This is a genomic window from Campylobacter sp. MIT 97-5078 (assembly GCF_006864455.1).
In the GTDB taxonomy this organism is placed as follows: Bacteria; Campylobacterota; Campylobacteria; order Campylobacterales; family Campylobacteraceae; genus Campylobacter_D.
Window position 1 is genome coordinate 1 of the sequence record NZ_QHLK01000007.1, and the last position, 57671, is coordinate 57671.

Consider the following 57671-nt stretch of genomic DNA (forward strand, 5'->3'; position numbering starts at 1 on the left):
AGCAAATAAAATCGTGCCAAAGTCATGATCTTCGTGAAAAATTCCATGCGTAAAACGTAAATTGTAGTGATTTAAAATTTCACTCTTAAAGCTTCCCTGCCAAGCAAAATAAAAATCATAAAATTTATTTTTACTTAAAAGTTCTAAACCGCTATCATACTCATCTTTCTTAAGTTTTTTAAGGGTGGGAAGTTTGGGCTTATTTTTAAATTCTCTTGTATTTTCATCATATTCAGTAAGATTATGAACTAGAATTTCTAAGTTTTTTTCAAGCATATTTTTAACGCAAAGTTCTATACAATCAAGGCTAATATAATCATCACTATCTACAAAATGAATAATCCTTGAAGGCAAGTCTTGCACTAAAAGTTCATGAATATTTTCTAAGTTTGTTTTGATAAAATTTGAAGTAATTTTTGTAAAATGCTTTTGAATTTCACTTAAAGAAAGTTCTTTTGTGTTTTTATCAAAGGTATGAGTTTTTAAAAAGGATTGTATGCTTAATTTTTCATTTGAATTGAAATTATTATTTTTTTGTATAAAACTTTCACTTTCTAAAAGCTCTCTTAAGGCAGAACCTTTGATAAACTCAAGTCCTAGATTCCTGGCTGAAGCTTGCCCTGAATTTGGCTTTGAAAGCACTAAAATTCTTTCATCTTTACTAGCAAATTCTAAAGCAATTTCTAAACTCTCATCATCACTTCCATCATCAACTAAGATAATATCTAAGTTTTGATAGCTTTGATTGATAAGACTTTGAACACATTCTTTAAGATAAGCTTTGACATTGTAAATTGGCACGATGATAGAAACTAAGGCATTTTTCATATCTTGTATTTTTTTGTCCCCAAAATCTTATGCACACTATGTCTTAAATTTCTTTCTAAAGAGCCAAAGATAGCTTTAAAAAACCCTTTTTGCTTAACTTGAGCTTTAAAAAGTATTTTTTTACTTTTTTGATATGAGGACTTATCTCTATCTATAAGAAGCTTAAAACCTAAATTAATCGCTTCTTGCAAGGCCTCGTTCATTCTTTTTTGGTTGTGTTTGTTATTTGAAATCGCAGCCTTATCGTTAATATATTTTAAACCAAGATTTGGATTTGATCCCCACAAATTAGGATTTCTATGAGGATGAGGAGGAACGAAGGTTCTAATATTTTTTCTTTGCAAAACCAAAGAAAAGGCAATATCTTCGCCTACTAATTTATAATCTTGCAAACTCTGCGTATCTTCAAACAAAAGCTTGAGCCATTCTTTTTTAAAAAACCAAGCATGTCCTACAAAATCAACCTCAGCTCGTATTTTGTTTGGCATTACCCAACCAAGCCTAAAAAAGTCATTAACAGGATAATTTTTTGCATTTTTAAGCACTATACCCACAGCTCCATAAAGCCCCCCCCCCTCTTGTTTTTGCATTTGTGAAAAACAATTAGCTAAAAAATCTTTTCCAGGTATAGTATCATCATCAAAAACACAAACTAAATTCGAATTCGCTCTTTTTTGTGCAAATTTAAATCTTTCCCACACACCTTTATTTTCTTTTGAAATTTCAATAAGATCAAATTCTTTTTCTATATCTTTTGGGATTTCAATGCCTTCAAACACTCCATCTTGATAAAGTAAAATTTCTTTTGGTTTTAAGGATTGGTTTTGAATGGCTTTGAGTTGCTCTTTCAGTGCTTGGGGGCGTTTGTAAAGATTAAGCACCACGCTCACATTAAGCTTATCTTCATATATTGGCATTACGCAGTTTCTTTCAGCGTATTCATTGCCCGGTATCATATAAGGGCGAAGTGCTTGAGCTCCTTTATTTCCAGCTTTTCCTGATTTAAAATAAAAATCAATTGATGAGCCAAAATCAATATAACGATTATTTGGGTTATATGAAAAAAGACTATGTATAATAATTTCAGCTAATGGTCCTGCTGATACAACAAAAAGCAAATTCTGTCTATCTGCAAAATCTTTCTTAATTTTATTAATCAAATTCTCTAAATCTTCTTGAAAAAATACATTGCAATCATCACTTATTTCGTAATGCTTGATGATATTAAGATTTCCTATTTGTTTATCTTTTGCACGATAATTAGCAATTAATACCGCATCCTCACTAAGTTTTTCAAAATACTCTTTAAATCGTCTATGATTGATATTAACAAAGATATTTGCAAAGCTCAAATTTTTTGATTTTATATGAGTTTGATACCAGCAAGTTGCTACTTCATCACAACACGGACAAGACACACCATAAATAAACCTCTCATCATTAATTTCAAGTGAAGCTAAAAGTGCCTTAGAAAAATCTTTATTATCTTGAAAACTCCAACCTTCTTGAGCATTAAAATTTTCCCCTATCATGATGGCTTTTTCACCATCACCATAACGAAGAAGGCTAAAATTTTCTTTTCTGTAAAGTTTATCAAAAATTCTATCAAATTCTTTATCTAGGTATAAAGTTTTCATTATAAATTCTTTCCTTTAAAAAAGTTTGCAATAGCTGAAAAAATTCTTTTGCTCGCCTTACCATCACCATAAGGATTTTGTTTTTTTGTGTAAAAAGGATTTTCAAGATAATAATTTACACGCTTATAAATAAGCTCTTCATCATTACCTACAAGCTCGCTAAAACCATTCTTTAATCCTGCCGTTCTTTCTGTAAAATTACGTAGAACAAGCACCTTGACTTTAAAACTTGGTGCTTCTTCTTGTATGCCACCACTATCACTTAAAATCAAGCTACTATGCTTCATCACATTGATTAAATCAATATAATTTAAAGCCCCACACAAAATAATATTTTGTGTATTTTTAAGCGTTTCTTCAAGCACCTGTTTGACATTTGGGTTTGGGTGCAGTGGTAAGATAAAAGTAATTTGTGCGTGTGTATATGCAAGCTTAAGCAAGCACTTGGCTAGAGCCTTTATATTATTATGATTTTCTCTGCGGTGTATTGTTACAAGCACGATTTTATCTTGTTTGAGATTTAATCCCAAGCGTTTAAGACGTTTGCTAGAATTAATCAGTTCATTTTTATCAATATAATATATCGCATCAATACCGGTATTTTTAGTGATAAAAATCTTATCCTTGGCAATGCCTTCCTTGACGAGATTTTTATAATCCTCTTTTGTTGGACAAAAATGCAAATCAGCTAGCTTGCTAATCATTAGTCTCATAGCCTCTTCTGGAAATGGTTCGTATAGATTGTGCGACCGTAAACCAGCTTCGATGTGAAAAATTGGTATTTTTTTATAAAAGGCTGCTAAGGCACCACAATACGCACTCATGGTATCACCTTGCACAATCAAAGCATCAAATTTCTGCTTACTTAAAAGTTCATCAAGCTGATTAAGAAGCTTTGCATTAAGCAAAGGTAAGCTTTGATCTTGAGTCATCACATTGAGATTAAAATCTGCCTTGAGATTAAAAAATTGAAGTGTTTGATTGCTAAGCTGTTTTTGCTGTTCTGTATTGCATAAAAAAACTTGCATATCGCTTTTTTGTGCCTTAAAATACAAAAACAATGGGGCAAGTTTTATAACCTCTGGTCTAGTGCCAAGCACAAATAAAATCTTTTTCAACAAATACCTCTAAGCTATCTTATCAAACTCGCTATTATAACACAAAAAGCAAGATTTTTTAAAGCTTTAAATTTAAAAACTTATTTTTGTTTAAAAAATAAAGCGATGATTTTTTTAGGATTACGCCAATACATTCTTATAAGAAGTTTTTGGCGGTAAAAATTAACATTTTTAATACCAATCTTATTTAAAAATTTATGAATTTCTTGCGTAAAGGCTGTATTTGTCTTAGAATGATAAAAAATATAATCATAAATGTATTTTTTAATGACTTTTTTAAAAAATTTTTGCTTGTTTTTATTTGCTTGCATAAAATCATAAACCACTTCAGCTATCCTAACCAAACAATACGCTCTAAAATACGCCCTTAAGCTTTGATAATCTTTAAAACAAGGTCTTAAAATTTCTAAATTTAAAGGCATTTTCTGTGGAAAATGATGTTCTTTCTGGCTTGTTATTATCGAATTTGATCTTATCCTATACACATACAAAGCCTCATTTATATAAGCGATCTTTTTTGCTAAAGCAAATAAAATCGTGCCAAAGTCATGATCTTCGTGAAAAATTCCATGCGTAAAACGTAAATTGTAGTGATTTAAAATTTCACTCTTAAAGCTTCCCTGCCAAGCAAAATAAAAATCATAAAATTTATTTTTACTCAAAAATTCTAAACCGCTATCATACTCATCTTTCTTAAGTTTTTTAAGGGTGGGAAGTTGGGCTTATTTTTAAATTCTCTTGTATTTTCATCATATTCAGTAAGATTATGAACTAGAATTTCTAAGTTTTTTTCAAGCATATTTTTAACGCAAAGTTCTATACAATCAAGGCTAATATAATCATCACTATCTACAAAATGAATAATCCTTGAAGGCAAGTCTTGCACTAAAAGTTCATGAATATTTTCTAAGTTTGTTTTGATAAAATTTGAAGTAATTTTTGTAAAATGCTTTTGAATTTCACTTAAAGAAAGTTCTTTTGTGTTTTTATCAAAGGTATGAGTTTTTAAAAAGGATTGTATGCTTAATTTTTCATTTGAATTGAAATTATTATTTTTTTGTATAAAACTTTCACTTTCTAAAAGCTCTCTTAAGGCAGAACCTTTGATAAACTCAAGTCCTAAGTTTCGAGCTGAACTTAAGCCACCATTTGGCTTGCTTAACACCAAAATCCTCTCATCTTGCTTAGCAAATTCTAAAGCAATTTCTAAACTCTCATCATCACTTCCATCATCAACTAAGATAATATCTAAGTTTTGATAAGTTTGATTGACAAGGCTTTGAACGCATTCTTTAAGATAAGCTTTGACATTGTAAATTGGCACGATGATAGAAACCATATCATTTTGCAAATTTTTTAACCTTTTTTTAAAACTGAACACAAAAGCAAATTTATATTTGTTTGTTTTCAAGAGATTTAAATTTTTTCGCTATTTGTTTTCTGCAAAGATTATAGTATTTTTTCTTTATACTTAAGTTAAATCTATATAAAAATTTTAAATAAGGATAAGTAAGGATATTGTATTCATAAAGTCTGTGCGCATCATGAATTTTTAAGAAAAGAATCTCATAATAAACAAAAAACTTAAATTTCTCATCATGCTTTAAAGCAAGTTTTGCTAATAGCTTTTGCACCAATTCGCAGTCTTTATTGCATTGAATAAAATTCTCTTTTGCACGAGTGAGCGATTTTGGATTAAAACGGTAATAATACAAAAGCTTATCACACAAGTATATATTTTTACTCACCAACAAAAGAGCTATAACGACTAAATTGTCTTCTGCCATATTTATCAATACCCCCCCCCCCTATGATGCTAATAGCACTCAAATACGCCTCTTTTCTACATAGCTTAAAAACAACACCACCAAAATTCATATCGTTATCAAAATAAAACTCTAACAATTTGTCTTTATTTACAAATCCTTCTCTTCTTGATGCAAGGTTATGCTTTTCAAAACTTGCATCTTGTTTTTCTTGTGAATAACAATTAAACGAGATAAAATCAATTTCCAAGCTCTTGTTTTTATCTATAATTTCAAACAATATCTCACAAGCTCTTTCATCAAAATAATCATCTGGATCCAAAAAAAGCAGATATTCTCCACTAGCAACCAAAGCTCCATTGTTTCTAGCTATAAAAACACCTTGATTTTTTTCGTTATGAATAATTTTTACCCTTTCATCTTTCAAAGCAAATTCCTTAGCAATTTCTATACTACTATCTTGCCCACAATCATCAACAACAATGATCTCTATATCTTTAAACGTTTGATTTATGCAAGATTGTAAAGCTTGAGCGATAAAGGCTTGAACATTGTAAGTTGGAAGTATGATCGAAAATTTAGGAACTTGCATGTGTTTTATCCTTAAATATTAAAGTCTTAGAAAGCGATGTATTATAATCAATATTCATAAATTTTCAATCAATATTTGCTATAATTTTTGACAAAAAGGCAAAGCTTGAAAATTTTTATCCACCTTCCAACTTGGCTTGGCGATGCAGTTATGGCAAGTGCGGCTTTAAAGCTTGTGTTTGAGCATTTTACAAAGCTTGATAAAAAAACTGAGTTTATACTTCATGGCTCTTTTGTGGCGTGCGAGCTTTTTAAAGAGTGTGAAAATACACGGATTTTTATAGAAGATAAAAGATCAAGATATGTAAATTTTTATAAACTCGCTAAAATTTGGGGTAGGGTTGATTACGCCTTTTCTTTTAGAGGGGCATTTTCAGCTAAAATTATGCTTTTTTTACTGCATTCAAAATATAAATTTATCTTTAATAAAAAGCACAACAAAAACGCTCATCAAGTGCTAAAATACCTTGAATTTATCAAAAACTCACTCAAGCTTAAAGAAGCAGTGCAAGATGAGCTTTTTTTACCCATAAAAGCGTATAAAAAGCTTGATGAAAACGAGCAAAAAGCTTTGTGTGAATACTTTAAACTTGATATAAACAAGAAATTTTTAGGTATAAATGCTGGGGCAAAATATGGTAGTGCCAAACGCTGGAATGAAGAGTATTTTGCAAAAGTTGCTCTTGAGTTTAGCAAAAGCCATAAAATTCTCATCTTTGGCGTAGCAAGCGAACAAGAACTTTGCGATAAAATCGAGTTTTTGCTTCAAAAAAATGGCGTAAAAGCTTTAAATTTGTGTGCTAAAACGAGTATAAAAGAGCTTTGCGAGCTTATTTCTAGCCTTGATCTTTTTATCAGCAATGACAGCGGTGCCATGCATATAGCAGCTGTGTATAAAACACCTACTATAGCGGTGTTTGGACCTACAAAATTCACTCAAACTTCGCCTTGGCATAATGAAAATGCAAGGCTTGTGCATTTAAATTTAGCTTGTATGCCTTGTATGAAACGAGTATGTCCTTTAAAACATCACGCTTGCATGCAAGAGTTAAAACCTGAACTTGTAATCAAAGAAGCAAAAAGCTTGCTTAAAGAGCAAAGATAATCTTCCAAACTCCATCGATTTTCACGGCATTTAAGCGTTCATCGGCTATGCTTTTGTCATTATAAATAAGCTCGATTTGAAGCTCTGTAAGCTCGCTATTTAGCTCTTTTTTATCAGTAATTTTAACTTCTTTAACGCCACCGTGTTGAGCAAGTTTTTCTTTAAGCTTGCTTAATTTTTCATTGAGCCTTTCATCGATTTCTTTAGTGCTTAGCTCGCTTTGAATGCTTGCTGGCACATATACATAGGACTTTATCCTGCGAAAATCGTCTTCTTGCACCGCCTTAAAATAATCCTCACTAATGTATTTTGGACTATTTTTAAACACACACGCGCCCAAAAATACACACACTATCAAAAAAATGTATTTTTTCATCTTTACTCCTTTTTAAAATACTCTTCAAATCTTTCTAGCATTTCTTCAAAACACTTCATCGATAAACTGATAAATGATATGATGTTTAAGATATGCGTTTCTTGGATTCTTGCTGTATTATCGCTTGGAACGACTAAATTAAGCTCACAAAGCTCATTCATAGCTCCTCCACCTTTGCTACTAAGCCCTATTGATCCTGCAAAATCTCACTTGCAACAAGTGTTTTTTTTTGATATTCTTCAAACTCTTTTTTAATCAGACTTAGCATTTTTTCTCCTTTATTTTATCTATAATTAAACTTGTGCTAAAGCCCTCTTCAAAGGCTATAAGTTCAACTTTTTCAACCAAATCAGCCCCTACAACTTCTTTGTCCTCATAATCAGCCCCTTTAACCAAAATATCTGGCTTTAAAGTTTTAATCAACTCATAAGGTGTATCCTCGTCAAAAATCACGACAAAATCCACAAAATAAAGTGCCGCAAGCAAAGCTGCTCTTTGAAATTCGCTATTTACAGGTCGCGTTTTGCCTTTTAAATGCTTTACGCTGGCATCTGAGTTTAATCCCACCACAAGCAAATCACCTAAATTTCTTGCTTTTTCGAGGTATTTGATATGTCCAAAATGCAAAATATCAAAGCAACCATTAGTAAAAACTACTTTTTTACCAAGATGAGCAAGTCTTTTGACAAGGGCATTTTTTGTGATAATCTTAGCTTCAAAGCTTGTTTTGCCGTAGTTTTTAATCTCCTCAAAACTCACACTTACGCTTCCTACCTTGCTTACCACAACGGCAGCTGCAGCGTTTGCTAACTCACAAGCTTTAATAAGAGGCACTTTCAAAGCAAAACAAAAGGCAAGCATGGCTATGACGCTATCTCCAGCCCCTGTTACATCAAAAACCTCTCTTGCCGTAGCTTCAATGATATGTAAATCATCATCAAACACAGCTATACCAGCTTCTGAAAGAGTAATGAGTGAGTATTCAAGCTTAAATTTTTCTTTAAGCTCTTTAATGCCTTTTTTAAGATTATCCCCATTTAAATCACTCATTTTAAGGGCTTCTAAGGCTTCTTTTTTATTTGGTGTAAGTAAGGTTGCCCCTGTATATTTTGAGTAATCACTACCCTTTGGATCGATGAGTATGGGTATGTTTAACTCGTTTGCCTTTGTGATGAGTGCCCTTGTTACCTTAGGGCTTAAAACACCCTTGCCATAATCACTTAAAACCACGCTTTGATACTCTTTAACACATGCTTCAAATTCAGCAATCAATTCATCTTCTAAACTAATATCATCAGTGCTTTCATCATCAAGTCTTAAAACCTGCTGAGAATGAGAAATAATACGATTTTTAAGCGAAGTTTTGCGTCCTTTTTGAGTAAGTAAAACCCCATCAATCCTTGTTTTTAAGAATTCCCCAGTCTCATCATCGCCCACTACGCTTAAAGCCTTGACATGAGCATTTAAAGCCTTTAAATTCGCATAGACATTTGCTGCTCCACCAAGCCTTTTATCCTGACTTTTTGTTTTCATCACTAAAACAGGAGCTTCAGGGCTTACACGCTCACAATCACACCAAATATAATTATCCACCATCAAATCCCCAACAACAAGGATTTTAGGGCTTTGATTAGCTAAAAAATCAAGCATTTACTTCCTTTTCATGAATGCGTTTAATTTCACTTATATAGTCCTTAATGCCCTCTTCTAGGCTAAACTGAGGCTCATACAACCCGACCCAGCTACTTAAATCAGCTTGAGTGTGAAACTGATAAGCCTTTGCGTAAGGATTTTTGATATATTCACAAGACAAAGTTGTGCCAAGCCCAGTTTGTAAAATATCAACAATATCTTGAAAGCTTCTTGGAATGGAAGTTGCCACATTATACACCCCACTTTTTACTTCTAAAGCCTTTAAATTCGCGTTTATAACATCTTTAATATACACAAAATCCCTAAAAATTTTCTCGCTCCCCTCAAACAAACGCGGATTTTGTCCGCTTAAAATTTGCAAGCCAAATTGCAAGATCATTGACGCTGTCTTACCCTTGAAAAATTCACCTTTACCATAAACATTAAAATATCTAAGCCCTACTATATCAAGCTTTTGGCTGTATTTAAAAGCCAAATGATCCATCATAAGCTTTGAAAAAGCATATGGATTTTTAGGTGTTTCGTCTTTTCCTACAATTTGCGGACTAGCTGCATCCCCATACACCGAAGCAGAACTCGCATAAATAAGTTTTGCTTTAAGCTTTATACTTAAGTCTATAAAGTTTTTAAAGCTGTTTAAATTCGTGCGTAAAATAAGGTTTTCATCATCTGCTGTGGTATCTGAAATGGCTGCTTGATGAAAAATCACTTCGGCTTTAAAATCCTCAATCTTTTCAAAAACGCAAGGCTCATTTATATCGCCCACAAAAAGCTCGCCTTTAAAGCCAAGTAAGTTTTTAAAATGCCCTAGACTTTTAAGGTTTCCATTAGAAAATTTCTCCTCATTTCTCATCTTATCAATCACCAAAATTTCATGCTTATCTTGCAAGGCTAAAGCAAGCTGTGAGCCTATAAATCCAGCTCCTCCTGTGATAACTATCTTCATTTTATCCTTTCAATTTCTTTTTTAAAAATACCAAAGCTAAACTTAAGTTTTTACAAATTTCAAAATGTCCTTTTTTGAGATCTTTTTTTAAATTTTTATCTTCGCTCAAAAGCACTAAAGTGCCGACTTTTGCGGCTAAACCTGCTTGCATATCGCTTAAATTATCACCTATAAAAACTGCATTTTGCATATTAATGTCAAATTCAAGCTGGGCTTTTAAAAGCATACCCGGTTTTGGTTTTCTGCACTCACAATTTTCTAGGTGCGGACAATGATATATTTTAGTAATTTCTATGCCTTGTTTTTTAAAACTTTCACACATAAATTGGCTTAACTTTGCAAAATCAGCCTCGGTATAATAGCCCCTTGCTATGCCTGATTGATTAGTGATCACAAAGATTTTAAAGCCTTCTTGTATAAAAAAATCGCACAAAGGAAAAATCCCTTCGCAAAACTCAAAATCTTCTTGTTTATGCACATATTTTTTATCAATATTAATCACACCATCACGATCTAAAAATAACGCCTTTGTTTTCATCGCTTCTCATTATAATATAAATTTGCAAAAATTAAACACTAAATATAAAATAATTCTTAAGAAAAATATTCTTTATACCCGCAATGCAAAGAATCAAAGCAGATCATAAATATTTTAAAAATTTAAGCGATGAGCTTTTTCATTGTGCTGCCACTACGATTTTTTCGTGCATGACTATCAAGTCCAACCTCTACACCAAAAACAAAATCATTTAAATCTTTGATTTTTTGATCTGCAAATACCTCAGGCTAAACCACTTTCACACATAAACTCACAATTATATCTATGCTAGAAAAATACGAATTTAACGCTCTTTGTCTACCAAAACTATCAAATAAATTATCATTTTTTCTCGCACAGCTAAAATGATATGCAAACATTCAAAGGCTTTAAGTCATTTTTTCAAATAATCCTGCAAGCTTTTTACTTCTAAATAGCTTTCATTTTGCACGGCTTTGATTGACTTTGCACCAGCTAGTGCTCCTCTTAGATTTGTAAAATAAGGAATTTTAAAACGAATGATATTTGCTCTTATTTTTTTGGTATCATCTTTAAAGCTGTTTTCATCACTGGTATTAATCACTAAGGCTATCTCGTTGTTTTTGAGTTTATCCTCTACATTTGGGCGACCTTCTGAAATTTTATAGACCAGCTCGCATTCAAAGCCTGAATTTTGAATTTCCTTACAAGTGCCAGCTGTGGCTATGAGTTTAAAGCCTAAATCACTATAAGCTTTTGCAAGGTTTTTAGCGTATTTTTTATCGCCATCTTTTAATGAGATAAACACACTTCCTTTTTTTGGTAGGTTGTTAAAGGCTGAAATTTGACTTTTTGCGTAAGAATTTGCAAAATCCTTGCTTATGCCCATCACCTCACCAGTTGAACGCATTTCAGGTCCTAAGTCTAAATCACTTCCATTAAGCTTTGCAAAAGGAAACACTGCTTCTTTTACGCTGATAAAGCCTAAATTTTTAGGCACAAAAATGCCATTTTTTTCTTCAATTACAGCGAAATTATCATAAAATTTTAAGGCTTCTTTTAAATTGCCTTGCCACATTACTCTAGTTGCTATTTTTGCTAGTGGCACGCCTGTAGCTTTGCTTACAAAAGGCACGGTTCTACTTGCTCTAGGATTAACCTCTATCATGAAAAGTTCATCATTTAAAAGGGCAAATTGTATATTAAGCAAGCCTACAACGCCTAAATTTAAGGCTATGTCTTTGGTTTTTTCTCTGATTTCATTTTGTGCTTTTTCACTGATATTAAGAGGGGGTAAAGAGCACGCAGAATCCCCACTATGAATGCCAGCTTCTTCAATATGCTCCATAATGCCAGCCACATACACATCTTTGCCATCACTAATAGCATCAACATCAAGCTCAGTAGCGTTATCTAAAAACTGATCGATTAAAACCGGACTTTTATCGCTCACATCAACAGCTTCTTGCATGTAAAGTCTTAATTCAGCTTCATTATGCACCACTCTCATTGCTCTTCCGCCTAAAACATAACTTGGGCGAACTAAAACCGGATAAGCAATATCACTTGCCTTTAATACAGCTTCTTCAACGCTTGTTGCAGTAGCATTTTTAGGTTGTTTTATGGCTAATTTTTCACAAAATTCAGCAAATTTCTTTCTATCTTCTGCTAGATCAATAACTCTAGCCGTTGTGCCTATAATCTTAGCTCCAAAAGCACTTAATCTTTTAGCAAATTTCAAAGGCGTTTGCCCTCCAAAATGCACTATCACTCCATCTGGCTTTTCTCTTTCAACCACAGCTCTTAAATGCTCAAAGTCTATAGGCTCAAAATACAAAATATCACTGGTATCATAATCAGTGCTTACTGTTTCTGGATTGCAATTATACATGATGGTTTTAATGCCTAAATCATTTAAGGCAAAAGATGCATGCACACAAGCATAATCAAACTCAATGCCCTGTCCTATGCGGTTAGGTCCTCCTCCTATAATCATAACCTTTTTTTCTTTTTTATCTTTTTTTACCAAAGTTTCATTTTTGTTTTGAGCAAATTCATTTATACTTGTGCTTGAGTAAAGATAAGGCGTAAGGGCTTTAAACTCACCTGCACAGGTATCTACTTCATTATAATTAAGATTGATTTTTTGTCTTAATCTTGCATAATATATATCATTTTGAGAAAGCTCTAAATTATCTTTTAAATTCACAAGCAAGGCGAGCATTTTATCAGAAAAGCCCATAGCTTTGGCTTTTCTAAGCAAGGTTTTATCATTTAATATATCCATATCTATACATTTTTCAAAGTCTATGATTTCTTTGATTTGCTCTAAAAACCAAGTATCGATTTTACAAAGCTCATGAAGTTCAGCCACACTAAAGCCCTCTCTAAAAGCTTGTGCTAGATATAAAAGGCGTTTTTCATTGGCATTTCTTATATTAAAAATCAATTCATTTTTATCAGCTTTGATAAAATTAAAACCACAATAGCCCTTTTCAAGCGAACAAAGTGCTTTTTGTATGCTTTCTTTAAAAGTGCTTCCTATAGCCATCACCTCGCCTACGCTTTTCATGGCTGTGCCAAGTTTTGAGTCTGCATTTGGGAATTTCTCAAAGGCAAAACGAGGAATTTTTGTTACTATATAATCAATTGCTGGCTCGAAACTAGCTGGCGTGCCCGTGATGTCATTTTTAATCTCATCTAAGCTAAAGCCAACTGCTAAAAGCGTAGCCACTTTTGCTATAGGATAACCTGTAGCCTTGCTTGCAAGGGCTGAAGAGCGAGATACTCTTGGATTCATTTCTATAACTATCATGCGTCCATTTTTTGGATTGACAGCAAATTGCACATTTGAGCCGCCTGTATCTACGCCTATTTCTCTTAAAATGGCAAAGCTAGCATTTCGCATGACTTGATATTCTTTATCGGTTAAGGTTAAAGCTGGAGCTATGGTAATGCTATCTCCAGTATGCACGCCCATAGGATCAAAATTTTCTATGCTACAAACTATGATACAATTATCATTCTTATCGCGTATGACTTCCATTTCATACTCTTTCCAACCAAGTAAGCTTTCTTCTATGAGAATTTCATGGATTGGGCTAAGAGCTAAAGCTACAATAGCAAGCTCTTTAAACTCGTCTAAATTATACACCACGCCAGAACCTGCCCCACCAAGCGTATAAGAAGCACGTATCATCAAAGGAAAACCTATATCATCAACTGCCTTTAAAGCCTCATCATAATCATACGCATACATAGACTTTGGCAAATCCATACCAATCTTTTTCATACACTCTTTAAAAACCTGTCTATCCTCACCTTTTTTAATGGCTTCTGGCTTTGCTCCAAGAAATTTCACATGGCTAAAATTTTTCTTAAAATCCTCACTTTCAAAAAGCTCCATAGCCACATTTAAGGCCACTTGTCCGCCCATAGTAGGCAAAATCGCATCAATTTTTTCTTTTTTAATAATCCTTAAAATACTTTCTTTACTAATAGGTTCTATATAAGTTGCATCAGCAAATTCTGGATCAGTCATAATAGTAGCAGGATTTGAATTAATCAGCACAACCTTATACCCTAGTTGCTTAAGCGTTTTAGCCGCCTGAGTGCCAGAATAATCAAACTCACAAGCCTGCCCTATAACTATAGGACCGCTACCTATAAGCAAAATAGTATGAAAATCGGTTCTTTTTGGCATAGTTTTTTCCTTGAATTTTGAGAGCAATTGTAGCATTTTGAACTTTTATTTTTGGTTAAAATTATATTGAATTGAGCAAATATTTTTAATAAAAAAAGTATATTTTGTAAGAAAAATTTAAATGGCATTTGCCAAGAAATCTTAAGTTAAGACTTGTCAAAAAAAACAAGGAGTAAATATGCTTTATCCTGTGTGTAATGGCGTTGATTTATTATGGAAATATAGAAATTTACACATCTTAGTTTTAAAATGATGATTTTGCAAAAACTTAAAATTTAAGAAAAAGCCCAATTTATAGGCTTAAATACTTTTGTGCTAAGAAAAATACACAAAAAAAGATAAATCTTATTTCAACTCCCCAGCATTCATCCTATCTTTTGCTTCTATACCCATAAGCTTTAGGACTGTTTTTATGCTTAAAGCCACTACTGCAAAGAGTTTAAGCAAGGCGTCCTCATCATTTGTGCCTAACACTTTGTTTTCATTATAAAATTTATGGAAGCTTGCTGCAAGGCTTTTTAAGTAATCAGCTATCTTTTGTAAAGCCCTATTTTCAAAAGCATCACATAAAATGGCATGCGAATTTAAGCTTTCAAAAAGCAAATTTAAAGCTTCATCACTAAGCTTGCTTAAATCAGCATTGATAACTTGTTCTACGCTCTTGCCAGACTTTGCAAATACCTGATGAATGCGTGCATGTGCATAATTGATATAAAAAACAGGATTTGAGCTATCTTGTTTTTTAAGTTCGTTAATGTCAAACTCAAGATGAGTATCACATTTTTTGCTTAAAAAGATAAAACGCAAGGCATCAGCTCCTATCTCATCAAGCACTTCTTGCATAAGTATGAAATTTCCAGCCCTCTTACTCATCTTGTAAGGCTCGCCATCTTTTAACAAAGAAACCATTTGAGCTAGGATCACTTCAAGCTTGCTCTCATCAAAACCAAGAAAACTCATCGCTGCTTTCATCCTAGCTATATAGCCGTGATGATCAGCTCCCCAAATATTAATGCACTTATCATAACCCCTGCTTAATTTGTCTTTGTGATAGACTATATCAGCAACAAAGTAAGTTCCTCGCCCATCTTCTCGCACGATAACGCGATCTTTTTCATCACCTTTTTGACTTGACTTAAGCCAAATTTTACCCTCTTTTTCATAGCTAGCATGATTTGCTTTTAGGGCTTGAAGTGTAGCGTCAAGCTGTTCATACAAGCTTAATTCACTGATGAAATGATCGATTTTTATACGTGCTGAAGCTAGAGTCGCTTTGATCTCAACGAGCATTTTATCCTTTGCCCAAGAAGCGATTTTAGGGATATTTTTTTCCTCAAAAAAATCCACGCCAAATTCAGCCAAAGCCTCCTTAGCAAGCTCTTTGATATACTCGCCTTTATAATACTGATCAGGATAAACAACGCTTTGTTTAAACTCATTTTCACGCACAGCCAAAAGCACTGAAAGTCCTAGAAGCTCGATTTGATTGCCCGCATCATTGATATAATATTCAGTGTCAAACTTAAAACCTAAATGCCTTGCTACTCTGGCTAAAGTATCACCAAAAACAGCCCCTCTAGCATGCCCTATGTGAAGTGGTCCTGTAGGATTTGCACTTACATATTCAAGTAAAAAACTTTGCTTTTTAGCTGTGCCTTTTGCAAAATCTTCACTCTTGCTTAAAGCCTTTGTGGCTTCATCGTTTAAAAACTCACGCGAAAGCTTGAAATTTACATAGCCATTAACAGCCTCAACCTTTTCAAAAAGCTTTTCATTTGTAAATTTAACAGCTAATTCCTCAGCAATAAGCTTGGGATTTTTTCTTAGTTCTTTCGCTAAAGAGAAGGCAAGTGGGGTTGCAAAATGAGCAAGGTTTTTATCCTTTGGGCTTTCAAGCACAAAGTCTTGATCTAAACCTTGCTTTACGCACTCATATACTCTTGTTTTCAAAGCTTAAGCTTTCTTTTGTTCGTCGCTTTTTATACCCTCATCGCTTGTAAAAACCTTTGTATCTGGTTTTTCTTCAAGCTTTGCAGAATTTTTGTTTGTCTCATCTTCATCATTACTCATCTCACTTTTAAAGGTTTTTATACCCTTACCTAAGCCTTTTGCAAGCTCTGGAATTTTTTTTGCCCCAAATAAAAGCACGATGATAAGTAAGATAACCAACCATTGTCCCGGTCCTATAGAACTTAAACCCATTTTATTCTCCTTTATACCATTGAGTTTGAATTTCAGCTACAGTCTTACTTTGCACGCGTTTTTTACACGCTTTAAAGACAGCCTTAAGCTCTTTATAACTTTGTTCCAAGTCCTCATTAATGATTAAAAAATCATATTGAGCGATGAAATTCATCTCATTTTCAGCCACAATGAGACGCTTTTTGATCGTATCTATTGTATCAGTTTTTCGATTAATAAGTCTTTTTTCAAGTTCATTTTTTGTCTTTGTTGTGATAAAAACTGAACTTAATTCATCTTTAAGTTTTTCTTTGACTATGCAAAAACCTTGCACATCAATATCAAAAATCACTACTCTACCTTCAGCAAGGGCTTTTTGAGTGTGTTTTAAAGAGGTGCCATAAAAGTTATTATACACTTTTGCCCATTCTAAAAAGGCTCCTTCATCTATATCTTTTTGAAAATCTTCCTCACTTACAAAATGATAATGAACCCCATCTATCTCGCCTTCTCGTGGTTTTCTTGTCGTGCAAGAAATAGAAAAATAAAGCTCATCTTTAAATTCGTTTATCAAACGAGTTAAAAGCGTGGATTTACCTGCCCCGCTTGGTCCGGAGATCAAAAGTATATAACCACCTTGCACGTTTAAGCTTTCTCATCAAATTTGATGTTAATGCTAATGTTCATATTCATGCCCTTTAAAGCAGCTTTTAAAGTATCATCTTTAATACTTTCGCTTACAGCCGCAGCTATACTTTTACTAAGCTCATCGATGATCTCATCGCTCTTTTGACTTGGGGTTTCTTGTGTTATTTGAGTATGTGCTGACTCTATAGACTCTTGCACTTGCGTTGGCTCTTCTTCGCTCACTTCTTCGCCCAAGGCAAGCTGAATTTCTCTTTCATTGAGCTGTTCTATATCCTTTTGAATTTCAGCACTTTCTATTTCAGGGCTTGGCAATTCTTCGCTTTGCAAATCCTGTTTATCCAGATCATCGAGCGCAGCAAGTTCAGCTTTGATTTTATCTTGAGCGCTCAAGTTTTCATCAGCTTTCATTTCTTCTTCATCGATAAGTTGAGGTTGAGGCTCGTTTTGCTCTTCTTTTTCTTCAATCTGCCCTAAAAATTTCGCATCTTCTGGTATATCATCAAAATCAATTTGTTTTTCTTGCTTTTCCTCGACACTGAAAGGCTCGTGGGCTAACTCATCTTGAGTTTCATCTTTTAATTCTGTTTGGGTTAAGTGCTGAGTCTTTGTCTCATCTTGAATTTGCGGGGCTTGCTCGGCATTTGTTTCAACTTGAGCTTCTGATTGGTTTGAAGCTTCACTTGTTTTTTCTCCTGCAGGCTCTTGCTTAGGTAAATCAGTCAAATCACCTATCTTGTCATCTTCGCTAGAAATAAGCTTATCCGTTTCATCTTGAACTTCAAGCTCTTGAGATTGAGTTACTTTATCTTGGTTTTCTTGCATATCTTCTTGCAAAGCTTCACTTTGTTCTAAAACTGGTTCTTGTGAAATTTCTTTAGACTTATCTAAGTCAAGCTCTTCATGAACTTTTGTCTCATCTTGAGCTAAATCTTGGCTCGGCTCATCTAAATTTATAGGCTCATCAGTCTGAAAAGGAGTTTGGATTGCACTTCTATCTTGAGTTTGTGCCGATTCTTCTTGACTGACTTCTTCAGGTAAAGCTTGAGGCTTTGTTTGATCAAAATTTAAATCAAAATCTTTAAGTTCTTCATCATCGATTTCTTCAGGCTTGCTAACTGATTTTTCTTCATCGCTCATCTTGAAAACCGCGTCTAAATCATTTTCATCAAAATGCTCATCTTGTCCTTCAAGCTTTGTAATTTTCTTCTCTTGTTCACTTGTATTTTCTTCTTGAAGCTCTTGTGCTTCATCTTCTTTTTGTATTTTGTTTTCTTCTTTATTTTGAACTTGGCTTGATAAAGTCTCCTCTTGGGTTTTAGGCTCATCTTGAGAATTCAATTCTTCTTTTGGTTCGTCTTTCAAAGCTGTTTCATCTTGACTTTTTTGCTCTTTTTTATCTGCATTTGTATCATCAATATCTTCAAAATTTAAAGCATCAAGATCAAGTTGTATATCATCGTAAGGGTTTTCTTCTTTATTATCTACAGGCTCTTTATTTTTTTCTTTGACGCTTAATTCTTCGACAACTTGAGCTTCTTCTATAGTTTTATTTTCTATTAGTTTTATCAAATCAGTTGGCAAAAATGGCTTGTGTAAATTTTCTACACCTTTAACATTTTCAGCACTTTTTGGACTCAAATAGATGAGCTTTTCACATTTTTGAGCAAGCTCTTTTATATCAGCTTCGACCTCATTATCAATGATGATAATATCACTTCTTCCTTGAAAGTCCTCAACATTTTCAAACTCTTCAAATTCATAAGCTATTTTCTCAGCACTCAAGCGCGCTAGTTTTGAAACAATAGGGTTTTTATTAAGCAATACGATTTTCATGCACCATTCCTTAAGATGAAAAACTATATTTTAAGATATTTTTTATTATTAAATGCTTAGATAAAGAATAAAGTTTGCATATTTGAAAAAACTTTTAAAATAAGTTCTTTAAAATACTGCATCATTATCACTAAAATCGAAACCAAAACCACAAAACCAAGAGCAATTTTTATAGGATAACCTACAACTAAAAGGTTAAATTGAGGCATAGTTTTCATTAAAAGCCCAAAGATTAAATCCGCTAAAAGATTAATCGCTAAGATCGGAAAAGCCATCGCAAAGCCTATCATAAAGATATTAAGCATACTTGTATTAACATAACGAAGCAAATTTTCGCCTGGATAAAAACCACCCAAGTCGATATAAGTTAAAGAATGACTTAAAAAAAGCAAGATCAAATGATGTCCATCAAAGGCTAAAAATACAAGCAAGGCAAGTAAGTTTAAAATTTGAGAAGTGATGGGCACACTCGCTCCAGAACTTGGATCAAGCACACTTGCCATAGTAAAGCCCATAGTAAAAGCCATTTGCTCGCCTGCAAATTGCACGAAAGCAAAAACTATACTAAGCAAAAGTCCAGCTATCATTCCAAGCAAAGCCTCGCTTAAAATTTGCAAGATAAAAAAAGAATTATAACTTGGCATTTCAAGCTTTGCTAGGGGAAATAAAAACATCGTTAAAAACAAAGCTAAAGTTGCTTTAATAACATTTGGGATATTATTGTGTGAAAAGAAAGGAAAAAAAACAAAAATCCCACTTACTCTTGCAAAAAGTAAGAAAAAAGCCGCGACATTTTCATCGCCAAGATAATTAACAAATTCCATTTTGACTTAGCTTATACTGCTCATCGCAAAGCAAAGCAAGGGAATTATCATGCGTTACAAAGATCAAAACACCTGCATTTTCTTTTACATAGCTATTTAAAATTTCTATTACATTAGTGGCATTTTCTTTATCTAAATTTCCTGTTGCCTCATCTGCAAAGATGATCTTAGGCTTTTTACAAAGCACCCTTGCTATGCTCACTCTTTGTTGCTGTCCTCCGCTAAGCTTAGCAATTTTTTGATTTAAAAGATGAGCTATGCCAAGTTTTTCAAGTAAGCTTTGATCAAGACTTTGTCCTGATAAAACATTAGCAAGTTCTATATTTTCAAAAGCAGAAAAACCTTTAAAAAGATAATGAGTTTGAAAGATAATGCCAAAAAAATACCTTCTTATCCTTAGCCTTTCAGTTTCACTTAAGGCATATAGATCATGATTTTGAAAAAAAACTTTTCCTGAATTTGGCTTTAAAAGTGTAGAAAGTATGTGTAAAAGAGTGGATTTTCCGCAACCTGAACTTCCTTGTATGGCTATGCTTTGTCCCTCATTAAGACTAAAACACAAATCCTTAAAAAGCGGATAATCAAAGCTGTGGCTTAAATTTTCCGCTCTTAAAAGTTCCATTTTAGCTCATTTGTGCAGCTACTTCAGCAGCAAAGTCCTCAGACTTTTTCTCAAGTCCTTCACCCACCTCAAAGCGGATAAACTCGACGATTTCAAATTTTACGCCAAGCTCTTTAATCTTTTCTTCTATGACTTGTTCTATAGTTTTTTTATCATCCATTACAAAAAATTGCCCCATTAAAGTGAGCTTACTATCAAGCTGAGAATTATCACTAATAAAGCTATTAAGCTTACCCGGGATAATATTTGCCCAAATTTTTTCTGGCTTGTTTTGAGCTTTAAGTTCAGCTTTTATATCTTCTTCAGCTTGCTTTAAAATAAGCTCGCTAAGTTGCTTTCTACTGGCGTATTTTGGAATTTTATGCTCTGGTTTGTTTGGATCTTTAAGTCTTCTTCGCTCTTCATTATCCTTTTCAAGTTCAGCAACCAAGGCTTTGTATTCTTGCTCTACAAAATTTATATCTAAGTCTTTATAGCTAAGATATACAGGCTTCATAGCAGCTATATGCATACAAATTTGCTTTAAAAAGTCAGTGATTTTTTTCGCAGCTTCTTCACTCTCAGCACTTGCAGCGATGATAACGCCCACGCGTCCATTGGTGTGGATATAGCCATTTACTATGCCGTTATTACCAGCTTTTAAAGTCGCTAATCTACGCACAACAAGATTTTCACCTATGGTTGCGATTTGAGATTTAAGGTATTCTTCAAAAGGCGTTCCATTAATCACACTTTTATTAAGCTCTTCAGTAGTGCTAATAGCTTGGGCTTGAATGTGAGCTGTAGTATCTTTAGTTAAGGCGATAAATTGCTCATTTTTAGCTACAAAATCGGTTTCTGAATTAATCTCACTTAAAGTAGCTTGCTTGAAATCCTCACTTACTTTAACGCTTACCAATCCTTCAGCAGCTAAACGATCGGCTTTTTTAGCCGCCTTTCCAAGTCCTTTTTCGCGTAGGTATTGCACCGCTTTTTCAAAATTACCCTCAGTTTCCTTAAGAGCATTTTTACAATCCATCATTCCAGCTCCGGTGCTTTCGCGAAGCTCTTTTACCATTTGTGCAGTGATTTCAGCCATGATTATTTTTCCTCTTCTTCAAAGTCTTCTTCGCTAAATTCTTCACTCATTGCTTCTTCAACAAGAGCTTCTTTTTCTTCATCGCTGACTTCTTGTTTTTCTTCGTTTATATCCTCATCTTGTTCTCTTAAAGACTTACCCTCGATGATAGCTTCTGACATTTCTTGGCAAAAAAGCTGCACTGATCGGATCGCATCATCATTTCCCGGGATTGGATAAGTTACAAGATCAGGATCGCAATTCGTATCAAGTGGTGCAACTACAGGAATTTTTAAGCGATTAGCTTCTTTTACAGCAATTTTTTCTTTAACTGTATCGATCACAAAGATCATATCAGGTTGAGTTTTAAGATGTCTTATACCACCAAGATAGGCTAAAAGTTTTTCTTTTTTGCGAGTAAGCATTAAGGCTTCTTTTTTAGTTAGAAGCTTGATAGAGCCATCCTCTTCCATTTTTTCTATAATCTCAAGTTTGCGTATGCTTTGACGAATAGTGCCAAAATTTGTCATCATACCACCAAGCCAGCGATGATTGACATAAGGCATACCGCATTTTTCAGCATATTCTTTAATCGCAGCTGAAGCTTGTTTTTTTGTGCCTACAAAAAGTATAGTTTTGCCTTCAGTAGCAGCGTCTCTTACTATATTGTAAGTGTAGCGAAAATAACGCAAGGTTTTTTGCAAATCAATAACATAAATGCCTTTTCTTTCCCCAAAAATGAATTTTTTCATCTTTGGATTCCACCTGCGTGTTTGATGCCCAAAATGCACACCGCATTCAAGCAAATCCCTCATGCTAACCATGTTTTTCTCCTTAAAATTTAGCTTTTTCCTCCGCACCCCTTGAACTCATCAAGCTAAAAAGGATTGGTGCGTGTGAAATAAAAAGCTTAATTTTAGCAAATTTAAGTTTAGTTTTTGCTTAGTTTTTCATGACGTTTGAAAATTTTGCTTGGGCGGGTAGTAAGGCGCTTAAACCGCTTGTATTTTTCAAAATACTTTACACCCCTTGTCATCATAAAGCTTTGCTCAAAAAAGATTAATAAAGTCATCGAAATGCCTACAGCTAAAGCCGAAGTTACTGAAATCGTTGTCAAAAAACAATCAAAAAAATACACCAAATACCGAGTTTTTTCAATGGCATCACTTGAGTTGATAAAATAAAACAGATATAAAATCGCCCTATACGCATAAATTCCAGGTATCATCACAAGCAAAGCCGGAAAGGCGATAATCTCGGCTGGGATTTTTGAAATTTTAGCAAAAAGCATACCAAAACAACCCACTAAAAAAGACGCACAAAAAGTCGCAAGAGCGAGATTTTGAAAAGAAAAAAACTCAAGTAAAGTAAAGCGAAAACCATGCCCAATAGCCGCCAAAAGAGCCGATAAGAACAAAGTGCGAATAGGAGGATTGCAAGAGTATGCAAAACCAAAGCCAGCAATTGCCGCAAAAGACATATCAGTAAATATAGAATAAAACCCATTCATCGCCAAAAACCTAAATTTGAAAGTGCAAGTGTGGTGTAAATGCTTACTGCTATACAGCTGATTAAAATTACTACGCTAATGATACGGCTTAAGCCTACTAAAACATAGCTTTTGAGTATATCAATAACCGAGTTGATAAAGAAAATTCCTGGGATCAAATACAAAATACTTGAACTAAGTGCAACCTCACCCGTTTTGGTAAAACCCAAATCAACACCTATGGAAACGATATATGAAGAGATGAATGCACAGATGATATATTGAATTCTTATATCAAGTTTAAAATGAGTAAAAATCGTCCTTAAACTTGAGCCAACAAGAGTGCCTAAAAACACCAAAATAGAAGTTTCAAAATCCCCACCAAAAAGTCTTGAAAAAGCCATTTGAGTTATACTTGCAAAAAGTATATAAGTATAAGCTGGGCGTTGATTTTTTTGAATAAGCTTTTCAAAACACCTTTTTGCAACTTTAAGATTATGGATATGATCATAAATCGCCCAACTTAAGGCACTTAAATCTAAGATCAAACGAAAATCGATGGGAGAGTATTTGTTATTGACGAGATAAGTGCGTGAGATCGAGATATCATCAGGATCGATAAGATTAACCAATGTATGATTAAAAGAAAAATGCAAATGAATCTCATATCCAAAGGTTGCAGCTATGCGTTCTGCACAGCGATTTACACGCGAGCTATAAGTGCCAACGCCAACCATAGTGGAGATGTATTTGATCAAAAAATTACTCAATTCTTGAATGTCTGGCTTTTGCATGCATATTTTCTTTCATAGAATTTTTCTGTATTTCTAGCACAAAATGTTTAAAATAAGGTAAAATTATAACAAGTTTTTAAAATTTTGTTTTAAAAATCACACAAAAAAGGATAAAAATGCAAACAAAAGTAGGAATTGTCGGTGTAGGATTTGTAGGAGCGGCAACAGCTTCAAATCTTGTGAATATGGCAATGTGTGATGAGTTAATGCTTTATGATATTAAAACTGATTTAGCCGTTGCTCATGTTCATGATCTTAAAGATAGCTTAGTTTTTACTCATTCGCATACGAAGATATACTTAGCTAAAGATATTCAAGAGCTTGCAAAGTGTCAAGTAATCGTGCTTTCTTTTAGAAAAATACATTTAAACACTCTAGCTACAAGACTTGAAGAGCTTGAAAACAATACTTTTGAACTTATAAATATCATCTTACCACTTGAAAAAGCCGGTTTTAAAGGCGTGTATGTCATCGCTACAAATCCAAATGATAGTATCGTTTATCTTACTGCTTCGCTTAGCAAACTAGAAAAAGGGCGAATTTTTGGCTCTGGCACAAATTTAGACAGCTCAAGATTAAGGCGAATTTTAGGCGAGAAATTGGGGCTTAATCCTTGCAATATCAAAGCTTTTATGATAGGCGAGCATGGAGACTCTCAATTTGCCTACCTAAGCCATGCTTATGTGGGTTCAAAAAGCTTAAGTGAGTATTATGAGCAAAAACTAGGCAAAAAAATCAACACAGAGGAGCTTGAAAAAGAAGTGGCAAATGAGGGCTATTTCATCTACAACAAAAAAGGATGCACAGAATACGGCATAGGAGGCTCTTGTGCCATGCTTGCTGAAGCTGTGCTTAAAGATAAAAAACTTTTAGTTCCAGTTTCTAGCGTGTTTAAGGATTATGCTTTATCTTTACCTTGTATAATTGGTAAAAATGGCGTTGAAGAGGTGCTAGAGTGTGAATTTAGTGAAGCTGAAAAAGCCAAACTCGAACAAACTAAACATAGTATAAAAACAACCATTTTAAGCGTCAAAGATAGGATTGAAGCTAAGATCAAAGCTTAAAATGGCTTTGATAAATTTTTAAATACAGGCTTTTTATCTTGTGTTGATTTTTAATGAGAATTTAAGAGCTAGCTTTTTAAGACGTTAAGTTTTTTGCAAATATCTTAAAATAACTTAGCTTCTATAAACAAAAATTGGCTTGTTTGAAGTGATTTTACTCATAGGCTTTGCAAAACCCGCTAAGCCCTTTTATATCACACAAATTGATGAACCTAAGCCTTGCTTAAAAACTCGCTTAAAGCCCTCGCACAGCACTTGCCATCTTCTATGGCATTTACCACCAAACTTTGTCCCATTCGAGCGTCTCCACAGACAAAAACCTTTTTTCTTGTACTTTGATAATGTGTGCTTAAGATATTGTTTTTTTCATCAAGTTCAAGTTTGAAATTTTTTGCTAGCTCGTTTTCACAGCCACTAAAGCCCATAGCCAAAAGCACAAGATCAACTTTATATTTTTTTTGTGAGTTTTGCACCACTTCGTTGATGAATTTACCTTCTTTTTGCACCCTTTTAAGATCGCTTGCTAGCACGGCTGTAACTTTGCCATTTTTGCCGATAAATTCTTGCGTTGCTTTTTGATATTCTCTTGGATCTTTTTTATACACCGCAATAGCTTCTTCAAGTCCATAATCAGTCGTAAAAATATCAGCTTTTAAAGGCCAAGGATTATCCTTTGTTCTTGTAAGCTGGCGTTTAGGGCTTCGCTCAAAACGCGTAATACTTTTTGCTCCTTGTCTAGTCGCTACAGCAACACAATCCACGCTTGTATCGCCACTTCCTATGATAAGCACATCTTTGCCCTTAGCTAAGGTTGCTGCCTCGCCATTATCTAACAAGCTTTTTGTGTTTAGAGTAAGAAAATCCACTGCAAACATTATGCCCTCAAGCTCTCTGCCTTTGATATTTAAATCATTTGGCTTGCTTGCTCCAGTAGCTAAAATCACAGCATCGTAGTCTTTAATGAGTGCATCAGCCTTTTCTTTGCTGTTGATATCTTGCTTTGTTTTAAACTCTATACCACTTTGCCTTAAAAGCTCGATCCTTCTTTCAACCACACTTTTTTCAAGCTTCATATCAGGTATGCCATACATCAAAAGCCCACCCAAGCGATCGCTTCTTTCAAAAACACTAACTTTATAGCCAAGTAAATTTAGCTCATAAGCTGCAGCTAAGGCAGAAGGACCGCTTCCTACTATGGCTATTTTTAAGCCATTATAATGCTGGGGCTTACTTGCTTTAACAAGCTTCATCTTAAAGGCATTTTCTATGATGGCATATTCGTTTGCTTTTATGGTTACACTTTGTGAGTTAATCGCACACACACAGCTATCCTCACAAGGTGCTGGACAAACACGGCTTGTAAATTCAGGAAAAGGATTAGTAAGGCTTAAACGCTCATAAGCTAGGGCATAGTTGTTTTTATATACAGCGTCGTTAAATTCTGGGATCAAGTTATGCAAAGGACAACCTATATCCTTTTTATCCTCAACAAGCCCAGCTTGACAAAAAGGCACCCCACAATTCATACACCGACTCGCTTGCTCAATTTGCTCTTTTTCATCAAAAGCAAGTGTAAATTCTTTATAATTTTTAATACGTTCAAGTGGCGTGATTTTTGCAATCTTTGCTCTATTAAATTCTAAAAATCCCCTTGGATTTGCCATCTTAGTCTCCTTTGTTTATATGTTTGTCTTTGAGGTATTTTTCAAATTCATCATCTTCTAAAACCTCATCAAAGCTTGAACTAATCTCACCTATATTTTCATAATGAGCTTTTATTTTGCGGTTTATATCCTTGATAAATTCCTTAAAATTGCTATTATTGGTTACTAAAACATCTATAGTTTCAACATCTAAGCTTTCATTTTCTCTAGCTTGGATCACAACTTCAGAATTTGCAATTTCATTTTCAAGTTTTATAAGTCCTATGCCAAAGCTAGCATTGAGCCGTCTAAGCACTACTAATACTTCGCTATCGACCTCTTCATACACGACTAAATAGCCCTCATTTGCCCAGCTTGAATTTGATACAGCTTGAAAATAGCATTCCTTAAGATTACCAAAATTTAAAGCAATTTTAAGCTCAAAGGAGTAAAGTTTATAATCTGGTCTATCAATATTTTGAAGTAATTCTAAAGTATCGTTTTTATAGCTTCCAAAAGGAAAAGATACAGCGACGATATCAGGATGATCCCATTTGTTTTTACCACTTGTATTTTTTACACTTTTTTCATGATAAATCGTCTTTGCACAAGCGTTAAATTCACTCTCATACAAAAATTTCACAAGCAAGGGGTGCAAATCTCTCTCGTTAAATTTCTCTTTTACTGGTTTTTTTATAGGGGTTTCTTGAATAAATTGTTCTGGTTTTTTGTTGTCTAATTCTGCACTTCTACTTTTAAGCCAAAATGTAGCAGGTTGTTTTGAAACGATGATAAAATCAGCTTTTTCGCCTTTGTTTTTTACATTCATATAAAGCTGTGCTGCAAGAGAATTATAAGGTGTTTTTCCCATGCTTGAAAGTCTTTTGTCTATACCTTGTTTAACCACCTCATCCCAAATTTGTAAAAAAGTAAGAGGCTGTTTTGTTTTTACTAGAATTTCTTTTGCTGCTTCTAAATAAGTCAATTTCTTTTCCATTTTATTTTCTTAAATTTTTCTCTAATTCTATCAAATTTCCAAACTTTTTCAAAGCTTACTTCCCCTTGGTTATCAGCTCAAAGGCGACAAGTTCTGGATTTTTTTCTTTTTTGCATAGTTCTAGGGTTTGAAGCATTTTTGCATAATCCCTTGGCATAATTTTAAAGAAATTCTTTGCACTAAAACGTTTAAGTATGCGTGCGGCTTTAACCGAGTTTGTGTGCTTTAAATGTTCATTTATCAAGCCTAAAAGCTCATTTTTATCATCTTTGCTTAGCTCCAAGATATCCACTAGCTCGGTATTGACAAAACCTTCATTGTGGCGTCCATATATATAAGCTATGCCTCCACTCATACCAGCGGCGAAATTTGCACCTATATCACCAAGCACGACAACGCGCCCTCCTGTCATATATTCACAACCATGCACGCCTGTGCCAAGCACGACTGCACTTGCCCCTGAATTTCTCACACAAAACCTTTCCCCTGCTATACCATCAAGATACACTTGTCCCTCAGTTGCCCCATATAAGCAAGCATTGCCAGCGATGATATTATCTTCTGCTAAGAAATTTGCTTCTTTGCTTACTTTTGCACTAATCTTGCCCCCACTTAAACCCTTGCCTAGATAATCATTTGCATCGCCTACTATGCAAAGTTCAATGCCCTTGCACAAAAACGCTCCAAAGCTGTTCCCAGCGTTGCCTATGGCTTCTATGCTAATTTGCCCTTCATTTAAGCCTTTAGCTCCATATGCTCTAGTGATCTCACTTGAAAGCATAGTTGCAAAGGTTCTACTTGAATTACTTACCTCTAAAGCAAGCTTGATCTTTTTGCCCTTTGATACAGCTTCTTTACAAAGGGGTAAAAGCACTCTATAATCTATAGTTTTTTCAAGTTTATTATCTTTAAAACCTTGAAAATGCACGGCTGTTTGATTGTAAGTTGCTAAGGATTTTAAAATGCTATCAAGATTAACTTTACTTGCTTTGCCTTGTAAATTTTTCTTTTGAAAGAGTTTATCAACCCTACCTATCATATTATCAAGCTTTTCAAAGCCAAGTTTTGCCATATATTCACGCAGTTCTTGGGCTATAAAACGCATAAAATTTTCTACCCATTCAGCTTTGCCTTTAAAACGTCCTCTAAGCTCTAAATCCTGCGTAGCTATGCCAAAAGGACAAGTGTTGAGGTGGCACACTCTCATCATCGTGCAACCAAGCACAATCAAAGGGGCGATCGCAAAGCCAAATTCCTCAGCCCCTAAAAGTGCAGCCACAGCTAAATCTCGCCCGCTCATAAGCTTACCATCTGTTTCAAGGCGAACCCGATCTCGTAACTTGTTTAAAATCAAGGTTTGATGAGTTTCAGCAAGCCCTATCTCCCAAGGAATTCCAGCATTAGCTATACTTGTTCTAGGGCTTGCTCCAGTGCCTCCATCATAACCTGAAACTAAAATGCAGTTTGCTCCAGCCTTAGCTACACCAGCTGCAACCGTCCCAATACCTGCTTCGCTAACAAGTTTAACCGAAATACTCGCTTTATCATTTGCGTTTTTAAGATCATAAATAAGTTGGGCTAAATCCTCAATCGAATAAATATCATGATGAGGAGGAGGAGAGATCAAAGAAACACCCGGTATGGAGTGACGTGCCTTAGCAATCCATGGATAAACCTTAAAGCCCATGAGCTGTCCGCCCTCTCCGGGCTTTGCACCTTGTGCGACTTTGATTTGCAGTTCTTTAGCATTGACAAGGTAGTTGATATTTACACCAAAACGCCCACTTGCAACTTGCTTGATAGCCGAACTTTTATCATCACCGTTAAGTTCTTTGATATAACGCGTTTCATCTTCACCACCTTCGCCTGAATTGCTTTTTGCTCCTAAGCGATTCATAGCTATAGCAAGGCATTCATGCACTTCTTTTGAAATAGAACCATAACTCATCGCCCCTGTTTTAAAACGTTTGACTATGTTTTCTACACTTTCAACCTTGTCTAAACTTATGGCTTCGCTGGTGTCAAAGTCCATTAAATCTCTGATCTTAATGAGTTTGTTATCAACAAGACTGGTATATTTTTTAAATCTTGCGTAGTCTTTGTTTTTACACGCTTCTTGTAGATGAAAGATAACTAAAGGATCGATGATGTGATCAGTTTTTGTGCTTCTAAAGGCATGACTTCCTTTTGAATCAAGAGCTAGATCAAAGTTCTTAAAACCCTCAGTATGCACTTTTTTTAGCTCTTCAAAAAGCTCATCAAGTCCTATGCCTTCTATTCTTGAACTTACTGAACCAAAGTATTGTTCGCAAAATTGTGAATTTAAGCCTAAACATTCAAAAATCTTTGAACCATTGTAACTTTGCAGAGTTGAAACGCCCATTTTTGAAGCGATTTTTACAATGCCAGCTGAACTTGCTTTGATGAAGTTTTGCACGCCTTTTTCATAGCTAAGCTCTAATTCGCCTTTTTTGATAAGCTCATAAATGCTCTCATACACTAAATAAGGACAAATTGCTGTTGCTCCAAAACCAAGCAAGCAAGCAAAATGATGAATTTCTCTTGGTTCAGCACTTTTAATGATGATGCTTACATGTGTGCGTAAAGACTTGCTTACTAGATAGTGATGAAGCCCTGAAACAGCAAGCAAAGAAGGGATATAAGTCTTTGTTTGACTTACGCCCTCATCACTTAAAATCACTATACAAACACCTTTTTTTATACTTTCTTCAACGCTTTTAAAAAGCTCATCTAAGGCTTGTTTGAGGCTTTTTTTATGAAAATCAAAAAGTAAAGAAAATTCAGCTACTTCAAAGTCTTTTAAATTTTTGATCTTAAAAAGCTCCTCATTGCTTATCAAAGGAAGCTGGAGTTTTGCTCTTTTGCAGTTTGAGGCACTTGTTTTGAGCAAATTGCCTTCTCTGCCAAGATAAATTCGCGTTGAAGTAACGATTTCTTCGCGGATAGCATCAAGTGGTGGATTTGTCACTTGAGCAAAAAGCTGTTTAAAATAATTAAAAAGCGGTTGAGGCTTTTCATCAAGCACAGCTAAAGGCGTATCAATACCCATTGAAGCAAGAGCTTCTTTACCTGTATTTGCCATAGTCAAAACACTTCCCATAAGCTCATCAAAACTCCAATTAAAAAGCTTTTGCAAACGCAAAATTTCAGCTGAACTTAAAAATTCGTGTTTATAGCCTTTAGAACTTAGTTCTTCTATATGCACAAGGTTTTTAAGCCATTTTTCATAAGGCTTAGCATTTGCATAATGATCCTTTAGCTCCTTATCATCAATCAATCTTCCTTGCTCAGTATCTACAAGCAAAAGCTTGCCCGGCTCTAAACGTTTTTTGGCTTTGATGTTTTTTTCATCTATTTTTAAAGCCCCTGTTTCGCTAGCTAAAATCAAAAAATCATCATTTGTTAAATAATAACGACTCGGACGAAAGCCATTTCTATCAAGGCTTGCACCCATGATCACTCCATCAGTAAAGATGATAGAAGCAGGTCCATCCCAAGGTTCCATTAAGGTAGAATGATATTCATAAAACGCCTTTTTTTTCGCATCTATGGTTTTGTTTTTATGCCAAGGCTCTGGCACCATCATCATAAAAGCTTCTTCAAGAGTGCGTCCATTGAGGCTTAAAAATTCCAAAGTATTATCAAACATAGCAGAATCGCTACTTGGTTTTGCAATGATAGGAAAAATATCGTCTAGATTCTTAAAATAATCACTTTGCATTAAACCTTCTCTAGCCCTTATACTACCGATATTTCCTTGTATGGTGTTAATCTCGCCATTATGCACCATATACCTGTTTGGGTGTGCTCTTTCCCAGTTTGGAAAGGTATTTGTTGAAAAACGTGAATGCACTAAAGCAATGGCAGATTTTAAATTCACATCTTTAAAATCAAGATAAAAATCGCTTAACTGAGTAGAAAGCAACATACCCTTATACACAAGGGTTCTTGAGCTAAAAGAACAGATATAAAATTTAGGCACATTTAAAGCTCTTTTTTCAATAATCCTTCTTGTTTCATACAGCATGCGTTCAAACTCAATTCCAGCTTTAACTTCTTTTGGACGTTTTACAAAGGCTTGTAAAAAATACGGCATAGCTTTTAAAGCAGTATGTCCTATATCACTAGGATTAACAGGCACAACTCTAAAGCCTAAAAACTCAAGATTTTTATCTTTTAAGCCTTGTAAAAATAAAGCCTTGCCCTGCTTTTTTGCTTCAGCATTTGGAGATAAAAACATTTGTGCTACAGCATAATCACCTTCTTTAGGGAGTTTAAAGCCAAGCTCTTGACTTGCAAAAAAATCATGTGGCACTTGTATAAGTATGCCAGCTCCATCGCCAGAGTTTTCCTCAGCTCCAGCTCCACCTCTGTGCTCAAGCTGCATAAGTATATCAAGAGCATTTTGAATAACTTTATATGAGGCTATACCCTTGATATTTGCAACCGCTCCTATACCACAGCAATCATGCTCAAAACGCGGATCATAAAGCCCTATCTTTTGGTTTTTCTCTAAAATATCATCGGTATTCATAGCCCTATCCTTCAAAAATTTAAATAATAAAGTAAGTATTATAGCAAATTAACTTTAAATTGAGATTATTTTTTATCTTAAAAAATACTAAAATGAAAAAAAAATGTAATAAAATAAAAATTATATTTTACTTAAAAAATAAAATAATTATGAAAAATCACTAACATAATATATAAAAACGACTTTAAATTCGATAAATTATTGAAACAGATTGCATTCAAATTGATATTTTTATTTTTTTTAAATGAATTTAAGTGCTTTAAGAATTTAAAACTCCTCCCCAAAAGGAAAGGAGCAAAAAAGATAGTCTTAAATCGCACCTTTTGGAGCAGAAAAAGCTGTAACTTCTGGTAGTGTTTTTGTAAATTTTTCTATATTTACAAGTGCTGTGTGAGCGATATTACCATTTGCGAGTTTTGAAGTTGGCAGATCAAGTGTAAGCACATTGACACTGCCATATTTGCAAAGTCCGTTTTCATCTGGATCATACCAGCCACCTTCACAAAGCCTTACCACGCCTTGCATGATGTCATCGCTTAAAACAGCTCCAGCTAAAACCTCGCCTCTTTTATTAAACACACGCACTACATCGCCGTTTTTAATACCAAGTTTTTGAGCATCTTTTTTGTTGATGAGTATAGGTTCCCTGCCATTTACAGCGTATTTTTCACGCAAAGAAGTATGGCAAAGCTGGGAGTGCAAACGATTTGCTGGGTGATTAGTGAGCAAGTGAAAAGGTGCATTTTCGTTTGCATTGCCAAGCCATTCTATAGGCTCAAACCAAGTAGGATGAGCTTTGCAATCATTATATTTATACTTTGCTATGCTTTTAGAATAAATTTCTATAAGCCCTGATTCTGTGCCAAGAGCATTTAAGATAGGATCTTCTATAAAGTCAGCAAATCTTACCCATTCCATACTTTCCATACTCGGCTCAAAAGTGATTGGCTCGTTTTTCGCCCAAAATTCCTCAAAGCTTGGCATAGGCGTTGCAAAAGCCTCGCCAAAAGCCCTTGTTTGTTTTAAAGCGCTTTCATAATACTCTTTGATGAAATCCATAGCCTTTTTGCCATTATCACTAAAAGCATTATATACAGCTTTTCCATAAACTTTACAAATATCAGCAAAAATTTCATAATCATCTTTGCTCTCATCAACAGGGGCTACCGCCTGTTTCATCGGCACGATATGCATATTTGAATAATCCCCAGCCATAGTAATATCATTTCTTTCGTAGCTTGAAGTTACAGGCATAACAATATCAGCCATTTTTGCCGTTGGTGTCCAATAAATTTCATTAACTACAACAGTGCGAGGTTTTCTCCATGCTTTAACATTGGTATTTGTATCTTGATGATGCACAAGAGGATTACCACCCACCCAATAAATAAAATCAATATCTGGATAAGTGATCTTTTCGCCATTATGATCTATAGTTTTGCCCGGATGAAGCAAAGCATCAGCTATACGTGCAAGCGGAAAAGAACGGCTTGCAGCATTTTGCAACCATTCAGCCCCACTTAAAGCTTGAGTACTTTTTGGCATAGCTTGAAATTTACCATTTTTCCAAATTCCAACCGCGCCAGCACTTATACCACCTATAACACCACCCTTACAAGTTGGCACGCCGCCACCGCTATAATGATAACTAAGCCCAAAACCACCGCCTTTTGTGCCAATTTGTCCAAGCATAGAACAAAGTGTTACAAGCATCCAGTGTGGTTGCTCACCATGTTGTGCTCTTTGCATAGCCCAACCGCTCATTATCATAGTAGGATTATCATAAAAGGTTTCAGCAAGATTTTCAATCACTTTTGGCTCAATACCACAAATTTTACTCGCCCATTGCACGCTTTTAACGACGCCATCTTCTTTGCCTTCTAAATAAGCTTTAAATTTATCAAAACCGGTAGTGTAATTTTCTAAAAACTCATAATTGACTTTCTTTGTAGCGATTAAATGACTTGCCATACCCATCATCATCGCTACATCAGTATTTGGGCGAGGAGCGATCCAATCAGCCTTTAAAAATTTAGCTGTTTCAGTGCGAATAGGATCAATAACGATGACTTTAATCTTGCTTTTTTTAAGTCTTTCAAAGTATTCTAAGCTTTTTTGTTCGTTTGCTGTCCAAGAAATTCGTAAGGTTGAAAGCGGATCAGCACCCCAAATAACGACGATCTTACTCTCACTTAAGATATTTTCCCAAGAAGTTTGTTGCTCATATACCTCAATAGAACCTACCACATAAGGCATTATAACTTGGCTAGCTCCAGTTGAATAATCCCCCGTAACGCCCACAAAACCACCTGTTACATTCATAAAGCGGTGCAAAAGTATGCGTGAGTTTTGCATATTGCCACTACTTTTCCAGCCGTAACTGCCCGCAAAAACACCTTGTGTGCCTTTTTGTTTGCGAGTTTTGGCAAGCTCTTTTGCGATAAGCTCTATAGCTTTTTCATAGCTCACTCTTATAAATTCATCTTTGCCACGAAGTTCTGGCTTAGGTTTGTCTGGATTTTCAAGGTATGATTTTCTCACATACGGAAAGCGAACGCGGGATTTGTAAATCATATCTGGAGTTTGATACCAAAGCGGATTATCCATATTTGTAAGTTTTCTCCAAGGCTCACTTTTTACTACTACACCATTTTTAAGAGTAAGTTTTAAAATACCCCAATGTGCTGCTGTGATCACTGAGCCGTTTTTTACAAGCCCTAAATTTGACTTAGAAGCTTCTACACTAGCATTTGCTAAACTTGGTAAAAAAGGTAAAGTCGCACTTAAGGTTGTTGCTGCTTTTAAAAATCTTCTTCTATCTAACATATTATTTTCCTTTTTTAAAATCTTTTGCATTCTTTTGCAAGTATTCAATCACAAGCCAGCGATCTTCTTTGTCAATGCCGGTGCGATCGGCCATTGAACGAAACACAGCAGGCCAAGCATTAGCTGTAAATTCATTTATCTTGTGTGCAGTATGGCAAATGCCGCAGTTTTCCGTATAAAGTGTGGCTGCTCGCGTAAGCATTTCTTTATCGCTTTTAGCAAAATCAGCCTTATCAGCCCACATTTGTATGCTTGCTCTGCTCCATTTGTCATTTTTACCTTTGCTTTGCTTGATGAAATGAAGCTTAGCATTCTTAGAAAACGCTACTACAATAATGCGTTGATAATCGTTAAAATACAGCACTGAAGGGGCTTTAGGATTTACAAAACCTGAAATTTCAAGCAAGAGCTTATCGCCCTCAGTTTTAACAACTCTAAAAGCATTTGTTGGCAAAAGTCTGCCAATGGCTTTAGTATCGTCTTTGTTTTGATAAAGCGAGATGACTTTATCACTGAAAAGCTCATTTTTAGCAAAACACAAAGAAAAACTTGCCAAAAGAAAGAAAATGAGTTTTTTCATTTTTGCTCCTTAAATAAATTTAAATTTTTATTATTCTATTTTAGATATAATAAATTATTTCTTAAATAAATAATAAATTTTTAAATACTTGTAAAATAGCAATTTAATATTATGCTTAATTTCGAATTTTATATTATTCTAAAGCAATACAAAATTTAACCCTATTAACTCAATGTTTGCTTAAAATTTATTATAATCCAGCTTTAAATTTACACTCAAATTTTAAGGAAAAGCTGTGAAAAAACAAACAAAAATCAGCACTAATCTTGCTTGGGCTTTAATCATACTTGGAGGTATTATTGAGTGCTTTTGGGTAAATGGTCTTAAACACGCTGATAATTTTGCTCTTTACGTCTTTACAGGACTTGGCATACTCATTTCTTTTTGCTGCACGATTTTAGCAATGAAAAAGATAGAGGTAAGTATCGCTTATGCTGTATTTGTAGGCATTGGCACGGCTGGGGTAGTTTTGGGCGAAATGCTTATCTTTAACGAACCTTTCTCATGGCTTAAAATTTCCCTTATTAGCGTGCTGATACTTAGCGTCATAGGGCTTAAGTTTATAAGTCAAGAACATGATGAAGAAAGTGTGGAAAAAATAAGCTCTGATCTTGGTTTAAACGAGCTTGAAGATGAGCTTTTAGGAAAGATAAAATGAGCTGGCTTTGTTTAATACTTGCTGGGTGTATAGAGATTCTTGGTGTGATTGCGATGAAAAAGCACATACAAAGCGGAAAAAAGATATATTTTCTTACCATTGTTATTTTATTTATGTGCTCTTTTGGCTTTTTGTCTTTGGCTATGCGTGAAATTTCAGCTGGCACAGCCTATGCGATATGGACGGGCATAGGAGCTGGTGGGGGCGTGATCGTGGGCGTGCTTTTTTTCAAAGAAAGCAAAAATGTTTTAAAACTTGTTTTTGTAGGGCTTATCTTGCTGTGTAGTGTAGGTTTAAAGCTTGTTTCTCATTAAATTTAACGCACAAAGAAAAATACAAGCACGAAGCCAAGCACAAGCAAGATCACAAAAAGCACAAAAGCAAGCTTAAAAGCATCTTTTCCAAGACTTGCAAAGCTTTTAAGATCAATTTGCAAACCCAAAGCTGCCATAGCTGCACTCAAACTCAAAACGCAAAGAATTTTAAAAAAGTCAAGCAAAAATTCAGGCAAACTCACAAAAGAATGAAAAATAATCACAGCCAAAAAAGCAAGAGCAAAATAAGGAATATGAAGTTTTCTTTTCTCCCCCTGCTCACCTTTACTAAAGCACAAAGGTAAGATCAAAAGCACAGGCACAAGTAAGATCACGCGTATCATCTTAATAATGATCGCCACAGACGCACTTTCATCACTAATACTACTTGCTGCTCCTACAACATTTGCCACTTCGTGTAAAACAAGTCCTATATAAACGCCCATTTGTGTGTCATCAAAGGGCAAAATTCCACTAAAATATAACAAAGGATATACAAACATAGATAAAAGGCCAAAAACGACCACCGAAGAGATCGCAATAACGCTTTTTTGAGCTTTACTACGAAAAGCACTTTCTAAAGCTAAAACTGCGGCTGCTCCACAAATCGCACTTCCACCACTGATTAAGATCACAAGTTCTTTATCTATCTTAAAATACCGCACGCCTATATAAATTCCAACCGCCAAAACAAATACAACAACAAATAAAGCAAGCAAAACTCCACTTATACCAACATTTACTATATCTAAAAGCAAGACATTAAAACCATATAAAATAATGCCAAATCGAAGCAATTTTTTCGCACTAAAGCTTACACCTTTATCAAAACTTGAATGCACCTTAAGATACAGAGGCGATAAAAACGCTGCCAAAACAATAGCTATAATTAAAGGCGAAAGATGCAAAGCCTCAAAAAAAGAAAGCTTGGCTAGAAAAAAGCTCATCAAAGCAAGGCAAGAAGTGAGTGCAAAGCCTTTGATAAAATTTGACATTATTTTTCCTTAAAACTGAAAATTATAGCATTTTGTGTGAAAATTCAAAACAAAATTTGCATCTATATTTTTTGAAATAACACTTTTTCATACCCAAATAAAAATTATGCAATTTTAAAATAAAATAGAAATAATTAGGTTATAATAACATAATTTTAATTCTTAAGGAAAAATAATGAAAAAAATGCTTTTTGTTTTAGCAAGTTTGCTTCTTGCAAGTTCCTTGTGGGCTGAAAAAATTAGTGTATTTGTAGCTTCTTCAGCTTCTAAGGCTATGAGTGAAGTAAGAACTGAATTTTTAAAAAAATTCCCAAAAGATGAAGTGGAGTTAATATTTGGTGCTTCTGGCAAGCATTATCAGCTTTTAAAAGAGGGGCGTGAATTTGATCTTTTCTTCTCAGCTGATGCAAAATATGCCACACAGATCGAAAAAGATGGTAACGCTATCAGCAAGCCAGCCGTGTATGCCCTAGGCGTTGTAGCTCTTTATAGTCTTGATGAAAAGTTCCTAGAAGGTGGTATACAAGCTCTTGCAAGCAAGGCAAAAGAGATCAAGCACTTAAGCATAGCCAATCCCAAAGTCGCACCTTATGGAGTAGCTGCTGAAGAGGTGCTTAAAAATTTAAAAATTTATGATACTTTTAAAGATAAAATCGTTTTAGGCGATAATATCTCTCAACCTGTTATCCATGTTGATACAGCTACTGCTGAAGTTGGTATAGTTGCTTACTCCTTGGTTTCGCCTGTGAATAATCCAAAAGGCAAAGCTGTGCTTGTTGATAATAAGCTTTTTAGCCCACTTGAGCAAAGTTTTGTAATCACAAAATACGCTAAGGGTAAAAAACTCGCCACTGAATTTTCAAATTTTGTGCTTTCTAAAGAAGGTAAGGCTATCATCAAAAAATACGGCTTTGGCACAAGATAAATGAATGTGCTTGCTGGAAAAATTCTAAGCGTTCATCACAAAGATGAAATTTCCCTTGTAAAAGTTGAACTTAAGCGAGGGGAAATTTTTAATGTTTTAATGCTTGATTTTCCTTCTTTACAAGCTAAGCTTAACTCAAACATAGAGCTACTTTTTAAAGAAGATGAGCTTATCTTAAGCCCTCAAGAAGTTCTTTTAGGCGTTGAAAATCAGCTTAGCTTAGAAATTCAAAGCTTTAAAAAAGGTGAAATTCTTACTCAATTTTTTTTTAAAGAAAATTTAAGCGCTTTGCTAAGTAATGAAGCTTCCAAACTTTTAAATTTAAACACAGCACAAAAAATTTTTGGTTATATAAAGCCTAGCGATATTATGTTAAAAGTATGAAATATGCAGATTTTAAATGCTGAGTTTTTACAAACCTTATTTTTAACCTTTAAACTTGCTTTTATCACCACTTTTTTGCTTTTTTTTATAAGTGTAGCTTTAGCTTATGCCTTAGTTTTTATCAATTTTCGTTTTAAAAGTGTGGTGCAAGTGATAGTCTCTATGCCTTTGGTGTTGCCTCCTAGTGTGCTTGGTTTTTATTTTTTAATGGCTTTTTCACCTATGAATTTTTTTGGACGTTTTTTAGATGAAACTTTTGGCGTGAAACTTGTTTTTAGCTTTGAAGGGCTGGTTATTGCTAGCATTATCTTTTCTTTGCCCTTTATGGTTTCGCCCATTCAAAGTGCTTTTTCAAGTGTGCCAAAAAACCTTATCGAGGTATCTTATACCTTAGGAAAAAGCAAATTTATCACGCTTTTAAGGGTGATTATACCAAGCTCAAAGGTGGGTATTTTTACTGGTTGCGTGTTAGCTTTTGCTCATACTATAGGAGAATTTGGCGTTGTGATGATGATAGGTGGGCACAAAAAAGGCGAAACCTTAGTAGCTAGCATAGCCATATATGATGAACTTGAGGCTTTAAATTATGCCCTAGCACACCAATACGCCTTTGTGCTTTTTGCACTTTCTTTTATCATACTTTTAAGCTTATTCTTTGTCAATAAAAAATTCACTTCTTTTTAGGCTAAAAAATGATTACAATCCATATCAAACACCCTATGAAAACAGCAAATGGCGATGAGCTTTTAGAATTTGAAAAAGAGCTAAAAGATGAGGAATTTGTATGTATATTTGGCGAAAGTGGGGCTGGAAAGACAACGATTTTACGCATTATCGCTGGGCTTATAAAGCCAGAGTTTGCATATATAAAGGTAAATAATGAACTTTGGCAAGATAGCCGCAAAAATATCTTTTTGCACCCTCAAAAAAGAAAGGTAGGCTTTGTCTTTCAAGACTATGCTTTATTTACTCACTTAAACGTAAGGGCTAATCTTGCTTTTGCTCTTAAAGGCGATCAAAAAAAGATCGACGAGCTTTTAGAGCTGATGAACTTAAAAAGCCTTGAAAAAGCCTATCCACACCAGCTTTCAGGTGGGCAGGCTCAAAGAGTAGCCCTAGCTAGAGCCCTAGCTTTTAATCCTCAAATTCTGCTTCTTGATGAACCCTTAAGTGCGCTTGATTTTAAGATGAGAGGCTTTTTGCAAGATGAACTTTTAAAGCTTTCAAGGCATTTTAAGCTCACAAGTTTATTAGTCAGTCATGATATAGGCGAAATTTACAAACTTGCTTCAAGAGTGATCAAGCTTGAACATGGAAAATGCACCCAAGATGGTAAGCCAAGCGAGCTTTTTTCACGCTCAAAACTTTCAGCCAAACTACAATTTAGTGCCAGTGTGCTTGAGATCAAAAAAGCTGATATTTTAATCATACTTACACTTTTAGTAGGACAAGAAGTTGTTAAAATCACGCTTAGTGAAACTGAATTTGAACAAAATTATGCTAAACTTAAGATCGGCGATACCCTTATCATCGCTCAAAAAGCATACAATCCCTTAATCCTCAAACTCAAGGAGTAAAAATGCAAATCAAGCTTGAAGATATAGCTATGAATGAAGACTGGAAAAATTTTTTAAAGCCTCTATTTTTTGAGCCATTTTTTTCTACAATCAAGCAAAATTATATACAGGCTTTACAAAATGGCAAAATTATCTATCCTCCAGCAAAGCTTACTTTTAATGCTTTTAATCTCACGCCTTTAAATGAACTTAAGCTTATCTTGCTTGGACAAGATCCTTATCATCAGCCAAATCAAGCTATGGGCTTAAGCTTTAGCGTGCCTAGTGGCGTGCGTGTGCCACCTTCTTTGGTTAATATTTACAAAGAATTAGAAGCTGATCTTGGCATAAAACCAAGTAAAAATGGGGATTTAAGCAAGTGGGCAAGGCAAGGGGTATTGCTTTTAAATGCCATTCTTAGTGTTGAAGCAAACAAGGCAGTAAGTCATCAAAACTTTGGCTGGCAAGAATTTACAAATGCGGTGATTGCTCATTTAAGTAAGGAAAAACAAGGTTTGGTATTTTTGCTATGGGGAAATTTTGCTCGCTCTAAAAAAAGCCTTATTGATACAAGCAAACACCTTGTTTTAGAAGCAGCCCATCCTAGCCCACTTGCTCGCACAGGCTTTTTAGGCTGTAAGCATTTCTCAAAAAGTAATGAATGGCTTATAAAACAAGGTAAAACGCCAATTGAGTGGGATTTGAATGCTTAGCTAAAAACAAATTTCAGCTTTTTTAAAGCTGAAATTTTTAGCGAAACAACCCTTTGAAATCAAAGTCATTTGCACCCAAGAAATTATTGCTTGGAGTGCCTAAACTAATGGCAGTTGCAAGATCAAGGAGTAAATTTTCTATCTCTTCTCTTTTATCTTCTATATAAGCTAAAACGCCTTTATAATCACTTTTTTCAAGCACAAGCAAAGGATTTTGTATCTCAAAAGCAAAGCTTTGCCCTGAAACGCCGATTGAAAAGCTATTATCAAATAAAGAATTTCCCATAAAAGAACTATTTTGGATAAGCTGGGAAGTCTGTGCGTCAAACCCTCTTTTTTGCTCCTGGCTTAAATCTTCATCTATCCTTGCTTTTAAATTCTGCTCGATCTTTTTTAAGGACAAATCCAAAACCTGCAAAGCACCTATAAAATCATTCGCATCATTGATCTGTGTGCAAACTTGCTTCGCGTCAAATTCGCCCTGTGCCTTTACCTCGCCTAAGTGTTTTTTGAAAATTTCAAGCTCTTTGCTCATTGTTTTTCCTTCAAATCTAATAATTATTTTATAAAAGCAAAAATCGTTCCAAAAATAAAGTTTTTGTTTTTATATAAATTTTGCTAAAATACAGACTTTAAATTTTAAATATAAGGCAAAATTATGCAAATAATGCTCTGTGCGATCTGTAATATTTCAAGTGGAAATTGTTCTGAAAACTGCAAATACTGCACTCAAAGTCGTTTTGTAAAAACTGATATTATCAAATATAGACAAAAAAATATAGAACAAATCGTGCTTGAAGCAAAAATAGCTAAAAAAAACCACGCTCTAGGCTTTTGTTTAGTTAGTGCTGGACTTGGGCTTGATGATGCTAAGCTTGAGTATGTCTGTAAAGCTACTCATGCGGTAAAAAAAGCTGAACCTGAACTAATGATTATCGCTTGTAATGGACTTGCAAGTCTTGATCAGTGCAAAGAACTTGTAAAAGCTGGGGTGTTTTCATATAATCATAATCTTGAAACTTCAAAAGAATTTTATCCCCAAATTTGCACCACACACAGCTGGCAAAGTAGATTTGAAACAAATTTAAACGCCAAAGAAGCCGGACTTATGCTTTGCTGTGGTGGAATTTATGGACTTGGCGAGAGTGAATATGATAGGATTAGTTTTAGAAAAAGTTTAAAAGAGCTTGAGCCTTTTTCCTCGCCAATTAATTTTTTTATGCACAATGAAAATTTTTCAATCAAGCCTAAAAAACTTAGCATAGATGAAGCCTTAAATATCATTAAACAAAGCAAAAAAGACTTACAAAACACGCATATCATGATCGCTGGTGGGCGTGAAGCCGTGCTAAAAGAAAGACAATATGAAGTGTTTGAGTATGGAGCAAGTGCCATAGTGATAGGGGATTATCTTACTACTAAAGGCGAGGAAGCCTGCAAAGACATACAAGAGCTTGAAAAAAAAGGATTTAGCTTTGTTACACAATGCCATTGACGCTCAAGCTTTTATCGATCTTAAAATTTTACTTGTCATCGCTTGTGTTTTGCTTTTATCTCCTTATATAGCTAAGCTTTTAAAACTGCCCGTTTCGGCTACTGAAATCATACTTGGAGCTTTAGCAGCGTTTTTTGGCTTTGTGGGAAAGAGTGAGAATTTTCATCTTTTGGCTAATGTTGGCTTTTATTTTTTGATGTTTATCGCTGGTATGGAAGTGAATTTACGGCTTTTTTTTACTATGCAAAAAAGCCTTTTTAGACGCAGTATTTTTTATATAAGTTTGCTCTATCTCATCAGTTTTATCGCTGTGAGTGCGTATGGGCTTAGTCTTATCTTTGTCATTATTTTACCAGTAATGAGCGTTGGGCTTTTATCTATCTTGTTTAAAGACTTTGGTAAGCATTGTGAGTGGCTTAATCTTGCTATGCTTGTGGCAACTTTAGCTGAAGTTGTAAGTATCATCTTGCTTACTATCACAGGGGCATTTTTGCAAGATACGACATTGTTTGATGTGGGGCTAAATTTACTTTATTTGTTCGCATTTTTAGTATTTTGCTTGTTTGGTTTTAAAATTTCAGGCATTCTTTTTTGGTGGTATCCAAATTTAAGGCTTGTTTTAATGCCTTGGCAAGACAAAAACGAAAAAGATATTCGCTTTTGTATGGCTATTTTAATCCTTGTCATCATCACCATGATACTTGCTCATCTTGAAATCGCACTTGGAGCATTTATAGCAGGCTCGTTTATCGCAACTTTTTTCAACCACAAAAAAGACTTAGAAGAAAAGCTTGCTGGCTTTGGATATGGCTTTTTAATCCCGATTTTTTTCATTTATATAGGCTCGACGCTCAATTTACACTCGCTTTTAGAACTAGACATGCTTGAAGATGCTTTATATTTGCTTTTAGCGATGATTGGCTTAAGGCTTGTTTGTGCTTTGGTATTTCTTAAAAAACTCGAGCTTAAAAATACCATTTTATTTGCACTTAGCCACTCTATGCCTCTAACTTTACTTATCGCTACGGCTACGCTTGGTTTTAATGCAAAGGTTATTGATTTTGAGCTTTATTCAGCTTTGATTTTAACGGCTTTACTTGAAGCTGTATTTGCGATGAGTTTGATTAAATTCATCGCAAACTTTAAAAAAGCAACAAATTAAAATAGAGTTTAAGCTAAAAAGTTACTTTTATACTCGAATTTGATTTTTGCTTTTTAAAGTTGAGAGTAAATTAAGCCTTTTTTTGTTAATATATCTTAAATACATAACTTAAACAAGGGGAACAACAATGTCAGATTCGATCAGTCTAACAGACAACAGAAATGGCAAGAGCTACGAATTTCCGATCTATAACGCTTCTATAGGACCAAGCGTAGTGGATATGTCAAGCTTTTATAAGCAAACCGGCTTGTTTTCATATGATGAGGGTTTTACCTCAACAGCAAGTTGTAAAAGCGAGATCACTTATATAGATGGGGAGAATGGGGTTTTACTGCACAGGGGCTATCCTATAGAATGGCTTGCTGAAAACAAACTTTTTTTAGATGTGGTGCATTTACTTTTATATAAAGAGCTTCCAAGTCCACAGCGTCTTGAAGCTTTTCGCTATGAGCTTAAAAAACGTTCTTTTATCCATGAGGGTATGTGTAAACTTTTTGATGCATTTCCGGATAATGCTCATCCTATGGCTGTATTACAGGCTGCAACAAGTTCACTTTCAGCCTTTTATCCAGATCATTTAAATATAGACATTGAAGAAGAGTATATGGAAATGGCAGCACGAATCATCGCCAAAATGCCTACTATCGCAGCTACAGCTTATCGCTATAAACACGGCTTTCCACCAGCCTATCCAAATTTAGATCGTGGTTTTACTGAAAACTTTTTATATATGCTTCGCACTTATCCTTATGATCATGTTGAGCTTAAGCCTATTGAGGTTAAAGCCTTAGATACAGTTTTTATGCTTCATATTGATCATGAACAAAATGCTTCAACCTCAACCGTTCGTGCTGTAGGTTCAACACGTGCTCATCCTTATGCGTGTATTGGTGCTGGCATAGGTGCACTTTGGGGGCATGCTCATGGGGGAGCAAATGAAGGGGTGATTCGTATGCTTGAGATGATACGCACACCGGATCGCGTTGATGAGTTTATCAAACGAGCAAAAGATAAAAACGATCCATTCAGACTTATGGGCTTTGGGCACAGAGTGTATAAAAACTTTGATCCTCGTGCGAAAGTGCTTAAAAAACTTAGAGATCAGCTCATCGATGCGATTGACATTGATACAAATTTGATTAAAGTTGCTACCCGTATCGAAGAGATTGCTTTAAGTGATGAATATTTTGTGAGTAGAAATTTATATCCAAATGTGGATTTTCACAGCGGGCTTATACTCAAGGCTCTTGGCATACCAAATGAAATGTTTGCTGTGCTTTTTGTTATCGGCAGAACTCCGGGCTGGATCACTCAATGGATAGAGCTCAAGGAACAAGAAAGCCTTAAGATAGTGCGTCCAAGACAACTTTACATCGGAGAAAAACCAAAGGTTTAATCTTTTACCCTATAATCACGTAATATAAAGGGCTAAAATGAATCTTGACCACTTGCTTAGTATCGCCTTAGAAGCCAGCTTAAAAGCTTCTAAGGCTATATTAAATGTAAAAAATGATTTTAAGGTATGGCAAAAAGATGATTTGAGTCCCTTAAGCTCTGCTGATCTAGCTTCAAATGAAACTTTGATCGAAATTTTAAGTCGAAGTGATATTCCTATTTGTTCTGAAGAAAAACCTATAAGTTATGATGAAAGAAAGCATTTAAAACATTTTTGGCTCATCGATCCACTTGATGGCACAAAAGGCTTTATTAAAGGAAGCGATGAATACTGCATACTTATCGCTTTGATAGAAGATCAAAGACCAATTCTAAGCATCATCAAACAACCCAGCACAGATGAGTGTTTTTATGCACACAAAGAAAGTAAAGTGTATAAAAACGACACTTTGCTTCAAAAAGATGAAAGTGTATTTAAAGCGGGCGAAAAAACAGCTCTTGTTAGCGTGCATCACCCAAACGAAAAAAACCAAGCCTTTTTAGATCAAAATGCTCTTGAGACGATTAAGATCAGTTCAGCACTCAAATTTAAGCTCTTGCTTGAAGGAAAGGCCGGCATTTATCATCGTTTTGAAAGCTTGCATTCTTGGGATATAGCTGCTGGGGATTTTTTAGTCAATCAAAATGAAGGTTTGATGTGTGATTTCAATCATATGCCTTTATTATACAATCAAAAAAGCTTCTTATGCCCTGCTTTTATCGCTTTAAGCAAAAAAGAAAATTTTCATAATATTATCTTATAGGAACTTTTTTGTGATTCGAATACTTATTTTTCTTTTTGTGCTATTGCTAAGCTTTTGTTTTGGCAATGAATTTGTAAATAAAACCATCGTCAAACTTGAAACAAATGATGATTTTACGCTTATTGATCTAGGACAACGCCAAATTTCAAACAACGAAAAAGCCTTATTTGATAGTTCAAAAGAGCTGGTAAAAAATAATTTATATTTGCGTTATGAAGATAGCTCTCAAGACTTTGTGCTTTTAACCGGCTTTAGCACAGCTTTTAAAGTTGATTTGGGAGAGTTTAATGCAAGTGCAAATGAACTCAGTGCAGACATCTTTGAACGTTTTGTTGAAAAAGTAAGCCTTGAAAGAAGCTTAGAGCTTTTAAACAAGCAAAATAACATACTTTATCAAACTCCAAGCAATTTTACCGCTCTAAGCAAAGACAAAAAGCATCTTATGTTTGATATATCAAATTTGCTCAACTATGAAGCTGATCTTGAAAGAATGTATGCAAAAGCTCCTGAATACATACTTTTCATAGTGCTGGATAATTTTGAGTTAGAAGTTCAAAAAAAATGGCTCATGCAAAAAAAAGTCGCAAAAATCGGCGTGCTGTATAAAATTGTAAATTTACGCACAAATAAGATCATCAAAAACGAATATCTAAGCTTTAACTTTGATCTTTTAAAGCAAAAAGAAGCTCAAGCAAACTATGAACTTAGTATCGAGGAAATCAGCTCTTTTTTAAAAAACTATTTTTCCAAACTTGCCACAAAACTTAAATAATAATAACTTCTTTTTCAAGATGAATACCAAATTCTTCAAACACTCTTTTTTTGGCTAATTCTATCAAAAAAAGAGCGTCATCAAAACTTGCATTTTTGGTATTGATGAGAAAATTTGCGTGCTTTTTGCTTATCATAGCATCTCCTTTTTTAAAGCCCTTAAGTCCTACAACTTCAATAAGCCTTCCTGCAAAATCATCTTTTGGGTTTTTAAAGATAGAGCCAAAACTTGCTCCATTTGGCTGGTTGTTTCTAGCTTGCTTTAAGGCTTCATCTTTTTGCTCATCAAAGCCGTATTTAAGGCTAAAAATGGCTTCAAACATTACTTTTTTTACCCCACAACAGCGGTAAGAAAAGGCACAATCTTCTTTCAAAAGCTCTTTATCAGCAGTGCTTATGCTTAAAAGATTTTTGCTGATATTTTCTTCTTTTAAGCCAGCATTCATTTTTAAAAGCCCACCTAAAAGCCCAGGGATTTTGCCTAAGAATTCAAAGCCAGCAAGATTGTGTTCTTTAGCAAAAAGATAGATTTTTTTGGCATTGCACGCACAGCCTATTTTTAGCGTGCAAAAGCTTGAGTTTTGCTCTATAACTTCAATAAAGTCAAATTCTTTTCCCAAAAGAGCGAGTTTTTTAGGGCTTGGCGAAACAAGTAGATTGTTTGCCCCGCCTATAATAAAGCCCTCAAATTCGCGTTTTGTATCTAAAACTTCAACTTCAAACGCCTCACCTATGCGAACGCTTGAGTATTTTTTAAAATCAATGATCATCGTATAAAAGTTGGAATTTGCTCAAAAATCCTTGTGGTAAAATCAATCATAGTATTCATCATCCAAGGCATTAAAAAGATCAACACCACCACAACAAGCAAAATCTTTGGCACAAAAGAAAGTGTCATTTCATTGATCTGAGTTGTAGCTTGAAAGATAGAGATGATAAGCCCAGCAATAAGCCCAGCTAAAAGCATAGGCAAAGAAAGCATAAGCGTTATCTTAAAAGTTTGCACACCCAAAGCCACTAAAGAACTTTCCATTTTAACCTCTTCATTTTTGCCTAATTATAGCTTAAATTTCATCATTTTAAACGCAAAATTATGAATTTCTTAAAGCCTCATACTCAAGCGGGATAAGATAATCCTTGCTTTGAATGAGCTTATCATAAAATCCAGCCTTAAAACCAAGCTCAAAAAGCTTATCTACAGCCTTAAACTGAATTTCATTCATACTAATGGAGTTTTTATTTGCATACAAGTCAAGATAAGTATGAAGTTTTGCTTCATCAACGCGGATTAAGCCTCTTTGTAAAAGCATTTTGCTTAAGATAAAGCGGTTATGATCAGCTAAACTTACAGCTTGAGTTAAAATTCGCTCAATTTTAATTGCATCGCTTAAAGGCAAAGAACGACGCAAAGCCATTCCACCAAGCGGTAAAGGTAAGTCTTCTTTAACAAATTCAAGCCAAAAATCAAAAATTTCAGCCTCCATACACAAGCTTTCATCAAAATCTAAAATGCTTTCATGGATAAGCACGCCTGCATCAACTTCCCCACTTAGCACTGCTGCTTCTACCTCAAGGAAATTTTTATACACAATGCGAGCTTGTGGGTATTTAAGGCGAAAAATAAGCGCGTTTGTGGTATTTGCTCCACTTAAAGCGACTTTGAAATTTGACTTTAAGTGCGTGCCTTTTTTCTTGATAAGCTTTGGACCATAACCCTCACCAAAACTTACTGCGGTGCGTAAAAGTGCGTATTCATCAGCGATTAAAGGATATAAAGCAAAAGAAATGGCACTTGCATCAAAGACATTTTCTAAGGCTTTGACATTTAGCGTTTGTATATCAAGGGCTGAATTTTTAAAGTAAAACTCCTCGCCACACCAGCCAAACTTAATCGCCATATACATAAAAATATCATCAGCATCAGGAGAATGAGCCACTTCAACTAACTTTTTCACTTCAAACCTTTTTATAAACTTAAAAAAACAAAATTTATTGTAGCACTTTTTAGCTAATCTCAATAAAAATTATTTTGCAAAATTAAAACACTTTCTTAATTTTAATCAAAATTATATTTTTTCTTATATTTAAGTTCAAATAAAACTTTTCTTAAACATAAATGGTGTAAAATAAGGCTTTGAATTTTACAAAGGAAAGAGTATGGACGAAAGCAAGAAAAAATCCCTTGATGCAGCACTGAAAAGCCTAGATAAAACCTTTGGCAAAGGCACTATACTAAGACTTGGTGACAAAGAAGTCGAACATATTGACTTTATCAGCACAGGTTCAGTTGGGCTTGATCTTGCTCTTGGCATAGGAGGTGTGCCAAAGGGTAGGATTATAGAAATTTATGGACCAGAAGCAAGTGGTAAAACAACTCTTACCCTTCATATCATCGCAGAATGTCAAAAAGCTGGGGGAGTATGTGCTTTTATAGACGCTGAACATGCTCTTGATGTAAAATACGCTAAAAATTTAGGCGTAGATACAGATAATCTTTACATCTCTCAACCAGACTTTGGCGAACAAGCCTTAGAAATCGTTGAAACTATAGCTAGAAGTGGAGCGATTGATCTAATAGTCGTTGATAGTGTAGCAGCTCTTACGCCAAAAGCTGAAATAGAAGGAGATATGGGCGATCAACATGTGGGACTTCAAGCACGTTTAATGAGCCAAGCCTTAAGAAAACTTACCGGTATAGTGCATAAAATGAACTGCACCGTGATTTTTATCAATCAAATTCGTATGAAAATAGGTGCTATGGGTTATGGCACTCCAGAAACTACAACAGGGGGAAATGCTTTGAAATTTTATTCTTCAGTGCGTTTGGATGTAAGAAGGATAGCAACTTTAAAGCAAAATGAAGAGCCAATTGGCAACCGCGTTAAGGTAAAAGTAGCAAAAAACAAAGTCGCCCCTCCTTTTAAACAGGCTGAATTTGATGTTATGTTTGGCGAGGGAATTTCTAAAGAAGGTGAAATTGTTGATTATGGTGTAAAGCTTGATATTATCGATAAAAGTGGAGCATGGTTTTCTTATAAGGCTAGCAAATTAGGACAAGGTAGAGAAAATGCCAAGGCTTACTTGAAAGAAAATTCAGCTATAGCTGAAGAAATAGTTACAGCTATACAAGGTTCTATGGGTATAGAAGAAGCTTTAGTAAGTGATGATAAAGAAGAGGAGGAAGAATGAAAATCAAAGACATAAGAGCTTTTGAAGTGCTTGATAGTAGAGGCAATCCAACCATAAAAGCAGAAGTTTTGCTTGAAGATGGTTCAGTCGGAGCTGCTATAGTTCAAAGCGGAGCAAGCACAGGCTCAAAAGAAGCCTTAGAGCTTAGAGACAAGGATGAACGATTTGGCGGTAAGGGTGTTTTAAAAGCTGTGGCAAATGTAAATGGGATCATTGCTGAAAATTTAAGAGGCTTAAGTGCTTTTAATCAAAACAAGATCGATCAAAGCTTACTTGAACTTGACGGCAGTAAAAATTACGCGAATTTAGGAGCAAATGCAACTTTAGGCGTAAGCATGGCAGTAGCACGTGCAGCTACAAATTCGCTTAATATCCCTTTATATCGATACTTAGGCGGAGCAAATGCAAGCGTGTTGCCAGTGCCAATGTGCAATATCATCAATGGAGGCGCTCACGCAAACAATAGCGTGGATTTTCAAGAATTTATGATTATGCCTTTTGGTTTTGATAGCTTTAAAGAGGCTTTAAGAGCAGCGTGTGAAATTTATGCGAGTTTAAAAAGCGAACTTGCAAGCTTAGGGCACTCAACCGCACTTGGCGATGAGGGAGGCTTTGCACCGAATTTAGCCAATAACACTGAACCTATTGATCTTTTAATGACTTGTATCAAAAAAGCAGGTTATGAAAATAAAGTTAAAATCGCTCTTGATGTTGCAAGCACTGAGCTTTACAAAAATGGCAAATACGAACTTGAGGGCAAGAGCTTTTCAAGTGAAGACTTAATCGCTCGCTATGTAGAACTTTGTGCGAAATATCCAATTTATAGCATTGAAGATGGTTTGGCTGAAGATGATTATGAGGGTTGGATCAAACTTACTGAAGCTTTGGGTAAGAAAATTCAGCTTGTGGGTGATGATTTATTCGTAACCAATGAAGAAATTTTGCGTGAGGGTATCATTAAAAAAATGGCAAATGCCGTTTTAATCAAACCAAATCAAATCGGCACTATCACACAAACCATGAGAACTGTGCGTTTAGCTCAAAGACACAATTACAAATGCGTGATGAGCCACCGCTCTGGAGAAAGTGAGGATGATTTTATCGCTGATTTTGCTGTGGCTTTAAACACAGGGCAGATTAAAACAGGAGCTTTAGCAAGAGCTGAACGCACCGCAAAATACAATCGCTTGCTTGAGATAGAGCTTTCAAATGATGAATTTATAGGAGATAGACTCTGAACGATTTACTCAAAGAGTATGATGAACGCACTCGTAAAAAAGAATTCCGCAAAGAACTATTAAGGCTTTGTATATATGGCTTTTGTGCGATCATTGCAGCGATTTATTTTGGTAATATGTTTTTTGGGCAAAGCTCGCTTGAAACCTTGCTTGCCCTTGAAGCTACCAAAAAAGAGCTTAATCAACGCATCGCATGGCTAAAAGCACAAAATGCTTTGGCTCAAAAAGAGTATTTTGAACTCAAAGGACTGTATCCAAATGAAAACAAATAATTTATTTTTTATCTTTTTATTATGTTTGAGTTTAAACGCTGATCAAAATCCTTTTATCAGCACTCAAAGCATAGATCAAAACGCTATTGCACCAGAATTTGACAAGTCTGAAATTCGCTTTAACTCGGATGCTAGGGTCTTAAAAAGCATTCAACTTGAATACATAGCCCTTGATGGTTCGACAAAAACTTTAGTCGTGGATATTAACAAAAGCATAGATTGGCACAATCTTTACTTGCTTAGCAAGGCTTCAAAGCCAAATTCTACAGCCGTGCTTGATGTATCTGTTACCATACCAGAAAAGACTCTTCCTTCAGAAGCTGAACTCAACTCCAGCACCGAATTTCAATTCCCAGAAAACAACGGCAAACTTGAAGAATTTATCTCTTTTGCAAATTTTAATAACTACATTAAAATCAACACTCAAGATGAGATGATTAGCGATTTTATCGTGGGAAATCCAAGCAAAATTGTGCTTGATTTTAAAAGAGACACCGCCTTTAATACTAAAAATATCAAACTTGGCTCAAACACGCCTTTCACAAGAATAATACTTGGATCGCACAAAGGCTATTACCGCCTCGTTATTTATATGGACGGCAAGTATAATTACCGCCTTGAAAAAGACGCTAGTGGCTACACCTTGCACCTTTTATAATGCCAACAAAAGAAAATTTGCTTTTTATCTCGCTTTGCTATCTTGGTGTGGTGCTATATATGCTTTTGCAAGCTCATTTCTTCTTTGCTTTAGCTCTCGTGCTTTTTTATGCCCTTATAGCTTTTGTGTTTTTTTATCTTGATAAAAACACAAAAGCTTGAAATAAAAACTAAATATTAGCTTATTTGTGATAAAATAACGCTTTTTATTTACAAATACAAGAAAGGTAAACCCATGAAAGCTGAAGCAAAAAAAATTTGGATGGACGGCAAAATCATTGATTTTAAAGACGCAACTATACATGTTTTAACTCACTCTTTACACTACGGGAATGCTGTATTTGAAGGAACTCGTGCATATAAAACAGATAAAGGTTTAGCTATTTATCGCTTGCAAGATCATACAAAAAGATTATTAGAAAGTGCAAAGATTACGTTGATTGATTGCCCTTATTCTCAAAGCGAACTCGAACAAGCTCAAATTGAACTTATCAAAGCAAATGAATTCAGCACGAATGTTTATCTTCGCCCTATCATCTTCTTAGGTGATGGCACTATGGGCGTTTCTCACAAAAATGCACCCGTTCGCACAGCTATAGCAGCTTGGGAAGTAGGAGCATATCTTGGCGAAGAAGGCTTGAAAAAAGGTATAAAAGTCAAAATTTCAAGTTTTGCAAGAAATTCAGTCAAAAGCTCTATGGGTAAAGCAAAAGCAAGTGCAAACTACTTAAATTCACAGCTTGCAAAATACGAAGCCTTAGAAGCAGGCTATGAAGAAGCTTTAATGCTTGATGAAGAAGGCTTTGTGGCTGAAGGCACAGGCGAATGCTTTTTTATCGTTAAAAATGGCGTTTTAATTACTCCACCAAATGATTTTTCACTCAAAAGTATCACTCAAGATAGCGTGATTAAGATCGCTGAAGGACTTAATTTAGAAGTCAAGCGTCAAAGAATTTCAAGAGATGAAGTTTATACCGCTGATGAAGCCTTTTTCACAGGCACAGCAGCTGAAGTTACACCGATTAATAATATAGACGCACGCATTATAGGGCGAGGACAGCGAGGCGAGCTTACTAAACTTATACAAGATGCGTATTTTGATGTAGTGTATGGACGCAACGAGAAATTCAGCTCATTTTTAACTTATATTCACTAAAAAAAGGAAACAAATGCCAGCAGATTTAAATGATTATTTTAACAAAAAAAACGGCAACTCAAGCGGCAACAAAGACAGACAAAGCTTTAATTTCAAAGCTCCAGAATTTAACTTTAAAGGTTTTGGTAAATTTTCCCCGCTCATTTACACACTCATTGTCCTTGTGCTTATATTAGTGCTTGCAAAGCCCTTTGCTATAGTTAATGAAGGCGAAAAAGGTATCAAAGTAACCACAGGAAGTTATGATCCTGTGCCTTTAAATTCAGGGCTTCATTTTTTCGTGCCTATCTTTCAAAAAATCATTATCGTAGATACTCGCCAAAGACAGATGACTTACACCACTTCAGAAGCTCCAACGACTATTCAGCAAAACTCGGGCATAGTTGAAAAAAGCTCTATCTCTGTGCTTGATTCAAGAGGTTTAACCGTGCTTGTTAATATCACGGTTAAATATAGCCTTAATCCAGATGAAGTTTCACGCACCATAGCCCTTTATAATCTTAACTGGGAAAACAAAATCATCGATCCAACCGTGCGTGATGTGGTTCAAAGTGTGATCGGCAAATACACTGCAGAAGAATTACCAGCCAATCGTAACGCTATCGCACAGCAAATCAATGACGGCATTACTAAAACCATCACCTCTTTACAAAATGCACCGGTATGGCTTCAAGATGTGCATTTAAGAGAGATTATACTTCCAGCAAGCGTAAAAGAACAAATCGAAAGAGTGCAAATCGCTAGACAAGAAGCTGAAAGAGCTACTCAAGAAGCCATTAGAAAAGCGACTTTAGCAGAAGGTGAAGCAAACGCAACCATCATTAGCTCAAAAGGACGAGCCGATGCAGCACGTATCGAAGCTGATGCACAAGCCTATGCAAACAAAGAAATCGCACAAAGCCTAAATAACCCACTTTTAAATTTAAAACAAATCGAAGTGCAGGGCAAATTTAACGAAGCTCTACAAAATAACAAAGATGCAAAAATCTTTCTAACACCGGGCGGATCAGTGCCAAATATCTGGATAGACACCAAAGATACCAAACAACAAAGTTCAGTAAGCACAAAATAGCAAAAAAAGGGAACGAGTATGGCAAATGGGCTAAGAGAAATTTTACTCTTTTATCTTAAGCACCTTTATCCAGTGGATTTTTTATTTGCCTTGCTCGTTGTTTTTATCTTTATCTGCGTGCTTTTGTTTGTCGCTTTTTTGCGAAATTCCCCTATCATCGCTACCTTGCTTATCTTGTTTAATTTCATCTTTTGCTCGTGTTTAGCTGTATATGGATATCAATTCATAGACTCAAAAGTGCGTCAGCGAGCTGTGAATATAGTCAGTGAAAATTTCCATGGCAATTCAAATTTCACCCTTGACTTTAGTATCAGCAATGATTCAAAACACAATTTCAAATACTGCAAGGTTAAAGCCAAAATTTACAATCAAATCGACGCAAACGCTAGTTTTATCACGCGTTTAAAAAACGAATATATCCCCATACGCATAAAAAGCAAAACTATAGATGAGCTTTTAAAAGGACAAAGTAAAGACCAACGTATCAACTTTGAAAATTTAAGCCCTGAAAACAATTTTTCAGTAAAACTTCAAAGTGAGTGTTTTTAATGACTATCTTTCATTTTATCGTATGTATAGCATGCTTGCTTGCCTTTGTGCTAGGCTGTGTGATTATTTTTATCAAGGTAAAACAGCTTCACACTGCTATAGCGTGCTATTTTATCAATATACTCATCATTTCCATACTGATATATTCACTCTTTTTAACCATAGAACAATACACCAAACAAGCTGAAATTTCAAATATCAAATTCGTAAGAAATCTTCGCACCGAAAGTGTTATCATCAGTGGCAGAGTAACAAATAAAACCAAATTTGACATCAACAAATGTTTTTTAGAACTCACCATAGCAAATAAAGTCGGTGGTGGCGAAGAAGCTTTTAAAGCAAACTCGGCCAAAAATATCCAAAGAGGCTCAAAAAACAGCGTCCGTTATGATATAGAGATCATCAAAACCCTGCCCGGAAACACTTACAAAGACTTTAAAGCTCAAATTCCCTTTCCACCGCAGTTTATAAATGTCGAGTTTTATCATCTTTTACATTGTATATAAACTCTTTTCAATTTTTATATCATTATAAAAAATATAAATTTTATATTTTTGCGGATTGTTTTATTTAACTTGCAATGACAAAACCGCCTAAAAACTAAAATTCTGTCTTTGTGGAAGCAATCCTTATCAATTCTGCTTTTTTCTTCTCCTAATTTCTTTTCAATTTATCAATATTTTCAAAAGTTGGAACACTTCTTGCTTATGTATTGCAAACAATATTTCATAAAGGATTCACTATGATGAGATCACTTTGGTCTGGAGTATCTGGACTTAGAATGCACCAAATCGGTATGGATGTTGAGGGTAATAACATCGCCAATGTTAGCACCAACGGCTTTAAATACTCTCGCGTTAATTACAGCACTATGTTTTCTCAAACTATGGCTATTGCTACACGTCCAACAGGCGAACTAGGCGGACAAAATGCGATGCAAATCGGGCTTGGCGTAAATGCAAATTCAACTTATCGTATCCACTCACAAGGAAGTATCACAAGAACAGACAGCAACTATGATATAGCGATAAATGGAAACGGATTTTTCTTAGTCAGTAATGATGGCGGAAATAACAAATACCTCACAAGAGACGGTGCATTTAATGTCGATGCGGCTGGAAATTTTGTCAATGCTTCAGGTTATGTCGTGCAAGGTTGGGTAAGAAACCCTACCACAGGACGCGTTGATACCACCGTGCCAGCAGGCAATATCAGTTGGGATCCAGCTATGCAACTTCCAGCAAATCCAAGCTCACAAATTTATCTTAATGCTTCTTTAAATAGTGGCTTAAAGATTGATGAAGCAACTTCAAGAGTGATTTATAGCCTTGATTCAGTGTATAATTACAACACTAAAACAGGACAAACTATTAATGAAAATGATAGTGGCACAACACAGTTTTATACTACTTCAAACAACGAACAAGCCGTAACTGAAAAAGGTGTGGATTTTGCTTCTTTGTTTGATGGTGATTCATATAAAAGTTTAAATGTCCGCGATGGACAAGGTATTTGGATGAGTTTTGCTGATGCTGAGTTTAGCACAAATAAACAAGGTGTAGCCGCTTTTGATCCGAATTTACAACAAACTCAAACAGCTGCATTTTGGGGAAGCACAACTAATGGCGTAACACCAAATACCGTAAATTTAGACATCACGATAAATGGTGTGGCTATACAAAATAACACTATTACCAGCCTTGATCAAGCAATTCAATATATCAACACTTTCACCGCAGCCACAGACACTAGAGAAGGCACAGGTGTAAGAGCGGTAAAAAATGCTGATGGTTCTGGTATCGATTTTATCAATACCAACGCGAACGGCACTACTGATAGTATGAAAAATATCAATTTAGTAGTCAATGCTGCCAACACAGCTGGCGAATATCATACACTCACTTGGAATGCAGCTACTAACAATTTTACTTCAGCTGCTTTGACAAGAACTCAAGTCAATGGGGTAACTCCATCTTTATGGATGGCTGATAATGTCAATGTTACCGCTACTGTAGCTAATAATGCTGTGACTTTTACTGCTGGTGCGACTTTAGCCACTCCTGCTGGAGCAAATTTAACTCTTAACAGCGCGCAAGTCATTACCGCACACAAATACACTTACAGCTCTTCAGCTCAAACTTTGCCACCAATGATCAATCCAGATGGCGGAATGCAGTATGTTAGAGGTGTGCAACAAGCAGGTGGTAATTTTCAGTGGCCAGCTACTGCTGAAGGTGTAGCTTCACAAAACTACTATGAAGCTGTCATGAATGGTAGTCTTAAAAACAATGCAGCAAGGGTGTTTCACTCAACAGAAGACTTAAGAGAGCTTTTACAAAGAGATGCGAGGTATGGGGTTGATTATGATGGTAGCGGTATCCACGATACAGGTGATCTTAATGAAAAAGTAAAGGTTGTAGTCAATGAAAATGGAAACTATGTGATCTCAAATCCAAACGAAACGACTACAACACCAGCTTTAACAGAGAATAATGGTGCTTTATCAAATCCTTTAACCGCTGATCCTAAAAATATGAATTTCCAAGCTACAGAGTATCAAGACGCAGCTGGAACGATTAGCAAAAACACAGCCTTTTCAAATGTCTTTCAAGGCTGGGAAGGCAATCTTAACACCGGCACAGCAAACAAATCCACCAAAGACTTAGCCTTAAGTGCTTTTGGAGCTTCTTTGCAAGTCTTTGACTCTTTAGGAACCTCTCATCTTATCGGTGTTGAGTGGGTAAAACAATCCACCACGCTTGATGGAGGTAATGAATGGCAAATGATTATAAAAGTGCCAGAACCTGCCACGATCAACACCACAGGCGATGGTCCAACAAACATAGTCGTAGGAAGTGTGCGTTTTGGTAATGATGGCTCTTTGATCTCATATAGCCCAAGAACGATCAATTTCAGCGGAAACAACGGTTCAGCACCAAATCAACAAATTTCTTTGAATTTAGGTTCTTCTGGGGACTTTGATGGACTTGTCAGCAACGATCAAACCTCAGCCT

General features: G+C 35.1%; 54 protein-coding genes and 4 pseudogenes (1 of these 58 running past the window's edge). 24 read left to right on the top strand and 34 right to left on the bottom strand.

Translation table 11 applies throughout. The annotated features are described in order from the left end of the window. The 6 genes from DMB91_RS04820 to DMB91_RS04845 form a co-directional block, all read right to left on the bottom strand. The coding region (locus DMB91_RS04820; protein WP_143116847.1) for a glycosyltransferase family A protein at positions 1-828 on the bottom strand (828 nt) is incomplete at its 3' end. After that, on the bottom strand, positions 825-2465 hold the full coding sequence (locus tag DMB91_RS04825) for a glycosyltransferase family A protein (RefSeq protein WP_034906975.1): 1641 nt from the start codon (positions 2463-2465) through the stop codon (positions 825-827). The genes DMB91_RS04820 and DMB91_RS04825, both read right to left, overlap by 4 nt. Continuing rightward, a complete protein-coding gene (gene wecB, locus DMB91_RS04830) occupies positions 2465-3583 on the bottom strand; it encodes a non-hydrolyzing UDP-N-acetylglucosamine 2-epimerase (RefSeq protein ID WP_052043267.1) in 1119 nt (372 codons plus the stop codon). Before wecB ends, DMB91_RS04825 begins: the two co-directional genes overlap by 1 nt. 80 nt (positions 3584-3663) lie before the next feature. Then, the gene (locus DMB91_RS04835; protein WP_143116848.1) at positions 3664-4245 is read right to left on the bottom strand and encodes a hypothetical protein; all 582 of its coding nucleotides are present in this window, start codon (positions 4243-4245) and stop codon (positions 3664-3666) included. A gap of 5 nt (positions 4246-4250) precedes the next feature. Next, complete coding sequence (locus DMB91_RS04840; protein WP_143116849.1) at positions 4251-4934, bottom strand: glycosyltransferase family 2 protein; 684 nt, start codon at positions 4932-4934, stop codon at positions 4251-4253. Positions 4935-5323: 389 nt separating this feature from the next. Then, on the bottom strand, positions 5324-5941 hold the full coding sequence (locus DMB91_RS04845) for a glycosyltransferase family 2 protein (protein WP_052043260.1): 618 nt from the start codon (positions 5939-5941) through the stop codon (positions 5324-5326). Positions 5942-6046: 105 nt separating this feature from the next. On the opposite strand from DMB91_RS04845, the gene waaF reads away from it, so the two are divergent. Next, complete coding sequence (waaF, locus tag DMB91_RS04850) at positions 6047-7045, top strand: lipopolysaccharide heptosyltransferase II (protein ID WP_034906728.1); 999 nt, start codon at positions 6047-6049, stop codon at positions 7043-7045. Here waaF and DMB91_RS04855 read toward each other — a convergent pair. The 18 genes and pseudogenes from DMB91_RS04855 to DMB91_RS04935 all read right to left on the bottom strand — a co-directional run bounded on the left by DMB91_RS04855 (position 7029) and on the right by DMB91_RS04935 (position 23688). Further along, complete coding sequence (locus DMB91_RS04855; RefSeq protein ID WP_034906730.1) at positions 7029-7421, bottom strand: DUF4878 domain-containing protein; 393 nt, start codon at positions 7419-7421, stop codon at positions 7029-7031. The genes waaF and DMB91_RS04855 overlap by 17 nt on opposite strands. Positions 7422-7466: 45 nt before the next feature. Further along, positions 7467-7612, bottom strand: a pseudogene (locus DMB91_RS09095) (phosphoheptose isomerase); the annotation flags it as partial. A 70-nt stretch (positions 7613-7682) separates the two neighbouring features. Next, positions 7683-9071 carry a D-glycero-beta-D-manno-heptose-7-phosphate kinase gene (gene rfaE1, locus DMB91_RS04865; protein WP_034906732.1) on the bottom strand — a complete coding sequence of 463 codons (1389 nt, stop codon included), beginning with the start codon at positions 9069-9071 and terminating at the stop codon, positions 7683-7685. Continuing rightward, positions 9064-10020, bottom strand: a complete 957-nt coding sequence (rfaD, locus tag DMB91_RS04870; RefSeq protein ID WP_034906735.1) for an ADP-glyceromanno-heptose 6-epimerase — start codon at positions 10018-10020, stop codon at positions 9064-9066. The genes rfaE1 and rfaD overlap by 8 nt, the downstream gene beginning before the upstream one ends. Before the next feature lies 1 nt (position 10021). Then, the gene (gene gmhB, locus DMB91_RS04875; RefSeq protein WP_034906739.1) at positions 10022-10558 is read right to left on the bottom strand and encodes a D-glycero-beta-D-manno-heptose 1,7-bisphosphate 7-phosphatase; all 537 of its coding nucleotides are present in this window, start codon (positions 10556-10558) and stop codon (positions 10022-10024) included. Positions 10559-10680: 122 nt separating this feature from the next. Continuing rightward, positions 10681-10791, bottom strand: a pseudogene (locus tag DMB91_RS09285) (DpnII family type II restriction endonuclease); the annotation flags it as partial. A gap of 15 nt (positions 10792-10806) precedes the next feature. Then, positions 10807-10938: a hypothetical protein gene (locus tag DMB91_RS09100; protein ID WP_260604879.1), complete on the bottom strand. Its 132-nt coding sequence runs from the start codon at positions 10936-10938 to the stop codon at positions 10807-10809. A 14-nt stretch (positions 10939-10952) separates the two neighbouring features. Continuing rightward, positions 10953-14240, bottom strand: a complete 3288-nt coding sequence (carB, locus tag DMB91_RS04885) for a carbamoyl-phosphate synthase large subunit (RefSeq protein ID WP_034904805.1) — start codon at positions 14238-14240, stop codon at positions 10953-10955. Between the two features lie 345 nt (positions 14241-14585). Next, entirely contained in the window at positions 14586-16190 is a 1605-nt protein-coding gene (gene argS, locus DMB91_RS04890) for an arginine--tRNA ligase (RefSeq protein WP_034904802.1), read from the bottom strand. A gap of 3 nt (positions 16191-16193) precedes the next feature. Next, positions 16194-16442 (bottom strand): twin-arginine translocase TatA/TatE family subunit, encoded by a 249-nt coding sequence (locus DMB91_RS04895; protein WP_034904800.1) that lies wholly within the window; start codon positions 16440-16442, stop codon positions 16194-16196. A gap of 1 nt (position 16443) precedes the next feature. Continuing rightward, positions 16444-17064 (bottom strand): guanylate kinase, encoded by a 621-nt coding sequence (gmk, locus tag DMB91_RS04900; RefSeq protein ID WP_034904798.1) that lies wholly within the window; start codon positions 17062-17064, stop codon positions 16444-16446. A gap of 2 nt (positions 17065-17066) precedes the next feature. After that, positions 17067-17207: pseudogene (locus tag DMB91_RS09290) on the bottom strand (hypothetical protein); the annotation flags it as partial. 1751 nt (positions 17208-18958) lie between these two features. Continuing rightward, the gene (gene fliR / locus DMB91_RS04910) at positions 18959-19726 is read right to left on the bottom strand and encodes a flagellar biosynthetic protein FliR (RefSeq protein WP_034904793.1); all 768 of its coding nucleotides are present in this window, start codon (positions 19724-19726) and stop codon (positions 18959-18961) included. Beyond that, the gene (locus tag DMB91_RS04915; RefSeq protein WP_034904791.1) at positions 19713-20348 is read right to left on the bottom strand and encodes an ABC transporter ATP-binding protein; all 636 of its coding nucleotides are present in this window, start codon (positions 20346-20348) and stop codon (positions 19713-19715) included. Before DMB91_RS04915 ends, fliR begins: the two co-directional genes overlap by 14 nt. A gap of 1 nt (position 20349) precedes the next feature. Further along, entirely contained in the window at positions 20350-21426 is a 1077-nt protein-coding gene (tsf, locus tag DMB91_RS04920) for a translation elongation factor Ts (RefSeq protein WP_034904788.1), read from the bottom strand. 2 nt (positions 21427-21428) lie between these two features. Next, positions 21429-22229 (bottom strand): 30S ribosomal protein S2, encoded by an 801-nt coding sequence (gene rpsB, locus DMB91_RS04925; protein WP_034904786.1) that lies wholly within the window; start codon positions 22227-22229, stop codon positions 21429-21431. Positions 22230-22336: 107 nt separating this feature from the next. Next, the gene (locus DMB91_RS04930) at positions 22337-22915 is read right to left on the bottom strand and encodes a threonine/serine exporter family protein (RefSeq protein ID WP_052043199.1); all 579 of its coding nucleotides are present in this window, start codon (positions 22913-22915) and stop codon (positions 22337-22339) included. Then, positions 22912-23688, bottom strand: a complete 777-nt coding sequence (locus DMB91_RS04935) for a threonine/serine exporter ThrE family protein (RefSeq protein WP_034904784.1) — start codon at positions 23686-23688, stop codon at positions 22912-22914. Before DMB91_RS04935 ends, DMB91_RS04930 begins: the two co-directional genes overlap by 4 nt. 116 nt (positions 23689-23804) lie before the next feature. Between DMB91_RS04935 and DMB91_RS04940 the strand changes: the two genes are divergently transcribed. Continuing rightward, complete coding sequence (locus DMB91_RS04940) at positions 23805-24752, top strand: lactate/malate family dehydrogenase (protein WP_034904781.1); 948 nt, start codon at positions 23805-23807, stop codon at positions 24750-24752. Positions 24753-24964: 212 nt separating this feature from the next. On the opposite strand, the gene DMB91_RS04945 is transcribed toward DMB91_RS04940, so the two are convergent. The 5 genes from DMB91_RS04945 to DMB91_RS04965 all read right to left on the bottom strand — a co-directional run bounded on the left by DMB91_RS04945 (position 24965) and on the right by DMB91_RS04965 (position 35353). Continuing rightward, positions 24965-26416 carry a glutamate synthase subunit beta gene (locus tag DMB91_RS04945; RefSeq protein ID WP_034904779.1) on the bottom strand — a complete coding sequence of 484 codons (1452 nt, stop codon included), beginning with the start codon at positions 26414-26416 and terminating at the stop codon, positions 24965-24967. 1 nt (position 26417) lies between these two features. Then, a complete protein-coding gene (locus DMB91_RS04950) occupies positions 26418-27392 on the bottom strand; it encodes an HTH domain-containing protein (protein ID WP_034904776.1) in 975 nt (324 codons plus the stop codon). Between the two features lie 55 nt (positions 27393-27447). Further along, entirely contained in the window at positions 27448-31947 is a 4500-nt protein-coding gene (gene gltB / locus DMB91_RS04955) for a glutamate synthase large subunit (RefSeq protein WP_034904766.1), read from the bottom strand. Positions 31948-32256: 309 nt separating this feature from the next. Further along, positions 32257-34773, bottom strand: coding sequence for a molybdopterin guanine dinucleotide-containing S/N-oxide reductase (locus DMB91_RS04960; protein WP_034904764.1), 2517 nt, complete (start codon positions 34771-34773; stop codon positions 32257-32259). A gap of 1 nt (position 34774) precedes the next feature. Beyond that, complete coding sequence (locus DMB91_RS04965; RefSeq protein ID WP_034904761.1) at positions 34775-35353, bottom strand: cytochrome c3 family protein; 579 nt, start codon at positions 35351-35353, stop codon at positions 34775-34777. A 235-nt stretch (positions 35354-35588) separates the two neighbouring features. Between DMB91_RS04965 and DMB91_RS04970 the strand changes: the two are divergent. Both DMB91_RS04970 and DMB91_RS04975 read left to right on the top strand, forming a co-directional pair. After that, positions 35589-35927 (top strand): annotated as a pseudogene (locus DMB91_RS04970) (DMT family transporter); the annotation flags it as partial. Between the two features lie 80 nt (positions 35928-36007). Beyond that, positions 36008-36325 (top strand): DMT family transporter, encoded by a 318-nt coding sequence (locus DMB91_RS04975; protein ID WP_034904756.1) that lies wholly within the window; start codon positions 36008-36010, stop codon positions 36323-36325. A 2-nt stretch (positions 36326-36327) separates the two neighbouring features. Here DMB91_RS04975 and DMB91_RS04980 read toward each other — a convergent pair whose 3' ends face one another. Beyond that, complete coding sequence (locus DMB91_RS04980) at positions 36328-37320, bottom strand: YeiH family protein (protein WP_034904754.1); 993 nt, start codon at positions 37318-37320, stop codon at positions 36328-36330. Between the two features lie 175 nt (positions 37321-37495). Here DMB91_RS04980 and modA point away from each other — a divergent pair, with 175 nt between their 5' ends. The 5 genes from modA to ung are packed head-to-tail and all read left to right on the top strand — an operon-like array spanning position 37496 to position 40898. After that, on the top strand, positions 37496-38245 hold the full coding sequence (gene modA, locus DMB91_RS04985; RefSeq protein WP_034904752.1) for a molybdate ABC transporter substrate-binding protein: 750 nt from the start codon (positions 37496-37498) through the stop codon (positions 38243-38245). Next, a complete protein-coding gene (locus DMB91_RS04990; protein ID WP_034904749.1) occupies positions 38246-38629 on the top strand; it encodes a hypothetical protein in 384 nt (127 codons plus the stop codon). 3 nt (positions 38630-38632) lie between these two features. Further along, positions 38633-39313, top strand: coding sequence for a molybdate ABC transporter permease subunit (gene modB / locus DMB91_RS04995; RefSeq protein ID WP_034904747.1), 681 nt, complete (start codon positions 38633-38635; stop codon positions 39311-39313). 8 nt (positions 39314-39321) lie between these two features. Further along, a complete protein-coding gene (locus tag DMB91_RS05000) occupies positions 39322-40206 on the top strand; it encodes a sulfate/molybdate ABC transporter ATP-binding protein (RefSeq protein ID WP_034904742.1) in 885 nt (294 codons plus the stop codon). Positions 40207-40208: 2 nt separating this feature from the next. After that, entirely contained in the window at positions 40209-40898 is a 690-nt protein-coding gene (ung, locus tag DMB91_RS05005) for a uracil-DNA glycosylase (RefSeq protein ID WP_034904736.1), read from the top strand. A gap of 37 nt (positions 40899-40935) precedes the next feature. Here ung and DMB91_RS05010 read toward each other — a convergent pair whose 3' ends face one another. After that, positions 40936-41433 (bottom strand): flagellar FLiS export co-chaperone, encoded by a 498-nt coding sequence (locus DMB91_RS05010; protein WP_034904732.1) that lies wholly within the window; start codon positions 41431-41433, stop codon positions 40936-40938. A gap of 123 nt (positions 41434-41556) precedes the next feature. On the opposite strand from DMB91_RS05010, the gene DMB91_RS05015 reads away from it, so the two are divergent. From DMB91_RS05015 to DMB91_RS05035, 5 genes are all read left to right on the top strand, one after another. Beyond that, a complete protein-coding gene (locus DMB91_RS05015) occupies positions 41557-42393 on the top strand; it encodes a biotin synthase (RefSeq protein ID WP_034904729.1) in 837 nt (278 codons plus the stop codon). Beyond that, positions 42374-43555 (top strand): cation:proton antiporter, encoded by a 1182-nt coding sequence (locus DMB91_RS05020; RefSeq protein ID WP_052043201.1) that lies wholly within the window; start codon positions 42374-42376, stop codon positions 43553-43555. The genes DMB91_RS05015 and DMB91_RS05020 overlap by 20 nt, the downstream gene beginning before the upstream one ends. Before the next feature lie 127 nt (positions 43556-43682). Continuing rightward, positions 43683-44951: a citrate synthase gene (locus tag DMB91_RS05025; RefSeq protein ID WP_034904726.1), complete on the top strand. Its 1269-nt coding sequence runs from the start codon at positions 43683-43685 to the stop codon at positions 44949-44951. A 37-nt stretch (positions 44952-44988) separates the two neighbouring features. Further along, positions 44989-45753 carry a 3'(2'),5'-bisphosphate nucleotidase CysQ gene (locus tag DMB91_RS05030; protein ID WP_034904724.1) on the top strand — a complete coding sequence of 255 codons (765 nt, stop codon included), beginning with the start codon at positions 44989-44991 and terminating at the stop codon, positions 45751-45753. 10 nt (positions 45754-45763) lie between these two features. Then, entirely contained in the window at positions 45764-46525 is a 762-nt protein-coding gene (locus DMB91_RS05035; protein WP_034904720.1) for a hypothetical protein, read from the top strand. Here DMB91_RS05035 and DMB91_RS05040 read toward each other — a convergent pair. From DMB91_RS05040 to DMB91_RS05050, 3 genes are read right to left on the bottom strand one after another with little or no spacing between them, the layout of a single operon-like run. Continuing rightward, entirely contained in the window at positions 46518-47294 is a 777-nt protein-coding gene (locus DMB91_RS05040) for a UDP-N-acetylmuramate dehydrogenase (protein ID WP_034904718.1), read from the bottom strand. The two genes, DMB91_RS05035 and DMB91_RS05040, sit on opposite strands and share 8 nt — an antisense overlap. Next, entirely contained in the window at positions 47291-47557 is a 267-nt protein-coding gene (fliQ, locus tag DMB91_RS05045; RefSeq protein WP_034904715.1) for a flagellar biosynthesis protein FliQ, read from the bottom strand. The genes DMB91_RS05040 and fliQ overlap by 4 nt, the downstream gene beginning before the upstream one ends. A 58-nt stretch (positions 47558-47615) precedes the next feature. Further along, a complete protein-coding gene (locus DMB91_RS05050; RefSeq protein WP_034904713.1) occupies positions 47616-48479 on the bottom strand; it encodes a menaquinone biosynthesis family protein in 864 nt (287 codons plus the stop codon). Positions 48480-48681: 202 nt separating this feature from the next. Here DMB91_RS05050 and recA point away from each other — a divergent pair, with 202 nt between their 5' ends. The 10 genes from recA to flgE form a co-directional block, all read left to right on the top strand. After that, positions 48682-49713 (top strand): recombinase RecA, encoded by a 1032-nt coding sequence (recA, locus tag DMB91_RS05055; protein WP_034904710.1) that lies wholly within the window; start codon positions 48682-48684, stop codon positions 49711-49713. Beyond that, the gene (gene eno / locus DMB91_RS05060; protein WP_034904705.1) at positions 49710-50951 is read left to right on the top strand and encodes a phosphopyruvate hydratase; all 1242 of its coding nucleotides are present in this window, start codon (positions 49710-49712) and stop codon (positions 50949-50951) included. The genes recA and eno overlap by 4 nt, the downstream gene beginning before the upstream one ends. A 116-nt stretch (positions 50952-51067) precedes the next feature. After that, complete coding sequence (locus tag DMB91_RS05065; RefSeq protein ID WP_143116850.1) at positions 51068-51223, top strand: hypothetical protein; 156 nt, start codon at positions 51068-51070, stop codon at positions 51221-51223. Continuing rightward, a complete protein-coding gene (locus DMB91_RS05070; RefSeq protein WP_034904698.1) occupies positions 51210-51881 on the top strand; it encodes an AMIN domain-containing protein in 672 nt (223 codons plus the stop codon). Before DMB91_RS05065 ends, DMB91_RS05070 begins: the two co-directional genes overlap by 14 nt. Beyond that, positions 51881-52042 (top strand): hypothetical protein, encoded by a 162-nt coding sequence (locus tag DMB91_RS08860; protein ID WP_156104122.1) that lies wholly within the window; start codon positions 51881-51883, stop codon positions 52040-52042. Before DMB91_RS05070 ends, DMB91_RS08860 begins: the two co-directional genes overlap by 1 nt. A gap of 73 nt (positions 52043-52115) precedes the next feature. Next, the gene (gene ilvE / locus DMB91_RS05075) at positions 52116-53036 is read left to right on the top strand and encodes a branched-chain-amino-acid transaminase (protein ID WP_034904696.1); all 921 of its coding nucleotides are present in this window, start codon (positions 52116-52118) and stop codon (positions 53034-53036) included. A 13-nt stretch (positions 53037-53049) separates the two neighbouring features. Then, positions 53050-54108, top strand: coding sequence for an SPFH domain-containing protein (locus tag DMB91_RS05080; protein WP_034904693.1), 1059 nt, complete (start codon positions 53050-53052; stop codon positions 54106-54108). An 18-nt stretch (positions 54109-54126) separates the two neighbouring features. After that, complete coding sequence (locus DMB91_RS05085) at positions 54127-54657, top strand: DUF2393 family protein (RefSeq protein ID WP_034904691.1); 531 nt, start codon at positions 54127-54129, stop codon at positions 54655-54657. Continuing rightward, positions 54657-55163 carry a DUF2393 family protein gene (locus tag DMB91_RS05090; RefSeq protein ID WP_034904690.1) on the top strand — a complete coding sequence of 169 codons (507 nt, stop codon included), beginning with the start codon at positions 54657-54659 and terminating at the stop codon, positions 55161-55163. The genes DMB91_RS05085 and DMB91_RS05090 overlap by 1 nt, the downstream gene beginning before the upstream one ends. A gap of 236 nt (positions 55164-55399) precedes the next feature. Further along, positions 55400-57671 carry the 5' portion of a flagellar hook protein FlgE gene (gene flgE / locus DMB91_RS05095; RefSeq protein ID WP_034904687.1) on the top strand. Its footprint extends 401 nt past the window's final position, so the window shows 2272 of its 2673 coding nt (coding positions 1-2272); its start codon is at positions 55400-55402; the stop codon falls past the right edge of the window.

Bases quoted from the DNA above. Each gene is read 5' to 3' on its own strand.
- DMB91_RS05025 (WP_034904726.1), top strand. From the start codon at position 43,683: ATGTCAGATTCGATCAGTCTAACAGACAACAGAAATGGCAAGAGCTAC.
- DMB91_RS04950 (WP_034904776.1), bottom strand. From the start codon at position 27,392: ATGGAAAAGAAATTGACTTATTTAGAAGCAGCAAAAGAAATTCTAGTA.
- gltB (WP_034904766.1), bottom strand. From the start codon at position 31,947: ATGAATACCGATGATATTTTAGAGAAAAACCAAAAGATAGGGCTTTAT.
- DMB91_RS05065 (WP_143116850.1), top strand. From the start codon at position 51,068: ATGTTTTTTGGGCAAAGCTCGCTTGAAACCTTGCTTGCCCTTGAAGCT.
- DMB91_RS04895 (WP_034904800.1), bottom strand. From the start codon at position 16,442: ATGGGTTTAAGTTCTATAGGACCGGGACAATGGTTGGTTATCTTACTT.
- rfaE1 (WP_034906732.1), bottom strand. From the start codon at position 9,071: ATGCTTGATTTTTTAGCTAATCAAAGCCCTAAAATCCTTGTTGTTGGG.
- tsf (WP_034904788.1), bottom strand. From the start codon at position 21,426: ATGGCTGAAATCACTGCACAAATGGTAAAAGAGCTTCGCGAAAGCACC.
- DMB91_RS04845 (WP_052043260.1), bottom strand. From the start codon at position 5,941: ATGCAAGTTCCTAAATTTTCGATCATACTTCCAACTTACAATGTTCAA.
- DMB91_RS04940 (WP_034904781.1), top strand. From the start codon at position 23,805: ATGCAAACAAAAGTAGGAATTGTCGGTGTAGGATTTGTAGGAGCGGCA.
- rfaD (WP_034906735.1), bottom strand. From the start codon at position 10,020: ATGAAGATAGTTATCACAGGAGGAGCTGGATTTATAGGCTCACAGCTT.
- modB (WP_034904747.1), top strand. From the start codon at position 38,633: ATGCAGATTTTAAATGCTGAGTTTTTACAAACCTTATTTTTAACCTTT.
- fliR (WP_034904793.1), bottom strand. From the start codon at position 19,726: ATGGAATTTGTTAATTATCTTGGCGATGAAAATGTCGCGGCTTTTTTC.
- DMB91_RS04825 (WP_034906975.1), bottom strand. From the start codon at position 2,465: ATGAAAACTTTATACCTAGATAAAGAATTTGATAGAATTTTTGATAAA.
- DMB91_RS08860 (WP_156104122.1), top strand. From the start codon at position 51,881: ATGCCAACAAAAGAAAATTTGCTTTTTATCTCGCTTTGCTATCTTGGT.
- DMB91_RS05040 (WP_034904718.1), bottom strand. From the start codon at position 47,294: ATGATCATTGATTTTAAAAAATACTCAAGCGTTCGCATAGGTGAGGCG.
- DMB91_RS05070 (WP_034904698.1), top strand. From the start codon at position 51,210: ATGAAAACAAATAATTTATTTTTTATCTTTTTATTATGTTTGAGTTTA.
- fliQ (WP_034904715.1), bottom strand. From the start codon at position 47,557: ATGGAAAGTTCTTTAGTGGCTTTGGGTGTGCAAACTTTTAAGATAACG.
- DMB91_RS04980 (WP_034904754.1), bottom strand. From the start codon at position 37,320: ATGTCAAATTTTATCAAAGGCTTTGCACTCACTTCTTGCCTTGCTTTG.
- recA (WP_034904710.1), top strand. From the start codon at position 48,682: ATGGACGAAAGCAAGAAAAAATCCCTTGATGCAGCACTGAAAAGCCTA.
- DMB91_RS04935 (WP_034904784.1), bottom strand. From the start codon at position 23,688: ATGCAAAAGCCAGACATTCAAGAATTGAGTAATTTTTTGATCAAATAC.
- rpsB (WP_034904786.1), bottom strand. From the start codon at position 22,229: ATGGTTAGCATGAGGGATTTGCTTGAATGCGGTGTGCATTTTGGGCAT.
- DMB91_RS04930 (WP_052043199.1), bottom strand. From the start codon at position 22,915: ATGAATGGGTTTTATTCTATATTTACTGATATGTCTTTTGCGGCAATT.
- DMB91_RS05015 (WP_034904729.1), top strand. From the start codon at position 41,557: ATGCAAATAATGCTCTGTGCGATCTGTAATATTTCAAGTGGAAATTGT.
- DMB91_RS04965 (WP_034904761.1), bottom strand. From the start codon at position 35,353: ATGAAAAAACTCATTTTCTTTCTTTTGGCAAGTTTTTCTTTGTGTTTT.
- gmhB (WP_034906739.1), bottom strand. From the start codon at position 10,558: ATGAAAACAAAGGCGTTATTTTTAGATCGTGATGGTGTGATTAATATT.
- DMB91_RS04990 (WP_034904749.1), top strand. From the start codon at position 38,246: ATGAATGTGCTTGCTGGAAAAATTCTAAGCGTTCATCACAAAGATGAA.
- DMB91_RS04915 (WP_034904791.1), bottom strand. From the start codon at position 20,348: ATGGAACTTTTAAGAGCGGAAAATTTAAGCCACAGCTTTGATTATCCG.
- DMB91_RS05030 (WP_034904724.1), top strand. From the start codon at position 44,989: ATGAATCTTGACCACTTGCTTAGTATCGCCTTAGAAGCCAGCTTAAAA.
- DMB91_RS04855 (WP_034906730.1), bottom strand. From the start codon at position 7,421: ATGAAAAAATACATTTTTTTGATAGTGTGTGTATTTTTGGGCGCGTGT.
- eno (WP_034904705.1), top strand. From the start codon at position 49,710: ATGAAAATCAAAGACATAAGAGCTTTTGAAGTGCTTGATAGTAGAGGC.
- DMB91_RS09100 (WP_260604879.1), bottom strand. From the start codon at position 10,938: ATGTTTGCATATCATTTTAGCTGTGCGAGAAAAAATGATAATTTATTT.
- DMB91_RS04975 (WP_034904756.1), top strand. From the start codon at position 36,008: ATGAGCTGGCTTTGTTTAATACTTGCTGGGTGTATAGAGATTCTTGGT.
- DMB91_RS05010 (WP_034904732.1), bottom strand. From the start codon at position 41,433: ATGAGCAAAGAGCTTGAAATTTTCAAAAAACACTTAGGCGAGGTAAAG.
- carB (WP_034904805.1), bottom strand. From the start codon at position 14,240: ATGCCAAAAAGAACCGATTTTCATACTATTTTGCTTATAGGTAGCGGT.
- DMB91_RS05000 (WP_034904742.1), top strand. From the start codon at position 39,322: ATGATTACAATCCATATCAAACACCCTATGAAAACAGCAAATGGCGAT.
- ilvE (WP_034904696.1), top strand. From the start codon at position 52,116: ATGAAAGCTGAAGCAAAAAAAATTTGGATGGACGGCAAAATCATTGAT.
- DMB91_RS04960 (WP_034904764.1), bottom strand. From the start codon at position 34,773: ATGTTAGATAGAAGAAGATTTTTAAAAGCAGCAACAACCTTAAGTGCG.
- modA (WP_034904752.1), top strand. From the start codon at position 37,496: ATGAAAAAAATGCTTTTTGTTTTAGCAAGTTTGCTTCTTGCAAGTTCC.
- DMB91_RS05080 (WP_034904693.1), top strand. From the start codon at position 53,050: ATGCCAGCAGATTTAAATGATTATTTTAACAAAAAAAACGGCAACTCA.
- ung (WP_034904736.1), top strand. From the start codon at position 40,209: ATGCAAATCAAGCTTGAAGATATAGCTATGAATGAAGACTGGAAAAAT.
- DMB91_RS04945 (WP_034904779.1), bottom strand. From the start codon at position 26,416: ATGGCAAATCCAAGGGGATTTTTAGAATTTAATAGAGCAAAGATTGCA.
- DMB91_RS05085 (WP_034904691.1), top strand. From the start codon at position 54,127: ATGGCAAATGGGCTAAGAGAAATTTTACTCTTTTATCTTAAGCACCTT.
- DMB91_RS05090 (WP_034904690.1), top strand. From the start codon at position 54,657: ATGACTATCTTTCATTTTATCGTATGTATAGCATGCTTGCTTGCCTTT.